The organism is Actinoplanes rectilineatus (assembly GCF_000962825.1).
Classification (GTDB): domain Bacteria; phylum Actinomycetota; class Actinomycetes; order Mycobacteriales; family Micromonosporaceae; genus Actinoplanes; species Actinoplanes rectilineatus.
Window position 1 is genome coordinate 1 of sequence record NZ_JZKF01000045.1, and the last position, 57171, is coordinate 57171.

The 57171-nt window shown below is 70.4% G+C and carries 54 protein-coding genes and 3 tRNA genes (1 of these 57 only partly in view); 22 read left to right on the forward strand and 35 right to left on the reverse strand.

The genetic code is table 11. From position 1 onward, the window contains the following. Positions 1 to 369 precede the first annotated feature (369 nt). Positions 370 to 585 (forward strand): hypothetical protein, encoded by a 216-nt coding sequence (locus WH85_RS28680; protein ID WP_045745146.1) that lies wholly within the window; start codon positions 370 to 372, stop codon positions 583 to 585. 6 nt (positions 586 to 591) lie between these two features. On the opposite strand, the gene WH85_RS28685 is transcribed toward WH85_RS28680, so the two are convergent. The 7 genes from WH85_RS28685 to WH85_RS28715 all read right to left on the reverse strand — a co-directional run bounded on the left by WH85_RS28685 (position 592) and on the right by WH85_RS28715 (position 6818). After that, the gene (locus WH85_RS28685) at positions 592 to 1386 is read right to left on the reverse strand and encodes a carbon-nitrogen hydrolase family protein (protein WP_045745147.1); all 795 of its coding nucleotides are present in this window, start codon (positions 1384 to 1386) and stop codon (positions 592 to 594) included. 301 nt (positions 1387 to 1687) lie between these two features. After that, the gene (locus WH85_RS28690) at positions 1688 to 2332 is read right to left on the reverse strand and encodes a GNAT family N-acetyltransferase (protein WP_045745148.1); all 645 of its coding nucleotides are present in this window, start codon (positions 2330 to 2332) and stop codon (positions 1688 to 1690) included. A 2-nt stretch (positions 2333 to 2334) separates the two neighbouring features. Continuing rightward, positions 2335 to 3627, reverse strand: coding sequence for an ATP-dependent Clp protease ATP-binding subunit ClpX (gene clpX, locus WH85_RS28695; RefSeq protein WP_045745149.1), 1293 nt, complete (start codon positions 3625 to 3627; stop codon positions 2335 to 2337). A gap of 212 nt (positions 3628 to 3839) precedes the next feature. Then, positions 3840 to 4502, reverse strand: a complete 663-nt coding sequence (locus WH85_RS28700; protein ID WP_045745150.1) for an ATP-dependent Clp protease proteolytic subunit — start codon at positions 4500 to 4502, stop codon at positions 3840 to 3842. 13 nt (positions 4503 to 4515) lie between these two features. Further along, positions 4516 to 5151 (reverse strand): ClpP family protease, encoded by a 636-nt coding sequence (locus WH85_RS28705; protein WP_045745151.1) that lies wholly within the window; start codon positions 5149 to 5151, stop codon positions 4516 to 4518. A 209-nt stretch (positions 5152 to 5360) separates the two neighbouring features. Further along, positions 5361 to 6707 (reverse strand): trigger factor, encoded by a 1347-nt coding sequence (tig, locus tag WH85_RS28710; RefSeq protein WP_045745152.1) that lies wholly within the window; start codon positions 6705 to 6707, stop codon positions 5361 to 5363. A 37-nt stretch (positions 6708 to 6744) separates the two neighbouring features. Beyond that, a tRNA-Pro gene (locus WH85_RS28715) sits at positions 6745 to 6818 on the reverse strand. A gap of 131 nt (positions 6819 to 6949) precedes the next feature. Here WH85_RS28715 and WH85_RS28720 point away from each other — a divergent pair. After that, positions 6950 to 7020 (forward strand) — tRNA-Gly (locus WH85_RS28720). 510 nt (positions 7021 to 7530) lie between these two features. Here WH85_RS28720 and WH85_RS28725 read toward each other — a convergent pair. Beyond that, on the reverse strand, positions 7531 to 8301 hold the full coding sequence (locus WH85_RS28725) for an LPXTG cell wall anchor domain-containing protein (protein ID WP_045745153.1): 771 nt from the start codon (positions 8299 to 8301) through the stop codon (positions 7531 to 7533). A gap of 238 nt (positions 8302 to 8539) precedes the next feature. On the opposite strand from WH85_RS28725, the gene WH85_RS28730 reads away from it, so the two are divergent. The 3 genes from WH85_RS28730 to WH85_RS28740 all read left to right on the forward strand — a co-directional run bounded on the left by WH85_RS28730 (position 8540) and on the right by WH85_RS28740 (position 10463). Next, positions 8540 to 8863 (forward strand): ArsR/SmtB family transcription factor, encoded by a 324-nt coding sequence (locus tag WH85_RS28730; RefSeq protein ID WP_045745154.1) that lies wholly within the window; start codon positions 8540 to 8542, stop codon positions 8861 to 8863. Next, positions 8860 to 9366 (forward strand): SRPBCC domain-containing protein, encoded by a 507-nt coding sequence (locus tag WH85_RS28735; protein WP_045745155.1) that lies wholly within the window; start codon positions 8860 to 8862, stop codon positions 9364 to 9366. The genes WH85_RS28730 and WH85_RS28735 overlap by 4 nt, the downstream gene beginning before the upstream one ends. 221 nt (positions 9367 to 9587) lie before the next feature. After that, positions 9588 to 10463, forward strand: coding sequence for an SDR family oxidoreductase (locus WH85_RS28740; RefSeq protein WP_045745156.1), 876 nt, complete (start codon positions 9588 to 9590; stop codon positions 10461 to 10463). A 222-nt stretch (positions 10464 to 10685) separates the two neighbouring features. Here the strand turns inward: WH85_RS28740 and WH85_RS28745 are convergent, their stop codons facing one another. Then, entirely contained in the window at positions 10686 to 11444 is a 759-nt protein-coding gene (locus tag WH85_RS28745; protein ID WP_045745157.1) for a hypothetical protein, read from the reverse strand. Between the two features lie 99 nt (positions 11445 to 11543). On the opposite strand from WH85_RS28745, the gene WH85_RS28750 reads away from it, so the two are divergent. Both WH85_RS28750 and WH85_RS54005 read left to right on the forward strand, forming a co-directional pair. Then, positions 11544 to 12767 (forward strand): GNAT family N-acetyltransferase, encoded by a 1224-nt coding sequence (locus WH85_RS28750; protein ID WP_045745158.1) that lies wholly within the window; start codon positions 11544 to 11546, stop codon positions 12765 to 12767. Positions 12768 to 13166: 399 nt separating this feature from the next. Next, a complete protein-coding gene (locus WH85_RS54005) occupies positions 13167 to 13553 on the forward strand; it encodes a hypothetical protein (protein ID WP_083449337.1) in 387 nt (128 codons plus the stop codon). A gap of 143 nt (positions 13554 to 13696) precedes the next feature. Here the strand turns inward: WH85_RS54005 and WH85_RS28760 are convergent, their stop codons facing one another. From WH85_RS28760 to WH85_RS28775, 4 genes are all read right to left on the reverse strand, one after another. Beyond that, entirely contained in the window at positions 13697 to 14182 is a 486-nt protein-coding gene (locus WH85_RS28760) for a ribose-5-phosphate isomerase (protein WP_045745159.1), read from the reverse strand. Positions 14183 to 14194: 12 nt separating this feature from the next. Next, positions 14195 to 15112: an alpha/beta hydrolase gene (locus WH85_RS28765; protein ID WP_045745160.1), complete on the reverse strand. Its 918-nt coding sequence runs from the start codon at positions 15110 to 15112 to the stop codon at positions 14195 to 14197. Then, positions 15112 to 16308, reverse strand: coding sequence for a DUF1015 family protein (locus WH85_RS28770; protein WP_045745161.1), 1197 nt, complete (start codon positions 16306 to 16308; stop codon positions 15112 to 15114). The genes WH85_RS28765 and WH85_RS28770 overlap by 1 nt, the downstream gene beginning before the upstream one ends. 284 nt (positions 16309 to 16592) lie before the next feature. Then, positions 16593 to 17219, reverse strand: coding sequence for a mycothiol-dependent nitroreductase Rv2466c family protein (locus WH85_RS28775; protein ID WP_045745162.1), 627 nt, complete (start codon positions 17217 to 17219; stop codon positions 16593 to 16595). Between the two features lie 101 nt (positions 17220 to 17320). Here WH85_RS28775 and pepN point away from each other — a divergent pair, with 101 nt between their 5' ends. Both pepN and WH85_RS28785 read left to right on the forward strand, forming a co-directional pair. Then, positions 17321 to 19879, forward strand: a complete 2559-nt coding sequence (gene pepN, locus WH85_RS28780; RefSeq protein ID WP_045745163.1) for an aminopeptidase N — start codon at positions 17321 to 17323, stop codon at positions 19877 to 19879. A gap of 145 nt (positions 19880 to 20024) precedes the next feature. Continuing rightward, positions 20025 to 20588, forward strand: coding sequence for a Uma2 family endonuclease (locus WH85_RS28785; protein WP_045745209.1), 564 nt, complete (start codon positions 20025 to 20027; stop codon positions 20586 to 20588). Between the two features lie 26 nt (positions 20589 to 20614). Here WH85_RS28785 and WH85_RS28790 read toward each other — a convergent pair whose 3' ends face one another. Together WH85_RS28790 and ctaJ are read right to left on the reverse strand one after the other, a co-directional pair. Next, positions 20615 to 21010 (reverse strand): DUF5130 family protein, encoded by a 396-nt coding sequence (locus WH85_RS28790; RefSeq protein WP_045745164.1) that lies wholly within the window; start codon positions 21008 to 21010, stop codon positions 20615 to 20617. Next, positions 20997 to 21269, reverse strand: a complete 273-nt coding sequence (ctaJ, locus tag WH85_RS28795) for an aa3-type cytochrome oxidase subunit CtaJ (protein ID WP_045745165.1) — start codon at positions 21267 to 21269, stop codon at positions 20997 to 20999. The genes WH85_RS28790 and ctaJ overlap by 14 nt, the downstream gene beginning before the upstream one ends. Positions 21270 to 21471: 202 nt before the next feature. Between ctaJ and WH85_RS28800 the strand changes: the two genes are divergently transcribed. Both WH85_RS28800 and WH85_RS28805 read left to right on the forward strand, forming a co-directional pair. Further along, on the forward strand, positions 21472 to 21975 hold the full coding sequence (locus tag WH85_RS28800; protein WP_045745166.1) for a hypothetical protein: 504 nt from the start codon (positions 21472 to 21474) through the stop codon (positions 21973 to 21975). 10 nt (positions 21976 to 21985) lie between these two features. Next, positions 21986 to 22813 (forward strand): class F sortase, encoded by an 828-nt coding sequence (locus tag WH85_RS28805; RefSeq protein ID WP_083449331.1) that lies wholly within the window; start codon positions 21986 to 21988, stop codon positions 22811 to 22813. A 53-nt stretch (positions 22814 to 22866) separates the two neighbouring features. On the opposite strand, the gene WH85_RS28810 is transcribed toward WH85_RS28805, so the two are convergent. Next, complete coding sequence (locus tag WH85_RS28810; protein ID WP_045745167.1) at positions 22867 to 23412, reverse strand: HNH endonuclease; 546 nt, start codon at positions 23410 to 23412, stop codon at positions 22867 to 22869. 194 nt (positions 23413 to 23606) lie between these two features. On the opposite strand from WH85_RS28810, the gene WH85_RS28815 reads away from it, so the two are divergent. The 4 genes from WH85_RS28815 (at position 23607) to WH85_RS28830 (ending at position 28096) form a co-directional block, all read left to right on the forward strand. Next, positions 23607 to 24683 (forward strand): mechanosensitive ion channel family protein, encoded by a 1077-nt coding sequence (locus tag WH85_RS28815; protein WP_483757023.1) that lies wholly within the window; start codon positions 23607 to 23609, stop codon positions 24681 to 24683. Positions 24684 to 24882: 199 nt separating this feature from the next. After that, positions 24883 to 26289, forward strand: coding sequence for an MFS transporter (locus tag WH85_RS28820; RefSeq protein WP_245674130.1), 1407 nt, complete (start codon positions 24883 to 24885; stop codon positions 26287 to 26289). 31 nt (positions 26290 to 26320) lie between these two features. Then, on the forward strand, positions 26321 to 26737 hold the full coding sequence (locus WH85_RS28825) for a globin (protein ID WP_045745169.1): 417 nt from the start codon (positions 26321 to 26323) through the stop codon (positions 26735 to 26737). A gap of 87 nt (positions 26738 to 26824) precedes the next feature. Next, positions 26825 to 28096: a delta-60 repeat domain-containing protein gene (locus WH85_RS28830; RefSeq protein ID WP_045745170.1), complete on the forward strand. Its 1272-nt coding sequence runs from the start codon at positions 26825 to 26827 to the stop codon at positions 28094 to 28096. Positions 28097 to 28311: 215 nt separating this feature from the next. Here WH85_RS28830 and WH85_RS28835 read toward each other — a convergent pair whose 3' ends face one another. The 5 genes from WH85_RS28835 to WH85_RS28855 form a co-directional block, all read right to left on the reverse strand. Continuing rightward, a complete protein-coding gene (locus WH85_RS28835) occupies positions 28312 to 28890 on the reverse strand; it encodes a type III secretion system chaperone family protein (protein ID WP_045745211.1) in 579 nt (192 codons plus the stop codon). A gap of 129 nt (positions 28891 to 29019) precedes the next feature. Then, entirely contained in the window at positions 29020 to 29679 is a 660-nt protein-coding gene (locus WH85_RS28840) for a DUF8185 domain-containing protein (RefSeq protein WP_045745171.1), read from the reverse strand. Then, entirely contained in the window at positions 29676 to 30152 is a 477-nt protein-coding gene (locus WH85_RS28845) for an acyl-CoA thioesterase (RefSeq protein ID WP_083449332.1), read from the reverse strand. Before WH85_RS28845 ends, WH85_RS28840 begins: the two co-directional genes overlap by 4 nt. Further along, complete coding sequence (gene ettA / locus WH85_RS28850; RefSeq protein WP_045745172.1) at positions 30145 to 31821, reverse strand: energy-dependent translational throttle protein EttA; 1677 nt, start codon at positions 31819 to 31821, stop codon at positions 30145 to 30147. The genes WH85_RS28845 and ettA overlap by 8 nt, the downstream gene beginning before the upstream one ends. A gap of 119 nt (positions 31822 to 31940) precedes the next feature. Beyond that, a complete protein-coding gene (locus tag WH85_RS28855) occupies positions 31941 to 32447 on the reverse strand; it encodes a hypothetical protein (protein ID WP_245674131.1) in 507 nt (168 codons plus the stop codon). Between the two features lie 173 nt (positions 32448 to 32620). On the opposite strand from WH85_RS28855, the gene WH85_RS28860 reads away from it, so the two are divergent. After that, positions 32621 to 34054: an alpha,alpha-trehalose-phosphate synthase (UDP-forming) gene (locus WH85_RS28860; protein WP_045745174.1), complete on the forward strand. Its 1434-nt coding sequence runs from the start codon at positions 32621 to 32623 to the stop codon at positions 34052 to 34054. A gap of 79 nt (positions 34055 to 34133) precedes the next feature. Here the strand turns inward: WH85_RS28860 and cobA are convergent, their stop codons facing one another. Genes cobA through cobC form a run of 3 tightly spaced genes read right to left on the reverse strand, consistent with a single transcriptional unit; the run spans position 34134 to position 37499 of the window. After that, complete coding sequence (cobA, locus tag WH85_RS28865) at positions 34134 to 35342, reverse strand: uroporphyrinogen-III C-methyltransferase (protein ID WP_045745175.1); 1209 nt, start codon at positions 35340 to 35342, stop codon at positions 34134 to 34136. Between the two features lie 19 nt (positions 35343 to 35361). Next, positions 35362 to 36438 (reverse strand): nicotinate-nucleotide--dimethylbenzimidazole phosphoribosyltransferase, encoded by a 1077-nt coding sequence (gene cobT / locus WH85_RS28870; protein WP_045745176.1) that lies wholly within the window; start codon positions 36436 to 36438, stop codon positions 35362 to 35364. Further along, complete coding sequence (gene cobC / locus WH85_RS28875) at positions 36435 to 37499, reverse strand: Rv2231c family histidinol phosphate aminotransferase CobC (RefSeq protein WP_045745177.1); 1065 nt, start codon at positions 37497 to 37499, stop codon at positions 36435 to 36437. Before cobC ends, cobT begins: the two co-directional genes overlap by 4 nt. A 72-nt stretch (positions 37500 to 37571) precedes the next feature. Between cobC and WH85_RS28880 the strand changes: the two genes are divergently transcribed. Then, positions 37572 to 39719, forward strand: a complete 2148-nt coding sequence (locus WH85_RS28880) for a transglycosylase domain-containing protein (protein ID WP_045745178.1) — start codon at positions 37572 to 37574, stop codon at positions 39717 to 39719. Positions 39720 to 40916: 1197 nt separating this feature from the next. On the opposite strand, the gene WH85_RS28885 is transcribed toward WH85_RS28880, so the two are convergent. Beyond that, positions 40917 to 41543, reverse strand: a complete 627-nt coding sequence (locus WH85_RS28885; protein ID WP_045745179.1) for a TIGR03086 family metal-binding protein — start codon at positions 41541 to 41543, stop codon at positions 40917 to 40919. A 129-nt stretch (positions 41544 to 41672) separates the two neighbouring features. Next, positions 41673 to 44132, reverse strand: a complete 2460-nt coding sequence (locus tag WH85_RS53820) for a cobyrinic acid a,c-diamide synthase CobB (protein ID WP_281179094.1) — start codon at positions 44130 to 44132, stop codon at positions 41673 to 41675. 136 nt (positions 44133 to 44268) lie between these two features. Here WH85_RS53820 and WH85_RS28895 point away from each other — a divergent pair, with 136 nt between their 5' ends. Both WH85_RS28895 and WH85_RS28900 read left to right on the forward strand, forming a co-directional pair. Beyond that, entirely contained in the window at positions 44269 to 45156 is an 888-nt protein-coding gene (locus tag WH85_RS28895) for an SURF1 family cytochrome oxidase biogenesis protein (protein WP_045745180.1), read from the forward strand. Between the two features lie 9 nt (positions 45157 to 45165). After that, positions 45166 to 45606 carry a hypothetical protein gene (locus WH85_RS28900; protein ID WP_045745181.1) on the forward strand — a complete coding sequence of 147 codons (441 nt, stop codon included), beginning with the start codon at positions 45166 to 45168 and terminating at the stop codon, positions 45604 to 45606. On the opposite strand, the gene WH85_RS28905 is transcribed toward WH85_RS28900, so the two are convergent. From WH85_RS28905 to WH85_RS28945, 9 genes are all read right to left on the reverse strand, one after another. Next, a complete protein-coding gene (locus WH85_RS28905) occupies positions 45575 to 47119 on the reverse strand; it encodes an ATP-dependent DNA ligase (protein ID WP_045745182.1) in 1545 nt (514 codons plus the stop codon). The two genes, WH85_RS28900 and WH85_RS28905, sit on opposite strands and share 32 nt — an antisense overlap. 87 nt (positions 47120 to 47206) lie before the next feature. Beyond that, positions 47207 to 47395, reverse strand: a complete 189-nt coding sequence (locus WH85_RS28910) for a hypothetical protein (RefSeq protein ID WP_425394669.1) — start codon at positions 47393 to 47395, stop codon at positions 47207 to 47209. Between the two features lie 187 nt (positions 47396 to 47582). Next, a complete protein-coding gene (locus tag WH85_RS28915; protein ID WP_045745183.1) occupies positions 47583 to 49055 on the reverse strand; it encodes an FAD-dependent monooxygenase in 1473 nt (490 codons plus the stop codon). 14 nt (positions 49056 to 49069) lie between these two features. Beyond that, positions 49070 to 50416 (reverse strand): dipeptidase, encoded by a 1347-nt coding sequence (locus WH85_RS28920; protein WP_211275473.1) that lies wholly within the window; start codon positions 50414 to 50416, stop codon positions 49070 to 49072. A gap of 54 nt (positions 50417 to 50470) precedes the next feature. After that, complete coding sequence (locus WH85_RS28925) at positions 50471 to 51562, reverse strand: M48 family metallopeptidase (RefSeq protein WP_045745215.1); 1092 nt, start codon at positions 51560 to 51562, stop codon at positions 50471 to 50473. 105 nt (positions 51563 to 51667) lie between these two features. Continuing rightward, positions 51668 to 53194: a cobyric acid synthase gene (locus tag WH85_RS28930; RefSeq protein ID WP_045745185.1), complete on the reverse strand. Its 1527-nt coding sequence runs from the start codon at positions 53192 to 53194 to the stop codon at positions 51668 to 51670. Continuing rightward, positions 53191 to 54144 carry a cobalamin biosynthesis protein gene (locus tag WH85_RS28935; protein WP_045745186.1) on the reverse strand — a complete coding sequence of 318 codons (954 nt, stop codon included), beginning with the start codon at positions 54142 to 54144 and terminating at the stop codon, positions 53191 to 53193. The genes WH85_RS28930 and WH85_RS28935 overlap by 4 nt, the downstream gene beginning before the upstream one ends. Before the next feature lie 25 nt (positions 54145 to 54169). Further along, positions 54170 to 54640, reverse strand: coding sequence for a hypothetical protein (locus WH85_RS28940; protein WP_045745187.1), 471 nt, complete (start codon positions 54638 to 54640; stop codon positions 54170 to 54172). A 228-nt stretch (positions 54641 to 54868) separates the two neighbouring features. Then, positions 54869 to 55564 carry a single-stranded DNA-binding protein gene (locus WH85_RS28945; protein ID WP_083449333.1) on the reverse strand — a complete coding sequence of 232 codons (696 nt, stop codon included), beginning with the start codon at positions 55562 to 55564 and terminating at the stop codon, positions 54869 to 54871. A 165-nt stretch (positions 55565 to 55729) separates the two neighbouring features. Between WH85_RS28945 and WH85_RS28950 the strand changes: the two genes are divergently transcribed. From WH85_RS28950 to WH85_RS53220, 3 genes are all read left to right on the forward strand, one after another. Then, positions 55730 to 56812: an alpha/beta hydrolase gene (locus WH85_RS28950; RefSeq protein ID WP_045745188.1), complete on the forward strand. Its 1083-nt coding sequence runs from the start codon at positions 55730 to 55732 to the stop codon at positions 56810 to 56812. Between the two features lie 13 nt (positions 56813 to 56825). Then, positions 56826 to 56898: transfer RNA gene (locus WH85_RS28955), tRNA-Arg, on the forward strand. Positions 56899 to 57076: 178 nt separating this feature from the next. Next, on the forward strand, positions 57077 to 57171 hold the beginning of the coding sequence (locus tag WH85_RS53220) for a hypothetical protein (RefSeq protein WP_045745189.1). Its footprint extends 295 nt past the window's final position; the window shows 95 of its 390 coding nt (coding positions 1–95); its start codon is at positions 57077 to 57079; the stop codon falls past the right edge of the window.

Genomic DNA, 57171 nt, shown 5'->3' on the forward strand with positions numbered 1-57171 from the left:
ACGATGATTCACCGTGACTATTTCTTGGGTTTCCCCCAGGACGGCCGCTCCGAGCCCTCGACTTCAGGTCCCGTTCGCTCGCCCGTCTCCCTGGCGGCTGTGCAACTCTACCTGGCTGGCCCCGCAACCGCAAATCCAATTTCTTGGAGATTTCCGCGGTCACACCACCCTGGCCCGGACTCGAGCTTAGCTCGCATCCGTCACCCTCGAGCCCCGATCCGGATCATCACGTTTGTGGTGGTCCGTCCCGGTTTCCCGTGGGCAGAGAAGAAGTTACGGGACTTGGCACGGTGACCGCAAATCGACGTCCATGCCCGTCTGAGCGGCGCGGACACACACGGAGAAAGGAAACCGTGACAGAGTGGCGTCATGAACGCATCCGAGACGCTGGCGGTCGACGCGTTCCTCAGCCTTCTTGTGCCGCTCTGGCAGGTCGTGATCGGCCTGCTTGTGCTGGTCACGGTGGTCGTCTCGGCTCATCGCCTGCTGATGCGCGGTCCGTCCCGCATGGGCGGCGCCCTGCTGATCGTCGGCGGCGCCGTCGTCGGCCTGGCCGTCGTCGGCTTCCTCGTCCAGAATCTGTGACCCCGGCTACAAACGCCGATTGGCCAGGCTCGGCAATTCCTGGCGAATGGTTTCCAGCCGTTCCAGATCCAGGTCGGCAAAGGTGACACCGGCCGTGTCCGGCGCCTGCGCCAGCACCGTTCCCCACGGGTCGATGATCATGCTGCGGCCGAAGCACGTCCGATTCGGTTCGTGATCGCCGATCTGGCCGGCCGCGAGTACGAAGCACTGGTTCTCGATCGCCCGGGCACGGAGCAGCACCTCCCAGTGGTCACGGCCGGTGTGCAGCATGAAGGCCGCGGGCACCACCAGGATCCGTGCGCCGGCGATCGCGAGCTGCCGGTACAACTCCGGGAACCGCAGGTCGTAGCAGATGCTCAGACCGGTCGGCACGCCGTTCAGGTCGAACACCACGGTCTCCGCACCGGGCGCGACGGTTCGCGACTCCTGGTAGGACACCCGGCCGGCGATCTCCACGTCGTACAGGTGGACCTTCCGGTAGACGGCGGCCCGCGAACCGTCGGGACCGAACACCAGCGTGGTGTTGAATGTCCGCCCTTCATCAGGACCGGTCTCGTGGAACGAACCTGCGTGCACCCAGATGCCGAGTTCCCGGGCGGCCTCCGCGAAGAAGGCGGCGAACTCCCCGTCGACGGGTTCCGGTTTCGGCGCGTCCGCGGCACGGCCGAGGAAGTCGACATACTCCGGGAGGACCGCGAGCCGGGCGCCACCAGCGGCGGCTCGCTCCAGCAGGTCACGGGCGACAGCGAGGTTGTGAGCACGGTCCTCGCGAGAGTTCAGCTGGCAGACGGCGACACGCATGAATACCACCGTACGGCCACCGGAGGCGTTACGGGACCGCCAGCGCGACCCTCCCGGCCGCCCCGGCCGTGACGCGGCCTGCGGAACCGGGTGAGCAGCCCCGTAACGGTCGTCGCGGACGGATCTGCCCTCTCACCCGCAGTTGGGCGCATCCGCTCACAGTTGGACGCTCACAGGCCCGCAGTGGTCTCCCCGCAGGCATGCCCCGGCGCCCGCGCTATGGCCTTGCCCGGCACCCGGGCCGCGGTGGGAGCCACGGTACGGCGCCGTCACTCGTACCACATAGGGGTGAAAAACGCGCTCAGCGGAAGCCGGGCGGCATGAGAAGGACCTCGGAGCCGACCGGTTGGAAGCCGGCGGCGAGGATCGCGCGGAGGCTGGCGGCGTTGCCGGGGGCGCATTGCGCCCAGATCGGGCGGCCGGCGGGGACGAGATGCCGGGCGGCGGTGGCGAGGATCCGTCCGTGACCGCGGCCCCGGACGGTTTCGTCGACCTCGAAGGCGACCTCCCAGCGTCCGCCGAGACCGCGGCCGATGATCAGAAGGCCGTGGTCGGTGGTCCAGGCCCGGACGTCGGTGCGGTAGTGGTGTGCGCGCAGGACCCGCGGGTGCCGGCTGTTCTCGATCCGGCGGAGGGCGACCGGTGGATCACCCGGCAGGGGCGTGCCGAGGAGCATGACGTCGAGGGTGCCGGCGCTCAGACGGAGACGGCGTTCCAGCCCGCCGAGGAACGCCGGCCCGGTCGGCGCGGCGAAATCATCCCCGGTGATCCACTTTTCGGCCCAGGGACGCTCGATGTCGGCGGCGATCACCACGTGACCGGGAAACGCCAACACCGCCGCCCGATCGGACGACGGTGATGGAACGAGCTCCAGCCAAGGGTCCGGGACCTGCCGTTCGGCACGTTCGACGGCGCGGAGAACAGCCGCCAGATCTCGGGGTTCCAAGGTCAGGCGGACTTCTCCTCGCGGTCCGGGCGACGGCGGCGGCCGACGAACTCCCGGGGGACGATCGTGGGGTTCACGTTCTCCAGGACGACCTCTCGGTTGATCACCACGCGGGCGGCGTCCGGGTTGCTGGGAACCTCGTACATCACGGAGAGGAGGACCTCTTCCATGATGGCGCGCAGACCGCGGGCACCGGTGCCGCGGAGCATGGCCTGGTCGGCGATGGCCTCGAGCGCGCCCTCGTCGAACTCGAGCTCGACGCCGTCCAGTTCGAAGAGACGCTGGTACTGCTTGACGTAGGCGTTGCGCGGCTCGGTGAGGATCTTGATGAGCGCCTCACGGTCGAGGTTGCGCACCGTGGTGATCACCGGAAGCCGGCCGATGAACTCGGGGATCAGACCGAACTTCAGCATGTCCTCGGGCATGACCTTGCTGAAGATGTCGTCGGTGTTCCGCTCCGAGATCGAGCGCAGGCGGGCGCCGAAGCCCACGCCGCTCTGGCCGACGCGCTGCTCGATGATCCGGTCCAGGCCGGCGAACGCGCCACCCACGATGAACAGCACGTTCGTCGTGTCGATCTGGATGAACTCCTGGTGAGGGTGCTTGCGACCGCCCTGCGGAGGAACGTTCGCCACGGTGCCCTCGAGGATCTTCAGCAGGGCCTGCTGCACGCCCTCGCCGGAGACGTCCCGGGTGATCGACGGGTTCTCGCTCTTGCGGGCGATCTTGTCGACCTCGTCGATGTAGATGATGCCCTGCTCAGCACGCTTGACGTCGTAGTCGGCGGCCTGGATCAGCTTGAGCAGGATGTTCTCGACGTCCTCGCCGACGTAACCGGCCTCGGTCAGCGCCGTGGCGTCCGCGATGGCGAACGGCACGTTGAGCATCCGGGCCAGGGTCTGCGCCAGGTGTGTCTTGCCGCACCCGGTGGGGCCGATGAGCATGATGTTGGACTTGGCGACCTCGACGTCGCTGCCACCGCCGGGCGCGCCGCTCGACTCGGCCTGGATCCGCTTGTAGTGGTTGTAGACCGCGACCGAGAGCGCCTTCTTAGCTTGCTCCTGGCCGACCACGTAGTTGTCCAGGAACTGGCAGATCTCCATCGGCTTGGGAAGCTCTTCCCACTTCACCTCGCCGGTCTCGGCCAACTCCTCCTCGATGATCTCGTTGCAGAGATCGATGCACTCGTCGCAGATGTAGACCCCAGGGCCCGCGATGAGCTTCTTGACCTGCTTCTGCGATTTCCCACAGAAGGAGCACTTGAGTAGGTCGCCACCGTCGCCGATCCGTGCCACCTACGTTCTCCCTGCATTCATTGGCCGGCCGCCGACCGGTCCGTGTCCGAGGACGGATTGCCTCGTTGCCATCTCATCGTCCGCCGACCCGCGTAACTGAGGCTGCAGACTCGACGTTACCCGCAAAGGGGCAGTTCTCCGACCCCCCAAAACGGGCGTGTCAGGGGTCGGCCAGTCTAGCGGTGACCCGGCCGGCCCCTGACAGCGCGTGCTCAGTTGTCGGCGCCGACTGCCTGCAGGCTCTTCTTGCGGCTGACCAGCACGGTGTCGACCAGACCGTAGGCCTTGGTCTCGTCCGCCGTCATGATCTTGTCGCGGTCGATGTCCTTGCGGACCTTCTCCACGGTCTGGCCGGAGTGGCGGGCGAGCATCTCCTCGAGCTGGGTCCGCATCCGCATGATCTCGCGGGCCTGGATCTCGATGTCCGACCCCTGGCCGTAGCCACCCTCGGTGGCCGGCTGGTGGATGATGATCCGCGAGTGCGGCAGAGCCATCCGCTTGCCCGGGGTGCCCGCGGCGAGCAGCACGGCGGCCGCGCTGGCCGCCTGGCCGAGACAGACCGTGGTGATGTCCGGACGGACATACTGCATCGTGTCGTAGATCGCGGTCATCGCGGTGAACGAGCCACCGGGCGAGTTGATGTACATGGTGATGTCGCGGTCCGGGTCGGTGCTCTCCAGCGTGAGCAGCTGGGCCATCACGTCGTTGGCCGACGCGTCGTCCACCTGAACGCCGAGGAAGATGATCCGGTCCTCGAACATCTTGTTGTACGGGTTCGACTCTTTGATACCCCACGAGGTGCGCTCGGAGAACGAGGGCAGCACGTAGCGGTTGTGCACCGGAGCGAACCCGGGAGGCATAGTCAGATCAGTCATGGGTCAGCTCTCCTCAGTTCAGCGTTCCGGCACCGTCGGGAACCTGCGTGGCCCCGGTGATCACCTTGTCGATGAAGCCATAATCCTTCGCTGCCTCGGCCGTGAACCAGCGGTCCCGGTCGAAGTCGGCAGCGATCTGCTCCTGGGTCTGACCGGTGTGAAACGCGATCCGCTCCTGGAACATGCGCTTGGTGTACAGCATCTGCTCGGCCTGGATGGCGATGTCGGCGGCGGTGCCACCCATGCCCCCGGACGGCTGGTGCATCATGATGCGGGCATGCGGCAGGGCGAAGCGCTTGCCCGCGGTGCCGGCACAGAGCAGGAACTGCCCCATCGAAGCCGCCATGCCCATCGCAACGGTCTGCACGTCGTTGTCGATGAACTGCATCGTGTCGTAGATCGCCATCCCCGAGTAGACGGAGCCACCCGGCGAGTTGATCCACAGGTGGATGTCGGCCTCGGGGTCCTCGGCCGAGAGCAGCAGCAGCTGCGCGCAGATGCGGTTGGCGCTCGCGTCGGTGACCTCGCTGCCGAGGAAGATGATCCGCTCGCGCAGCAGGCGGTTGAAGACCGAATCGTCGAGGTTGCCACTGAGGGCGTCGCCCCCGCGCCGCAGCACGGGGCCGGCGGGAATGTGGAGTTCGGTCATGGCAGCCCTTCACAGCTTGCTGTGTCGGCCGAAGGGTCCGGCCGGCAGGTTGTCCGTCGTACGACCAACCTAACTGGTCGGATGCGCATCAGCTTCCCGCTCGGGCAGGTGTTCGCTGACAGCGCACCCGCGCTGGGACGTACCCCTGACAAACGGCATCGGCCACCGCGCGGCGTGAATGCCGCGCGGTGGCCGATGAAAGACCGTGATCAGTGGTTGTGGCCGGCGTGCTCGTCGTCGGCCGCGCGCAGGTCGTCGAGGGACAGGACGTTGTCCTCGGTGTCCTTCATCGTGACCTGCTCCATGACGGAGGCCAGCGCCTTGCCCCGGCGCACGTCGCCGAAGACGGAGGCGGCGGCACCCGAACGGACCAGCTGGTCGTAGTACTGCTGAGGCTGCATCTGGGCGCGCTGCGCCCGGTGCACGATCTCGTGACCGAACTCGTCGTCGGACACCTGGACGTCCTCGGCGTCGGCGACGGTGTCGAGCAGCAGCTGGATCCGGACGCCCTCCTGGGCGGCCTCGGTCAGCTCCTGGTCGATCTGCTCCTCGGTCTTCTCCTCGGAGGCGAGGTAGTCCTGCAGGGTCGCGCCGATCCGCTCCAGCTGGTCGGTCATCGCCTGCTTGCGGCCGTCGACCTCTTCCTTGACGACGCCCTCCGGAGCGGGGATCTCGGCGGCCTCGACGAGCTGCTTGAGCGCCTCGTCACGAGCCGCGTAGATCTGCTCGACCTTCTTCGCCTTGGTGACCCGCTCGCGCAGGTCGCCCCGCAGCTCCTCCAGGGTGTCGAACTCGCTCGCCAGCTGGGCGAACTCGTCGTCGATCTCGGGGAGCTGCTTGTCCTTGACGGTCCGGACGACGACCTTCACCTCGGCGTCGCGGCCGGCGTAGTCGCCACCGACGAGCTGCGTGGTGAAAGTGGCCTCCTCACCGGCGGACAGGCCGACGAGGACCTCGTCGAGACCGGGAAGCAGCTGCTTGCTGCCGACCTCGTGGGAGATGTTGGTGGCCGAGCCGCCCGGCACCTCCTCGCCGTCGACGGTGGCGTTCAGGTCGAGCTGGACGTAGTCGCCCTCCGCAGCGGCACGCTCGACGGTCTTCAGCGTCGCGAAACGCTCACGCAGGCCGTTGATCTGCTCGTCGATCTCGCTGTCACCGATCTCCACGGCCGGAACCGTGACGGTGATGGTGGAGAGGTCCGGGATCGTGATCTCCGGGCGCACGTCGACCTCGGCCGTGAACTTCAGCGGCGCGTTGTCGGCGAACTCGGTGATCTCGACCTCGGGGCGGCCGAGCGTCTTGACGTCGTGCTCCTGAACCGCAGCGAGGATCTGCTGCGGGATCGCCTCCTGCACGGCCTCGTTGAGGACCGCGCCCCGGCCGACCCGCTGGTCGATCACGGCAGGTGGGATCTTGCCCTTGCGGAAGCCTGGAACCTGCACCTGCGCGCCGATCTCCCGGTACGCCTTCTGCAGGCTCGGCTTGAGCTCGTCGAACGGCACCTCGATGGCGAGCTTCACCCGAGTCGGGCTCAGAGTCTCGACGGTGCTCTTCACAGGCGTACTCCTTGTTGCTGCGGACAGATAGTGGCAGTCGGGGTGGCGGGATTTGAACCCACGGCCCCTCGCTCCCAAAGCGAGTGCGCTACCAAGCTGCGCCACACCCCGTGGCGTCGGCCAGTGTATGCGGTCGGCTCTCCTGCGTGTGCGCTGGAGTCACCTGCTGGGTAATCCGGTTCGCGCGACCGGTAGGTGATTCAGTAAGCTGTGCACGAGCCCCGGGGTTTCTCGGGGGTCATGCGGGCGTAGCTCAATGGTAGAGCCTCAGTCTTCCAAACTGATTACGCGAGTTCGATTCTCGTCGCCCGCTCTGTCGAAACGGCCCTGGCCGGAGGATGTCTCTCCTGGTCAGGGCCGTTTCTTTTCACTCTCTCGTGGATCTTGCGCCGCCCTCAGCGGCCTTCCCGGGCCTACTCCGTTCGGTGATCCGCCTGCCGGCCGACGACCGGTTTCAGTCATTCCTCTTCCAGTGACTCGTCGGATGCCGGTGGATCAGCGCGGAACCGGATGCCGTGCGCGGGCTTCGGCGGCGGCCCTCCCGATCGCCTCCGGGCAACGACCTTCCGGGGTACGCGGACAGAACCGGCCCACAGGCAGCCAGTTCACCCCCGCCGGCGGCCGGAACTCGGCGCAACAGTGATCAAGGCCACACGGCGTGGTCGCACGCGGCACAAGACCTGTCCACCGAGGCGATCGGGCCTCCTCTGACGGCCGGTGGACACTCCCACGGCCGGTTTCCGTAGCCTCCTCGACGCCGTCCACGCTCACCGCCGATCGTGCCCGACTCGGCGGAACGGCCGGCCGGGCGCGATCAGGTCGGTTACGCCTCGAAGCGGGCGCGGCGGCGACGCCCGATCAGGAAGCCTGCGCCTCCGAGGAGCAGGAGCGCACCTCCGACGCCGGCCACAGCGCCGGAGGCGGAACCCGTCACGGGCAGCCCACCGCCCTCGCCGCCCTCGTCCTCATCGCCACCGGGGGCGGCCGGGCTGACGCTGGTCGTCGCGCCCGGAGCGACGCTCGTCGTCGCCGACGGTGACACGCTCGCCGTCGCGGACGGCGTCACACTGGGCGACGCCGACGCCGACGCCGAGGCCGAGGCCGAGGGCCCGGCAGCGCAGTCGAGCTCACGGGCGACATACAGGCCGTCGTTCAGGTACGCCAGATAGGAGTCGAGGGTCGCGTCGTCGAGCACTCTCTGCGCGGCCGCCCGCACGTTGGTGCCGGCGTCGGTCATCGTGCGGCCGACCGAGATCCGCAGATCCACCGTCCAGGCGCTCTGCATGCCCTTCTTGAGGAAGGCCCGCAGGTCGTCCGCCGTGCCGTCCAGGTGCTCCTGCATCGCGGGTGGCAGGACGGGCAGCGCGTCGGCCTTCACCGCGGCCAGGATCTGGTTGGCGAGGACTCGGATCTCCACGTCGGTGGCGGTGTCCAGGTCGATGGTGACCAGCTCGCGGATGTCCTTGTAGAGCTTGCGTTCGACCGTTTGGCAGGCCGCGTCGGGCCCGGGCACCGCGGCCTGCGCCGCCACCGGCGCCACCGGAATCAGCAGGGCCAGCGCCGTCAGGACACCGGCGGGAATCGTACGTCGCATGTGGTCTTACTCCCCGTTGAAGGCCGAAACCCGAAGATATTAGCGTCGATGGGTTAACAGCGGGTGCCGCCCGGAACGGCGCGGGCGAAGCAGCCGGCGTGGGGACCGGGGCCGGGTGCGGCCACGGTCCGGCTCATCTGCGGAATTTCCGTTTGCGCAGCACACCGGCCCGGTCGGCGCCGATCCTGGGGTTGCGAACAGCTTGACAGGTGACCAAATGGTCACCTAAATTTGCGGCATGACCGACGAGCTCGACCTGGTGTTCAGGGCACTGGCCGACCCGAGCCGCCGCTTCCTGCTGGACCTGCTGTTCGCCCGTGACGGGCGCACCCAGACCGAGCTGGAGTCCGAGTTGGCGATGACCCGATTCGGCGTCGCCAAGCACCTCAAGGTGCTCGAGGAGGCGGGCCTCGTCGTCACGCGCCGGTCCGGCCGGGAAAAGCTGCACTTCCTCAACCCGGTCCCGATCCGGCAGATCCACGACCGGTGGATCGACAAATACACCGAACAGCACGTGACCGCACTCATCGATCTCAAGCGAACGCTGGAGGAAGAGCCATGAGCGAGACGCAGGTCCACCGGATCTGGATCAAGGCGACCCCGGAGAAGATCTGGGACGCGATCGTCGACCCGGAGTGGAACAAGAAATACGGCTACGCCGCTCCCCAGTTCTACGAGCTACGCAAGGGCGGGCGATACCACTCGGTCCCGAGCCAGGAGATGAAGGACTACTCCGCCCAGCAGGGCTGGCCCCTTCCGGACGTGATCGTCGACGGCGAGGTGCTCGAGGCCGAGCCTCCGCGCCGGCTGGTGCAGACCTGGCGGATGCTCATGGACCCGACCTGCGCCGCGGAACCGTTCACCACGCTCACCTACGAGATCGAGGACTCCTCCCCCGGCGTCTGCCGGGTCACCATCACCCACCAGCTCGACGGCGCACCGGCCACGGCGAACATGACCCGCGGCAACCCAGACGCCGGCGCGGAAGGCGGCGGTGGCTGGGCGTGGGTGCTCAGCGATCTCAAGTCGCTCTTGGAGACCGGCAAGGTCCTCACCCAGGCATAACGCGAGCCAGGCGGTTCCCGCACTCTTCTTTCTCTTGTACGCCTACCGGATGCACCCGGGCTACCACGCGACCGTCTGCCCTCTCCCGGCCGTAGCGCCACCGCCGGGAGAGGGCGAGTGGTCACCGTCCGGTTAATCCGGTCGGCCGGGGGAACTCGGAGGGCATCAGCACCGGACATCCGCGGGGGCCGCACCGGCGCCCGTGACGAGGAGGCGATGTCGTGGAGAACCCGCGCGAGCAGTACCCGAGGCCCGAACTGAACGGCGGCGACCTGACTCCGCCCGGCCTGACCTCGCAGATGCCGGACCGGCCGGATCACGGCGAGCAGTCCTACCGCGGCACCGGCCGGCTCACCGGTCGGCGGGCCGTCATCACCGGCGGCGACTCGGGCATCGGGCGGGCGGTGGCGATCGCGTTCGCGCGTGAGGGTGCCGACGTGCTGATCTCGTACCTGCCGGAGGAGGAGCCGGACGCCCAGGAGACCGTGCAGTGGATCGAGAAGGCCGGCCGCAAGGCGGTGACCGTGCCCGGTGACATCCGCGACGAGGCGCACTGCCGGACGATCATCGACCGAGCCCGCACCGAACTCGGCGGCATCGACATCCTGGTGAACAACGCGGCGTACCAGATGGCGCAGCCCGGCGGGATCACCGACATCACCGACGAGCAGTTCGACCGGGTGATGAAGACGAACCTGTACGCGATGTTCTGGCTCTGCCGGGCCGCCGTCCCGCACATGCCGCCCGGTGCGACCGTCATCAACACCGCGTCGATCCAGGCCTACCTGTCGTCGAGCGCGCTGCTCGACTACGCCACCACCAAGGGCGGCATCGTCGCGTTCACGAAAGCACTCGCCGAGGACCTGGCCGAGAAGGGCATCCGGGTCAACGCGGTCGCGCCCGGCCCGATCTGGACGCCGCTGATCCCGGCCACCATGCCGGAGAAGAAGGTCCGCTCCTTCGGCGCCGACACACCCCTCGGACGGGCCGGCCAGCCCGCCGAGTTGGCCGCCGCCTACGTCCACTTCGCGAGCCCGGAGTCGAGCTACACCACAGGCGAGGTCCTCGGCGTCACCGGAGGCAAGCCGGTGAGCTGACCCCGGACCGGTGAGCCGTTCCCGGGAGGGCCGAGCCGATCCGGGGAGAACCGAGTCGGCTTCAGGACGGTGAGCCGACCTCGGGAGCGCCGACGCAGTCCCCCGGGAACGGTGAGAGGCCGGCCGCAGGACGGAGCGGGAACCGGTGGTGGGGACGGCCTGCCCTCCGCGGCGGGGTGGGCAGGCTCGTCCTGACGGGTGACCGGTGGAGCCGTGTGCGGCTCAGAACAGGCCGGCGATCCAGGTGTAAGCGGTCACCACCCACGCCGTCTGGCGCAGGAAGGCGACGCCGACGCCGACCAGGAACAGGGCGGTCACCAGGTGGGAACCGCGGGCGGTGTGCCGCTGACGGCCCATCTGGCGTTCCAGCACGACCCGGCCGACGAGGCGGGAGAGCGCGAAGACGCCTGCGGCGACGACGAGTGACACCACGTACACGATGAAGGCGTTGGCCAGTCCCTCACCGGAGGCCAAAGCCCACAGACCCCAGCAGACGAAGGAGAAGAGCAGCGCCGCGCTTGTCCACTCGCCGCCGCGGCGCAGCCGCTGGATGTGCCAGTCGAGGCTGCGCGGGGGCTGCTCGGGACGCTCCGGCTCACCGTGCCACTCGGCCGTCGACGTGTGTTCCTCATGCTGCGGCGCGCGCGGGCTCACCTGGGCCCGGCCGCGACTGAACGGCGACCGGTCCGCGCCTGCGGCGCCCTGCGGGGCCGGGGACTGCGGCACAGACGCGCGGGCCGCGCCCTGCGGGGCGGGCGACTGCGGCGCACCGACACGGGTGGCGTCCTGCGCAGCCGTCGACCGCGGCGCACCGGCATGGGCCGACTGCGGGTGACGCGCGGTCTCCTGCATGTCCGGCTTGGTCGGGTCGGCATCGGACCCGAACGGCGACGGTGAGACCGGCGCCGTGGGTGGCTCGGCCCACGGGTCCTGCGGTGGCATGTTGAGCGTCCGCTCCGGCCACTGCGGTTGCTCCGGCATCTTTCCCCTCTCGGCTGCGGTCGGCGACCGCTCACTTCGAGCGTAGCGAGCCCGCATAATCGCTCGCCCTGACACACAGCTGTCCGTTACACACAAGCCATGAACGATGAGGTTGCGCTACGGCCGGCGACGACGGACGACTTCGCGGCGGTCTGTGATCTGCTCGACACGGTCTTCCACGAGGACACCGACGGTGAGCCGCGGGAGCGCATCGCCGAGATCTACGAGCCGGAACGCTCGCTGGCCTGCGTCGACGGGTCGTCCCTGGTGGGCCACACCGCCATCCTGAGCAGGGACTTGACCGTGCCCGGCGCGGTGGTTCCGGCCGCGCACGTGACCGGCGTGGGTGTCGCCCCCACGCATCGGCGGCGGGGCCTGCTCACCCGCATGATGCACCGCCAGCTGCAGGACGTCGCCGCGGCCGGGCGGGAACCGATCGCGGTCCTGTGGGCGAGTGAGACCACGATCTACCCCCGGTTCGGGTACGGACCGGCCTCGTCACGCCTGATGCTGCAGATCGCGAACCGTGAGGTACGTCTCCCCGCTCCTTCGGACGTGCCGGCCGGACGGCTGCGGATGGCCGATCCGGCGAGCGTGCTCACCGATCTCGGCAAGGTCTACGAGCAGCTGCGCCCGGAGCGGGTCGGCTGGTCGAACCGCGACGACCGCTGGTGGCGGACCACGATCTCCGACCCGAAGGATCATCGCGGGGGCGCCACCCCGTTGCGCGCGGTGGTTCACGACACCCCGCACGGCCCTTCGGGGTACGCACTGTGGCGCGTCAAGGACGACTGGACCGACCGGGGGCCGAACGGTGAGGTCCAGGTCCAGGAGATGGTGGCCGCCGACCCGCAGACCTACGTCGCGTTGTGGCGTTTCCTGCTGGGCATCGACCTGACCCGGTCGGTGACGATGCGCCGGGGCGCGCTCGACGAGCCGCTGCGGTTCCTGGTCGACGAGCCGCGCCGGCTGGGCACGTCCCTGGGTGACGGCCTGTGGGTCCGGATCGTCGATCTCCCGGCGGCGTTGGCGGCCCGCCGGTACGCGACTCCGGTCGACGTGGTCCTGGAGGTGACCGACCCGCTGTTGGAGGGCAACAACGGGCGCTGGCGGCTCACCGGCGGACCCGACGCGGCGAGGTGTGTGCCGACCACCGACCAGGCCGACCTGTCCTGTTCGGTGACCGAGCTGGGCGCCGCCTACCTGGGCGCGACCTCGCTGTCGGTCCTCGCCGCGGCCGGCCGGGTCCGGATGCTGACCGGCAACGATCCGAGCGTCGCGTTCGGCTGGCACCGGGCCCCGTCGCCGACCGACAGCTTCTGACCGACATCACACCCGCGGGGGTACGGTCGGCGGATGGGCCAGCCCGAACACCGACGTCGCCGCATCCGCCCCGCCTCCTCCTCGTCGCGTGAGGCGGCCCGTGAAGCGGCCGCGCAGGAGGAGGCGGCGCAGGAGGAGGCGAACCAGCTGGACGCCGATCAGGGCGGCAGCGTTCCGGCCGCGGAGTCCGGCGACGTCACCCGGAAGGTGCCCGTTCCCGGACCGCCACCCGGTCATGTCCCGCTGCCCACTCCCCCGGCAGAGGTGACACCGATTCCCGGTCCGCCGCCGAGCCCGGCACCGGTGCCCACGCCGCCGCTGGCCACCGCACCGGCACCGGTACCGACGCCGCCACCCGCCTCCACACCGGCTCCGACGCCGCCCCCAGCCTCCACGCCGGTGCCCACGCCGCCGCTCAGTGCGGCTTCAGCACCGTCGGTTCCCGTGCCCACGCCGCCGCCCTCTCCCCCGGCAGGCGTTCCGGGGCCCCGGCCCGGGGTCCCCGCGGAGTCGGACGAGAACAAGGCCGAGCGTTCGCCGCAGCGGCCGGTTCGCAACGGGTACCGGCGTCCCCCGTCCGGAGGCGGCGGCAACGGCGACGAACGGGATGCCGAGCGTGGCCTGCGAGGCCTGGTCGGGTCCGGTTCTTCGCAGGTCAGCGTGGGTGCCGCTCTCCGTGCCCGGGACGCCTCACGCCCCACTGACGAGCAGTTCGCGGAGGCCGAACGCGACCTTCCCATCGTCCGCCGCAACTGGACGCCGCGCGAGGACCTGCCCCGCCGCTGACCGGAGCCCGGCGGCGGGAGCGGCGCGCGAGGCCGAGAACCGCCCGGCCGCCCACCACACCGACTGGACACCGGCGGCGGGACAGACGAGAGCAGCGTGTGAGGCCGAGGGCTTCACACGCTGCGGGAGTTGCCGTCTTGCGGTCAGACCGACGGGGCGGTCTCCGGCAGCTCGGGCAGCTCACGGTCCGTCTCGTAGGACGCCAGCTGGGAGATCCGGCGGGCGTGCCGCGCGTCGCCGGAGAACGGCGTGGCGATGAACGCCTCGACGAAGGCGGTGGCCTCGTCGAGGGTGTGCTGCCGGGCGCCGATGGCGATCACGTTGCTGTCGTTGTGCTGGCGGGCCAGCTGGGCGATCTCGGTCTTCCACGCCAGCGCGGAGCGGACGCCGGGGACCTTGTTGGCGGCGATCTGCTCGCCGTTGCCGGAGCCGCCGATCACGATGCCGAGGGAGCCCTTGTCGGCCACCACCTTGGCACCGGTGTGGAAGCAGAAGGCGGGGTAGTCGTCCTCCGGGTCGTAGGCGTGCGGGCCGACGTCCACGACGTCGTGGCCCTGCTTGATCAAGTGGTTGACGAGGTGCATCTTCAGCTCGTAACCGGCGTGGTCGGAACCCAGGTAGAGACGCATGTCGGGAGTCTTTCAGAAGGTGAGGGCCGAACGCAGGGCGGAGGCCACCTGATCCGCCGCGGCCCGGGCGGCGTCGATGGTGGCCAACTTGCGGGCGAAGCCGTGGTTCACGCCCATGTAGCGGGTGTGGACCACCGGGACTCCGGCGGCGATCAGCGCGTTCGCGTAGTCGGCGCCTTCGTCGCGCAACGCATCGTACTCCGCGGTGATCAGCAGAGTCGGCGGCATTCCGGACAGATCCGCCACCGCCAGGGGCGCGACGTCCGGGGTGAAGCGCAGTGCCGGGTCCGGCACGAACGTCTCCCAGGCCAGTTTCATCGAGGCGCGGTCGAGGCCGTACGCACCGACCTCGTCGTAGCTCTCGGCGGAGGTGAGCGGGTCCAGGGTCGGGTAGATCAGCACCTGGAAGTCGAGCGGGGTGGCCGCGTCGCGTTGCCGGCGGGCGGTGACCGTGGCGAGCTGGCCGCCCGCGCTGTCGCCGCCGATCGCCAGCCGGGACACGTCCAGCCCCAGGTCGGCCCCGGAGGTCCGCAGGTAGTCCAGCACCGTCGTGGTGTCGTCCAGGGCCGCCGGGAAGACGTGTTCGGGTGCCAGGCGGTAGCCGACCGACAGCACGGCACAGCCGGACCGTTCGGCGACCCGGCGGCAGAACCGGTCCACGGTCTCGATGCTGCCGTAGCACCAGCCGCCGCCGTGCAGGTAGACCAGGACCGGGGTGCCGGTCCTGGTCGCGTACAGCCGGCAGGGCACCCCGCCGGCGTCCAGGTCGACGACGACCGGCAACGGGATCGCCGGGCCGGTCTCCGCCTCGTTCGACTCCTCCATCGCGGCGCGCATGCCGAGCAGCCGGTGGTAGGGGTCGGCGGCCAGTTCGTCGGCCGTGGGTTTGCGCCGCAGCTTCGCGGCCGCGGTCACCTGGGGGTGGATCATCAGCGGAGCTGGGCGAGGACGAGACCGCCCCGGGCCTTCGGCGTGAACCAGGTGCTCTTGCGTGGCAGCTTGAGGCGTTCCAGGTTGACCTCGACGAAGTCGTCCACGGTGACCGGGGCGATCAGGATCGCCAGGTCGGCCCGGCCCGCGTCGACCTCGTCGCGCAGCCACTCGACCGGGTAGTCCCCGCCGATGTAGGCGATCCGCTTGTCGCCCGCGTCCAGGCCCAGCGCGTCCCGCAGCAGGACGCGTTCGACCAGGGCGTGGTCCAGGTTCTCCACCGCCGTGCCGTCCGGGTCCGGTGGCAGGCCGATGGCGAAGGAGCGGCCGGCCGCGTACACCTCGATGGAGGTCTTGGCCGGAAGCTGCGCGGGACGCGGCAGTTCGGTGACCGTCGCCCCGGCCGCGCGGAGCCGCCCGAGAAGGTCGCCGAGGTCTGCCGGAAGCTCGCTGACCAGCCGGTTGTAGGGCTGGATGGCGACCGACGCGGGCGTGGTCACGACCGCGAGGAAGTGTTCGAGGCCGCCGGTCTGCGCGGCCAGGCTGCGGTGGTTGCCGTCGGCGACCACCAGTTCGCCGCCGCCGGCCAGGTCGAGGAGCTGGGTCTGCAGCTCGCCGGGGCCCAGCACCCAGATCGCGTGGGTGCGCCCGGTGGGGTCCACGTCGGTCGCGGCGGGCTCGCCCGCCTTGCCGGTGGCGTCGGCGAGAGCTGCGTGCAGCTCCTCGCCCTTGCCGGTCTGCAGCAGGAGTACGGGTGAGAGCAGCGTCCCGACGGCCTCGGCGAGAGCCACGCGCTCACGGACCTTGCTGATGAAGACGTCCTCGTTGCGGATGACCAGGCCCGGCTCGTCGGCGCTGGTGGAGATCTGGCCGGTCTCGACCATGCTCCACAGCCCGTAGGCCGGGGCCTCCCCGTCGGCGCTGATCCGGTAGAGCACGACGACGTGCTCGGCGGCCTGATAGCGGCCCTCGGACTTCGCCCGCTCCAGCCGGACCACCGCGTCCGGGAGGGATTCGAGGAAGGACTTGCCGAGGGAATCGGGGGCGAGATGCGGCATCTCCACGGCCAGCGCGCTGTGCGGCGCGGCCGTGATGATCTCGGTGATCTCGGCGTCGTCGGCGAACTCGTCATAATTCTGGGCACCGGTACCGCCATTGGTGATCCAGGCCCGGCTGATCGGGTGCACGACCGTCATGGGGGGCAACTTACCCGGCTCGCCTGCGACGCCCGCCTACCGGCATGTTCCCCCGTGACCTGCTCAACGGCGTATTGACATGCGGACTCGCGGTCACCGTGACCGGAGGCGCGACCATCAGCGCCACCTCGGCGGGCAGGTCCGCCCACACCCCGCGCTGTACTCCGATGCTCGATCCCACCGGTTCGTTCTCCGGCATACCCGCCTCCGTCGTTGGATGGGTGCATATGTCACCCATCCAACGACGGCGTACACCCGGCGGAGTCGTGATTCCCGATATGCGATCAGTCGAAGATCGGACCGATGTCCCGGCTTCGCTTGATCTCGAAGAATCCGGGGGTGCCGGCGACGAGCACGACGCCGTCCCAGAGCTTGCCGGCCGCCTCGCCCTTGGGCGCCGGCGTGATCACCGGGCCGAAGAAGGCGATGGTCTCACCCGGGTTCGGTCCCGGCGCGTGGATCACCGGGGTGCCCACGTCGGTGCCGACCGGTTTCATGCCCGCGTTGTGGCTGGTGCGCAACGCCTCGTCGCGGGCGTCGGTGGTCGCCGCGGCGGCCAGTTCGGGGTCCAGGCCGACCTCGGTCAGGGCCTCGCGGAACAGTTCCTCGCCCAGCTCGTACTTCTGCAGGTGGATCCGGGTGCCGAGGGCGGTGTAGAGGTCGCGCAGCACCTCCGGCCCGGCGGTCTCGGCGGCGGCGATGCAGACCCGCACCGGCCCCCAACCCCTGGTCATCAGTTCCTGGTAGCTCTCGGGAAGGTCGCGGCCTTCGTTGAGGACGGACAGGCTCATCACGTGGAAACGGATGTCGAGGGGGCGGACCTTCTCCACTTCGAGAAGCCAGCGGGAGGTGATCCAGGCCCACGGGCAGAGCGGGTCGAACCACATGTCGACGGTGGCACGGTTGGTCATGACTTGAATGATCCTCCTAGGTCGGGGCCCGGTCGGGGTGAGTTGCGTCGCCGTAGGCGCATAGGCTTCGAGGAAACGCAGTAGCTCGAAGGAGAGTGCACGTGGCCGGAGTTCACAACCTGACCCAGGTCGAGGCCGCGGAGCGTGGTCGTTTGCTCGAGGTGACCGGGTACGACATCACCCTTGACCTGACCGACGGGCACGGCAACCCCGGTTCCGAGACGTTCCGGTCCACCACCGTGATCAACTTCCGGTGCGCCGAGCCGGGTGCGGAGACGTTCGTCGAGGCCGCGGCCGCGACGATCCACTCCGCGACGCTGAACGGCGCGCCGCTCGACATCGGCGCCTGGACGCCCGAGACCGGCCTGACCCTGACCGGTCTGGCCGAGGAGAACACCCTGGTCGTCGACGGCGACTTCGGGTATTCCGCGAGCGGGCAGGGCGTGCAGCGCAGCCTCGACCCGGTCGACCAGGAGATCTATCTCTACAGCCAGTTCGAGACCGCGGACGCCCAGCGCGCCTACGCCTGTTTCGACCAGCCCGACCTGAAGAGCGTCTTCACGTGGCACGCCACGGTGCCGGCGCACTGGAAGGTCATCTCGAACATGCCGGCCGAGAGCGAGGCGCCGGCCGCCGAGGGCGCCAAGACGGTCCACTTCGCCACCTCGGCACGCATGAGCACCTACATCACGGCGATCTGCGCCGGGCCGTACCACGAGGTGCGGGACTCGCACGACGGCATCGAGCTGGGTGTCTTCTGCCGGTCCTCGATGGCGCAGTACCTCGACGCCGACGACCTGTTCACGATCACCAAGCAGGGCTTCGACTTCTTCCACGAGCAGTTCGGGGTGCGGTACCCGCTGCCGAAGTACGACCAGCTGTGGGTGCCGGACTTCAACGCCGGCGCGATGGAGAACTTCGGCTGCGTCACGCACGCCGAGGCGCACTACATCTTCCGCTCGCAGGTCACCGATTACGAGTACGAGCAGCGCGCCAACACCATCCTGCACGAGCTCGCGCACATGTGGTTCGGTGACCTGGTCACCATGCGCTGGTGGAACGACCTGTGGCTGAACGAGTCGTTCGCCGAGTGGGCCAGCCACTGGTGCAACACCGAGGCCACCCGGTTCTCCGACGCCTGGTCGACGTTCCTGTCGATCCGTAAGGCCTGGGGCTACCGCCAGGACCAGCTCTCCTCCACCCACCCGGTGTACTGCGAGATGCCGGACCTGGAGGCGGTCGAGGTCAACTTCGACGGCATCACGTACGCCAAGGGCGCCAGCGTGATCAAGCAGCTGGTCGCGTACGTGGGGCTGGACCCGTTCCTGACCGGCCTGCGGGCGTACTTCGCCAAGCACGCCTGGGGCAACGCCACCTTCGACGACCTGCTCACCGAGCTGGAGACCGCGTCCGGCCGGGAACTGCGCAAGTTCGCCGCGCAGTGGCTGGAGACCGCCCAGGTCAACACGCTGCGCCCGGTGGTCGAGGTGGACGCTGACGGCGACTACGCCAGCGTGCACGTGCTGCAGGAGGCCCCGGCGGACTACCCGACGCTGCGGACCCACCGGATCGGCATCGGCCTGTGGGACCTCGACGGCGACCGGCTCGTCCGGCGGGAGCTGATCGAGGTGGACGTGGCCGGGGAACGCACCGAGGTCACCGCGCTCGCCGGGGTCAAGGCGCCGGATGTGCTGCTGCTCAACGACGAGGACCTGACGTACGCGAAACTGCGCCTCGACGAGCGTTCGCTCGGCACCCTGGTGCAGCACATCGCCGGTTTCGAGTCGTCGCTGCCGCGGGCGCTGTGCTGGGCGGCCGCGTGGGACATGCTGCGCGACGCCGAGATGGCGGCCCGGGACTACGTGACCCTGGTCGTCGCGGGTCTGCCGGCCGAGACCGACATCAACCTGGCCACGGCCACGCTGCGGCAGGCCGGGATGGCCCTGACCAGCTTCGCCGACCAGCGCTGGGCGCCGACCGGCTGGGGCATGCTGGCGTCGATGGCCGCCGGGCAGCTGGCCACCACCGAACCGGGCAGCGGATGGCAGCTCACCTGGGCGCGGGCGTTCATCACCGCCGCGCGTACCCCGGACGAGGCCGCGGTGCTGCGGGGCTGGTTCTCCGGCACGTCCCGCCCGGAGGGTCTGGTCGTCGACACCGAGCTGCGGTGGAGTCTGCTGCAGGCGTTGTCCGCGCTGGGTGCCGCGCAGGAGTCCGAGATCGACGCCGAGCTGGCCGGTGACAAGACGGCGAGCGGCGAGCGGGAGGCGGCCATCGCCCGGGCGCTGGTGCCGTCCGCCGAGAACAAGGCCCGCGTCTGGGCCGAGCTCACCGGGCCGAAGGCGCTGCCGAACTGGCTCAACCGGTCCCTGCTGCAGGGCTTCCAGAGCACCCGGCAGGTGGCGTTGACCGCACCGTACGCGGAGAAGTTCTTCGACGTGGTCGCGGACGTGTGGGCCCGCTCGGACAGCGAGCCGGCGCAGGAGTTCGCTCAGTTGGCGTACCCGGCGTACCAGATCAGCGAGGAGACGGTGGCGCTCACCGACGCCTGGCTGGCCCGCGACGGTCACCCGGCGTCGCTGCGCCGCCTGGTCGCCGAGGGGCGTGACGGCATCCTGCGGGCGCTGAAGGCCCGGGCCAAGGACGAGTCCGCGGCCTGATCAGCGGCCTATCGACAGAGGGCCCCTCCACCTGAGACGGGTGGAGGGGCCTTTTGCATGAAATGAGTTACCCGGCGGAAACGCCGTGATTACAACTCTGTGTAAGTAGGCTGGCACTCCGCGGTGATGGAGGTGGCCCGTGACGATGCTGAGCCCGAGCGCTCCGGCCCGCTGGCATGCGCCGGACGGACCGTGGACCGAGCCGGACCTGCACCTGTTCCCCCAGGACGGGCACCGCTACGAGATCGTCGAGGGTGGCCTGCACGTCTCCCCGCCGACCACCGAGGCGCACGACGCGCTCGTCGAGTCGATGGTGGGGACGCTGCGGCCGGTCGCCCCGGCCGGCTGGTGGGTGTGTTCCCGGATCGGCATCGCGACGCCCACGAGCAACGTGGTGCCGGATGTGATGGTGCTGCGCCCGCGCGTCTCCGGCTCGATCTGGGTCTCGCCCGCCGAGGTGGCCCTGGTGGTGGAGGTCGAGGCGGAGGGGACGCGCAGTTACGACCGCTTTCTCAAACCCGCGGTGTACGCCGCCGCGGACATCCCGGCGTTCTGGCGGGTGGAGCTGACCGCGGCCGGCCCGGTCGTGCGGGTGTACGCCCTGGACGGTGCGGGTGGTTATCGGCTGACCCGCAGCGTCGAGGGCGCCGAGAACACGAAACTCGACGCCCCGTACCCGGTGAAGGTGGCACCGGCCACCTGGCGCTGAGTTCTGGAGAGTGGACCGGAGGCGGGTCAGGCCCGTCCGGCGTGGCTCGCCAGCTGGTCGATGCCGACCAGCAGACCACCGGCGAGGTCACCGACGGAGAACGACGCGGTCATCGAGAAGACCGCCAGTTTCGCGTCGTGGTCCGAGATCCGCCTGCGGGCGGCGGAACCGATGACGATCTCCAGCACGCGCTGATCGGGCGAGAGCGCGATCAGGACGCCGGTCTGCGGCGCACGGGTCTGCTGGTGCAGTTTCTCCGCCGCGGCACGGGCCGGCTCCTCCAGCTCACCGAGGTAGATGCTGAAGTTCAGGCCGGTCACCTGGTCGGCGGTGCTCAGTGCCTCGTCGAGGTGGCGAAGCTCCCGAGTCGTGAAGGGACTGTCTGCCGCCTGGCCGATCTGGGCGACCTCACCACTTGCCACTTGCGCCTCCTGTGGGACCGGGCTGGACCGGGGAGCCCGAGCTGTCCTCGATCACGAGGTGGTGCCCGCCGCCGGCGACCGGGGCGACCTGGGCCGGTGAGGCCGTGAACCACATGGCCGGGAAGTCGAACGGCGAACCGGGCCGGTAACGACGGGACGGCTTACCCCGCTCGGCACCGGTGAGAACGAGAGTCGCCACCGCCCCGATGACCGCGGCCGGAATGATCACAAAGACCAGAACGGTGCTGATAATTGACAACTGAACGCCCCCAGGCGCCGGTGATCCTCTTGATTCTGAACATCAATCACGGTAGCGGAGCGCGTGTCGTCCCGGAGCGTCGGGTCTCGAACCGGGGTCTCACGCCGTCGGGATCTACGCGGAATGTGCCCCGGGGTGCGAAAATCACCCTCACGCGCCGTCCGTGTGCATCCGTTCCCGGACGGCCTGGAGGGGGGAATCCATGCGTACGTCCGTCCCCGCCGCTGCAGCGGCGATGGCAGCGACCCTGGCACTCACCGGCACACCCGTCCTGCTCCACGCGGGGGCCGCCCACGCGGCGGCTGCCGTCTTCGTGGAGCTCAATCCCAGCACCGTGCCCGCCGGGGACGAGATCGCCCTGCGCGCCTCCTGCGACGACAACCTGAAGGCGGCGACCGTCACCGCGGAACCGATCGGCGAGGTCACCGTCGAGCCGCAGTTCGGTTTCCTGACCGCCACCGAGCGGGTTCCCGGCGACACCGAGCCCGGCGACTACCCGGCGCTGCTGACATGCCCGGACGGCAAGTCCGCGACGGCCACGCTGCACGTGGTCGCGGCGTACGAGCCACAGCGCGGCCCGGCCACCGGGGGCGGTGGCACCGCGTCCGGGGCGACCCCACCGGTTCTGATCGGCGGGGGCATGGCGGCGCTGCTGGCCGGCCTGATCCTCTCCGCGGTGGCGCTGCGCCGCCGCCGGGCCGGCTGAGGCGGACGGCATGGCGGACGAGACACGACGACCACCCGCCGGTTCCCGGGTCCCGGAGGCGGTGGCCCGGAAACGGCCGGCCCAGGTGATCACGCCACCCCCACCCGGGGTGGTGACCGGCCCGCTGCCGGCACCGCAGGCCGCGCCCGGCAGGTCGTCCTTCCGGGTGCCCCGGCAACGGCGCAAACCCCCGGCGCAACCCCGGCGGCGGCGCCGCGGCCGGGGCGAGATGATCGGGCTGATCGCCCTGGCGCTGCTCTTCGTCGGCCTGTTCGTGGTCGCCATGGGGGTGGGTGCCGCGACCGGTTTCAACCTGGACGGCGGGCTGTTCGGCGAGCAGTCCGCGCCGACGGCCCGGGACTTCCCGGTGCTCGACCCGAGCCGGCCGCAACGCCTGGACATCCCGTCGATCGACGTGTCCGCGCCGATCCTCGAGGTGGGCCGCGCCGACGACGGTTCGGTGGAGGTGCCCCCGCTGAAACGGCACAACGAAGCCGGCTGGTTCGACGGCGGCCCGACACCGGGACAGTTCGGGCCGGCGCTGATCGTCGGGCACGCCGACACCCGGACCGGTCCGTCGGTCTTCCACGAGCTGGGCCGGCTGAAGCCCGGTCAGGACATCGAGGTGGCCCGGGCCGACGGCTCGGTGGCGGTCTTCGAGGTCAACTCGGTGGAGAGCTTCGACAAGGACCGGTTGCCGGTACAGCGGGTCTACGGCGACTACAGCCGCCCGTCGCTGCGCCTGATGACCTGTGGCGGGACGTGGCTGGGTGGGGACGAGGGCTACTCCGACAACGTCGTCGTCTTCGCCTCGCTGGTGGACTCGCACCGGGGCTGAGCGCTGTCTCACGCCGAACCGAGCCGTGCCTCACACCGGGGCTGAGTCCCGGCTCACGCCGCCTCGGCCTCCACCGGGGCGGTGGGCAGGTCGAGCCAGTCCTTCCAGCGGGGGTCCGGGGTGCGGTGGCCGAGCACCCGCCAGGCCACACCGCGCGGGGCGGCCGGGGCGGCGTGCAGCCGCCAGCCCAGCTCGGCCGGGGTCTTGTCGCCCTTGCTGTGGTTGCACTTGGCACAGGCGGCCACGACGTTGTCCCAGGCGTGCAGACCGCCGCGGCTGCGCGGGAAGACGTGGTCGATGGTCTCGGCGGAACCCCGGCAGTAAGCACAACGGCCTCCGTCCCGGGCGAAGATCGCTCGGCGAGAGAGGCCGACATGAGTGCGGTACGGCACCTTCACGTACCGGGTGAGGCGGACCACCGACGGGACGGGAAGCGTGTGATGTGCGCTGTGTAAGAGACCGTCACCGTCGGAGACGCACTCGGCCTTGGCGGTCAGCAGCAGGATGGTCGCCCGACGCACCGATACGACGCACAGCGGCTCGTAGGTGGCGTTGAGAACTAACGCGGAAGAGCCCACTGTAGGTCGTATGTCAGGCATCGAGATCACCCTTCGGTGTCAGTTGCTTGTAACCGCTCCCAAATAGCCCATGCGTGTGTGATGTGGGCCTCTCCGACCGAGACCCGTGCGCCAATAGTCCCTGATGGATGACCAAATTGCGAGCACAATCTGTGGCCGGGCGGTAAACGTCTGAGGTCTTCACCCAGCTGGACCCGGTACTTTCTCTCCTCGTGCTGCCATTAGCTCCGTCCCCCGACCCCTCGTTCTCCGTCCCGGATGTCGACCTCACCAAGTCGTGTCAGGCCGACGCCGTCTGCGACTGGCTCCTCGACCAGAACGTCCCGGACTGGATCGCCCAGAGCGGCTACGTCATCGTGGTGAAGCCCTTCCGGGTGCTCGCGATCATCGTGGTCGCGCTGCTGATCCGGTGGGCGCTGCACCGGGGGATCTCCCGCCTGGCGGCCAGCACCTCGCGGGCGGCGATGCCCGCGCTGTTGAAGCCGCTGAAGGAGCGGCCCGACGTGGCGGCCGAGGAGGTGCAGTTCATCCCGGAGCGCCGCCGGCAACGGGCCGAGGCGATCGGGTCGGTGCTGCGCAGCTTCGTCAGCGCGATCGTCTTCACCATGGCCACCCTTCTGGTGCTGGGTGAGTTCGGCTTCAACCTGGCGCCGCTGCTGGCCAGCGCCGGCATCGTCGGCGTGGCGCTCGGTTTCGGCGCGCAGAGCCTGGTGAAGGACCTGATCGCCGGTCTCTTCATGCTTCTGGAGGACCAGTACGGCGTGGGCGACACGGTCGACCTGGGCGAGGCCATCGGTGTGGTGGAGAGCGTCGGCCTGCGGATCACCACGGTCCGCGACGCGCGGGGTGTGCTCTGGTACATCCGCAACGGCGAGATCATCCGGGTCGGCAACAAGAGCCAGGGCTGGGCGATGGTCGTGATCGACATCCCGATCGGCTTCGTCAACTCGGAGGAGGCGATGGTCGTGCTGCGGAGCGCGGCGGCCAAGGTCGCCGAGACGCCCGAGCACCAGACCGAGTTCCTGGAGGCGCCGGACGTGATCGGCGTCGAGCAGATCACCGTGGACGGCGCGGTGGTGCGGACCATCGCGAAGACGACCTCGGACGCGCAGGCGGTCATCCAGCGGGATCTGCGCAAGGCGCTGTCCGACGCGATGGACGCCTCCGGACTGTCCGAACGGATCGCCGCCTCCCGGCTCGCGCCGCGCAGTGCGGTGCCTCCGGCCTGGATGCTGGGCTCCGAAAATTCTTCGCCTTCGATCGACGACCAGGCCACCGGCACGGGCAGTTGACCTGCGCATACGCCAGGAGCTGCGGTTCTGCCCTCCACCGAATGGCCGGTTCTCGACCCAACCACCCTAGCGTCAACTAGGACGATCGGGCAGAATCCGCTACAGCTTCTGTATATGCACGGCACGTTCGCCCGGGTAGCCGTGAGCGTGTCCGGCCCCGCCGACTCCTCGGCGGGGCCGACAGCGATGGAGGGCTCTGGTGGCGAACGACCCCGCACGGCCGCGCGATCCGGCCGAGGTGGTGACTGAAAGCAACCCTAAAGTCACCTACAGTGCCGTCTTTGCGGATCGTGAGTACCGCGCGCTGTTCCTCTCCACCCTGATCAACTGGATCGGCGACTACCTGTCGCGGGCCGCGGTCACCGTCCTGGTCTACCACCAGACCCAGTCCGCCCTGCTCTCCGCCGCCTCGTTCGCGATCGGCTACGTTCCCTGGCTCTTCGGCCCGGTGCTGGCGGCGTTCGCGGAGCGCCACCCGTACCGCCGGGTCATGATCGTCTCCGATCTCAGCCGAATGGTCCTGATCTCGCTGCTGCTCCTGCCGCAGCTGCCGGTCCCGGCGATGCTGCTGATCCTGCTGGTCGCCGGCATGTTCGCGCCGCCCACCCAGGCCGCCCGCTCGGCCCTGCTGCCCACCGTCGTCGGCCGGGAACGGCTCGCGCTGGCCCTGACCATCAGCCAGACCGCATCACAGACCGCCCAGGTCTTCGGGTACCTCGTCGGGGCCACCGTCGCGGTGGCGCTCACCCCGCGGATCGCCCTCGGCGTCGACGTCCTCACCTTCGCGCTCTCCGCCGCACTGATCGCCTTCGGGGTGCGGCACCGGCCCACCACGATGAGCAGCGCCCAGCGCACCCACCTGCTGCACGAGACCGCCGAGGGCTTCCGGCTGGTCTTCGGCCACCCCGTGCTGCGGTCCATCGCCGTCGTGGTGTTCACCATCACCGTCTTCGCGATCGTCCCGGAGGGACTGGCCGCCGCCTGGGCCGCGGACATCACCACCGACCCGGAGACCCGCGGCCTCGGCCAGGGCCTGATCATGGCGGCCGGGCCGGTCGGCTTCATCATCGGCGGCACCGTGTTCAACCGGATCGTCCCGGCGGAACGGCGGGCCCGGCTCATCCCGGTCCTCGCGGTCCTCCCGCCGTTGCTGCTGGTGCCCAGCCTGCTCGCCCCGGCCGCCCCCGCCGCCGCGCTGATGGTGCTCTCCGGCGGCCTGGTCCAGGGCGCGCTCACCCCCACCCTGAACGCGGTCTTCGTGCTGGCCCTGCCGCACGGCTTCCGGGCCCGCGCGTTCGGCGTGATGAGCAGCGGCATCCAGATCAGCCAGCTGGCCGCGGTCCTCACCACCGGCAGCCTGGCCGAACACTTCCGGGTCCCGATGGTGGTCGGCCTGTGGAGCGCCGGCGGTGCGGTCGCCATGCTGTTCCTGGCGTTCTTCTGGCCCGCTCCGGCGGCCTTCGCCCGGGCCACCGCCGACGCCGCGGCCACCATGCCCGACGAGGAGAAACCGGCCGCCCCGCCGGTCCGGCAACCCGGCCCCGCCGACGCGGACACCGGCTCCGGCACGATCCCGACGACGAGCGTCACACCGGAGCGGTCCTAGCCCCGCGGAACGACCCTGGCAGGATGGAACGGTGAGCGAACCCGTACCGGACGAGGCCACGACCTTCTTCACCGCTGTCGGCGGCGAGCCCACCTTCCGGCGACTCGTGGACAGGTTCTACGAAGGCGTCGCGGAGGACCCGCTGCTCCGGCCGATGTACCCCGAGGAGGACCTGGAGCCCGCCGCCGACCGGCTCACGCTCTTCCTGATGCAGTACTGGGGCGGCCCCAACACGTACTCCGCCAGCCGCGGCCACCCCCGGCTGCGCATGCGGCACGCGCCGTTCCGGGTCGACCCGGCCGCCCGTGACGCCTGGCTGCACCACATGCGGGTCGCCGTCGACTCGCTGGAGCTGTCACCGCAGCTGCACACGATGCTCTGGGACTACCTGGAGCGCGCGGCGTACTTCATGGTGAACACGATGGATCCGGCGGAGCCCGCGCACTGATCGTGTCGCGCCCGCCGGTGGCTCGTTGATCGGGTTGACAATCAGCGATCGTCCCGGAGACGTCGCTCGAACCCGGGAGCCCGCCGCATGCGCCGTCGCCTGCTCGCCGCCGTCGTGGCCACCACGGCCGTCGCCGCCCCGGCGGTGATCGCCGCGCCACCGGCCGTCGCGGACCTCGCCCACACCGCGGTCGTCTCCGCCGACCCCGTCGACTGGACACCGCACGTGCTCGACGGCACGGTCTGGTCCCTGGCCCTGGTCGGGGACACCGTGGTGGTCGGGGGCGCCTTCACCAAGGTGGCCGACAGCCGGCGTCGCCAGACGTACGCCCGGAAGAACATCTTCGCGTTCGGCCTGCGCGACGGGCAGATCCGCACCTTCGCCCCGCAGGTGGACGGCGCGGTGTACTCGCTCGCCGCCGGCGCCGACCACACGGTGTACGTGGGTGGGGCGTTCAAGCAGGTCAACGGCGCAGCCCAGCGGGGACTGGCCCGGCTCGCGGTGAGCAGTGGGGAGCGGCTCGGATCGTTCGGCGCCCGGATCAACTGGGGCGACGTGCGTGCCCTGGCCGCCCGGGACGGTCAGGTCTACGCCGGCGGGACGTTCTCCGCGATCAACGGGGTGAACCGGGTCGGTCTGGCCCGAGTGGACGCCGGCAGCGGCGCGGTCGACCGGGACTTCGACGCCCGGCTCGCCGGCCCCGGCCTCAAACGGACCCGGGTCGAGCACTTCGACATCTCGCCCGACGGTCGCAAACTGGTCGCGGTCGGTGCGTTCCTGCGGGCGGGGGCCTACGAGCGTACGCAGATCGCCGCCTTCGATCTGGGCGGCGCGGGAGCGGCGCTGTCCGACTGGTACACCGATGCCTACCGGCCGGCCTGCATGAAGGGCTTCGACACGTACCTGCGGCAGGTGAAGTTCTCGCCGGACGGGTCGTACTTCGTGGTGGCCGCGACCGGACGGGCCTCGTCGGCGCAGACCCTGTGCGACTCGGCGGCCCGGTTCGAGGCCCGCAGCCCCGGGCGGCACGTCCCGACCTGGGTGCAGCGCACCGGCGGCGACTCGTTGTACGCCGTCGCGATCACCGGCCCGGCTGTCTATCTCGGCGGGCACCAGCGCTGGTTCGACAACCCGTACGGCACGGACGGCAGTGGCCCCGGCCCGGGCGCGGTCTCGCGTCCCGGGATCGGCGCCGTCAACCCGTACACCGGAAGGGCTCTGGCCTGGAACCCCACCCGCTCGCGCGGTGTCGGCGTCCGCGCCTTCCTGTCCGTGCCCGGTGGCCTGCTCGTGGGTTCCGACACCGACCAGCTGGGCCGCGAGTACCACGGCCGCATCGGCCTGTTCCCCAACCCCTGAACCATAAAAAGCACATACCGGCTGCCCACCCACCCGGGTCCGGGATGGCCGCGACCAAAGTCGCGTAGCGCCGCTGGTGACGAGAGCCCGAAAAACAACTAGGCGAAGCCGTCGGTTGTTTTTCGGGCTCTCGTCACCAGCTCAGAGGCGCGAAGCCGGCGAGCGGCAGCGAAGCCCAGCAAGCAACAGCCCTCAGCCACCCACCAAAAACCCGCCTACAGAAGAGCACCCTCGTCGTGTAGCCAGTCGACGAAAGAGGTCGCCACCGCCGCCCCGCAGTCCAGAAGCTCCACCAGCAGCGTGTCGTGAACCCCGGCTGCCAGCGGCACCTGCAGTTCGGCGTATATCGGCAGTTGACCCCGCTCGGTGGGGTCGCCGACGTAGGCCTTGCAGAAGCGTCTCGTGTGATTCCACTCGTTGACCACGCGATACGCGCGATCGGCCCAGTCGGGCGGGACCGTCGCGTGTGGGCGGGCCCGCATCACGAGGATCTCGTCGTCGGGCCCCTCGAGGGTGAACAGCACGGCGTGCCGTTCCCACATCGCCAGGAGGCTGCCGCCCCCGTCGGCGAGGAACCGGATGTCGAGTAGGTCGAGCGCCTTGCCGATGCGCGTGAGCGCGACAGGCGTGACCGCATCGGATCCACTCGTGGACAGTTCGGACGGAACTCCGGACCGGGCCGGCTCGCGCTGTGCCGGGACGCCGACGCGGACGGGGTTCTGCACCGCAACCTCGCCACCGGCAGTCGGCTCGTTACCCGCGGCCGATCCCGGACGCCATGACCACCACGGCATCGTGTGCACCTCACTCCCCAACAGACCCACTGCCGGACGTAGCAGTGGATCCGAGGGCCGACGGTACCCGTACCGTTCCTGAAGGTCATCCCCCCAACGGGAGGGCGGGACCGGAAGGACGATGAGACGTCACCCTTTCGGGTGAGACACCATCGGCATAACGGTCAATTTATGAACGCTCTGTCGCCAAGCTACTCCATATGGTGCAGAAATTCCCACCCAACTAACCGCGACCCGAACTCGCGCCTCAGCCGGCTCCGAACCCCGCGGACCCAGAAAACCCATCCGGGCGACTGCCTGGACGAGCCTCTGGGACACCTCGACCGGGCTACCGGAGTCGGGAGTGACGACCAGAGCGACATGGTCGAGAAGGGCGTCGCGGACCGCTCGCTGACCCACCGCGCGACCGGACACGCCGCCCGCGGAGATCTCCCGGAGGGTGCCGGCGGCGGCGGTGGCGAGCCGGGCGAGTTCGGCACCGGCGACCGATTCCACCGCTTGACTGGCGGCCGGCGGAAGCGCCCAGCGCCACTGGGTGTCCCGCCGCTCCGGCAGCCGGTCGCCGCCGGCCGCGAGCACCGCGAGCAGATCGGACGCGGAGACGGTGGCGTCACCCGGACCGGCGCCGGCCACCTCGCGGGTGACCAGCACGTCCCAGGGCAGATGGGCCCAGAGAGCGGTCCGGCCGCCGGTCGAGCGCAGCCGGACCGGGGCGGACGGGTCCAGGCGGGTCAGACGGGCCAGGAACGCGCCTGCGTCAGGAACCCCGAGCAGGCCGTGCCCTGTCATGACCCGCCGCCCGGAATGACGCCACCCGGAGTGGCACCGCCGGGTGCGGAAGAGGCCGACCGCGAACCGCCTGCCGTGTACGGCCTCAGGAAGTCGCGCTCCTCCGGCGTGAGCCGCCGCGGGTGGCCCTTGGCCAGGTCGTACGGCACGCAGACCGTTTTCGCCCGGCTGGCCAGCACCCCGTCGTCGTACAACTCGTAGGAGACGGTGAACGCGGCCGCCCGCAGCTCGGACACCCACGACTCGATGCGCACCGGGTCGCCGAAGTCGACCGGCCGCAGGTAGTCGATCTCGTGCCGGGCGATCACGATGCCGTCGGAGAACGTGACGAGACCGGACTCCTTGGCCGCGGTGAACACCATCGCCACGCGCGCCTCCTCGTAGAGGGTGAGGAAGCGCGCGTTGTTGACGTGCCCGTACGCGTCCATGTCGGACCAGCGCACCGGCACGTCGTAGATGAAACGATCAGTCACGGGTCAGCTTGCGGTACGTGACCCGGTGCGGCCGGGCCGCCTCGGCGCCGAGACGGTCGATCTTGTTCTTCTCGTACGCGTCGAAGTTGCCCTCGAACCAGAACCACTTGTCCGGGTCCTCCTCGGTGCCCTCCCACGCCAGCATGTGCGTGGCGACCCGGTCGAGGAACATCCGGTCGTGGGAGATGACCACGGCACAGCCGGGGAACTCGAGCAGCGCGTTCTCCAGGCTGCCGAGGGTCTCGACGTCCAGGTCGTTCGTCGGCTCGTCGAGCAGGATCACGTTGCCGCCGATCTTCAGCGTCATCGCGAGGTTGAGCCGGTTGCGCTCGCCACCGGACAGCACCTTGGTCGGTTTCTGCTGGTCCGGGCCCTTGAAGCCGAAGGCCGCGACGTACGCCCGGGACGGCATCTCGACCTTGCCGACCATCATGTGGTCGAGACCGTCGGAGACGACCTCCCACACGGTCTTGGTGGGGTCGAGGCCGGCACGGCTCTGGTCGACGTAGGACAGCTTGACCGTCTCGCCGACCCGCACCGAGCCCTCGTCCGGCTGCTCCAGCCCGACGATGGTCTTGAACAGCGTGGTCTTGCCGACGCCGTTCGGGCCGATGATGCCGACGATGCCGTTACGCGGCAGCGAGAACGACAGGTGATCGATGAGCGTGCGCCCGTCGAAGCCCTTGACCAGCTCGTTGGCCTCGATGACGGTGTTGCCCAGACGCGGGCCCGGCGGGATCTGGATCTCCTCGAAGTCCAGTTTCCGGGTCTTCTCCGCCTCGGCGGCCATCTCCTCGTACCGGTCGAGCCGGGACTTGCTCTTGGTCTGGCGGGCCTTGGCGTTGGACCGCACCCACTCGAGCTCCTCGGAGAGGCGCTTCTTCATCTTGGCGTCCTTGCGGCCTTCGACGGCCAGACGCGCGGCCTTCTTCTCCAGGTAGGTGGAGTAGTTGCCCTCGTAGCCGATGGCCCGGCCGCGGTCCAGCTCGAGGATCCAGCCGGCCACGTTGTCCAGGAAGTACCGGTCGTGGGTGATCGCCAGAACGGTTCCCGCGTACTTGGCCAGATGCTGCTCCAGCCAGCTGACGCTCTCCGCGTCCAGGTGGTTGGTGGGCTCGTCGAGCAGGAGCAGGTCGGGCGCCTCGAGCAGCAGCTTGCAGAGGGCGACCCGGCGGCGCTCACCACCGGAGAGCTGGGTGACGTCGGCGTCCGGCGGCGGGCAGCGCAGCGCGTCCATCGCCAGCTCGAGCTTGGAGTCGACGTCCCAGGCGTCGAGGTGGTCGAGCTCCTCCTGGAGCTTGCCCATCTCGTCCATCAGTTCGTCGGTGTAGTCGGTGGCCATCTGCTCGGCGATCGCGTTGAACCGCTCCAGCTTGGCCTTGGTCTCCGCGACCGCTTCCTCGATGTTGCCGAGGACGGTCTTCTCCTCGTTGAGGGGAGGCTCCTGCGCGAGCATGCCGACGGTGTGGCCGGGCATGAGCTTGGCCTCGCCGTTGCTCGGCATGTCGAGGCCGGCCATGATCTTGAGCAGGCTGGACTTACCCGCGCCGTTGGGGCCGACCACACCGATCTTGGCGCCTGGCAGGAAGCTCAGCGTCACATTGTCGAGCACGACCTTGTCGCCGTGCGCCTTGCGCGCCTTTTCCAGGACGTAGATATATTGGGCCACGGTGTGCCCTACCTCCGAGATCGTGGGTTGTCGGTGCCGATAATCAAAGGACAATCTTTCCAGGTGCCGACACCGCTGCGAACGACAACCCCGGGCGGCCCGCCGGGATTCCCCCGTGCTCAGCTCACGACCACCCGTTGTTCCTCCTGTCGGCCGTCGGTGTAGGAGATCAGCAGACGTTGCGAGTCGACCGTGAAGAGGTTGCCGTCCCAGGCCCGCGCGACGTACCCGGAGCCGACGGGCTGCACGTCATCGAGGAAGAGCGCGGTCTTGCCCTCCACCCACGGCGCACCGGCACCGCCCTTGTTCGCGTGGTAGAAGAACCGCCCGGCCTCGTCCTCACAGATCCAGATCTCGGTCCGCTTGGCCGTCGTCACGTGCAGCACCTCGCGCAGCACCCCGGTGCCACCCTGCTCGGCCCCGACCGACTGGGTCTGCTCCGGGCACGGGTCACCGTCGACCACGACGTAATCGGAGTCCGCGGTGTTCGCCACATTCCGACTGTTTCGGTGCTGACTGAGCAGATACCCGCCGATCATCCCGATGATCGTCAGCAGCACCGTGGCGATCACCACAGGGAAGAACAACGGCCGCCGCTGCTGGGAATGATCATCGTCGGGAGTCACCGGCTCAGGATGGCACCCGACCCCCAGGTGGTCCATCCACCCGGATCAGCGACGTGGGAAAGCGGCACGAAACCACGACACAGAAGCGTCGCGATCCGGAGCGGGTGAACCGCGGCAGCTTACGCACAGTAGGCTCACCTTGGGAACAGAAACCACTCGGAGGTGTACTCAGCGTGGCCCAACGAAGTTCCTTCGTCGTCGTTGCCAACCGTCTGCCCGTGGACGAGGTGACCACGCCGGACGGCGAGAAGCAGTGGCGCCCCAGTCCAGGCGGCCTGGTCACCGCCCTGCACCCGGTGCTGACCGAACACCAGGGCACGTGGATCGGGTGGGCCGGCGGAACCGGTCCGGCACCCGAACCGTTCGAGCTCGAGGGCATCCACATCCATCCCGTTCCGCTCAGCGATGACGAGCTGGAGCGCTACTACGAGGGCCAGTCGAACGCGACCATCTGGCCGCTCTACCACGACGCCGTCGAGACGCCGGTCTACAAACGGCGCTGGCGGGAGACCTACCGGGTGGTCAACCAGCGGTTCGCCGAGGCCGCGGCCGAGGTGGCCGCCGAGGGCGCCACCGTCTGGGTGCAGGACTACCAGCTGCAGCTGGTGCCGGCCATCCTCCGGGAGATGCGCCCGGACCTGCGGATCGGGTTCTTCCTGCACATCCCGTTCCCGCCGATCGAGCTGTTCATGCAGATGCCGTTCCGTGCGGAGATCCTGCGCGGTCTGCTCGGCGCCGACCTGGTCGGTTTCCAGCAGCGGCTGGCGGCGCAGAACTTCGTCCGGCTCGCCCGGCACCTCCTGGGCCTGCGCTACGAAGGCCAGTCGATCAAGGTGGACGGGCGCAGCGTCAAGGCCGGTGCGTTCCCGATCAGCATCGACACCAAGGACATGGAACGCCTGGCCGCCACGCCGGAGGTGCAGGCCCGGGCCAAGCAGATCCGTGCCGAGCTGGGCGATCCGAAGACGGTCATCCTCGGTGTCGACCGTCTCGACTACACCAAGGGCATCGAGCTGCGCCTCAAGGCGTTCCGCGAGCTGCTCGCCGACGGCAAGCTCAACGTCGGCGACGCGGTGATGATCCAGGTGGCGACGCCGAGCCGGGAACGGGTCGAGCACTACCAGACGCTGCGGGTGAAGGTCGAGCGCGAGGTCGGCCGGATCAACGGCGAGTTCGGCAAGGTCGGCACGCCGGCGGTGCACTACCTGCACCAGTCGGTCAGCAAGCAGGAACTCGCCGCCATGTACGCGGCGGCCGACGTCATGATGGTGACGCCGCTGCGCGACGGCATGAACCTGGTCGCCAAGGAGTACATCGCCTGCCGCGGTGACACCGGCGGCGCCCTGGTGCTCAGCGAGTTCGCCGGTGCGGCGACCGAGCTGCGCCAGGCGTTCCTGTGCAACCCGCACGACCCGGACGGCGTGAAGGACGCGCTGCTGCGGGCCGTCGGGACCGAACAGCCCGAGCTCAAGCGCCGGATGCGCGTCATGCAGCGGCACCTGCGCACGCACGACGTGGCCCGGTGGGCGCGCACCTTCCTCGACGAACTCAACGTCGAGGACACCGAGTCCGCCGAGTCCGACAAGGTGGACGAGATCACCGCTTGAAGATCCGGGATCAGGCGCCGGGCCGTCTCCGGTCCGGCGCCTTTCCGGGTACGCGGTGAAGCACGCCCGCGGTCGCGCCTCAGCCGATCGCGGAACTGATCTCGTCGGCCACCGTCACGACCTCGCCGATCACCACCACCGCCGGCGGGCGGATCCCGGCCTTCGCCACCTCGTCCGCGACCTCGCCGAGCGTGCTGCGCAGCGACCGCTGATGCGAGGTGGACCCCTCCTGCACCACCGCAACCGGGGTGCCCGCCGCCCGGCCCTCGGCGATCAGCCGTGCCGCGATGAACGGCAGGTTCTTCAGCCCCATCAGCACGACCAGGGTGCCGCGCAGCCGGGCCAGGGCGGCCCAGTCGACCAGCGAGTCCGGGTGCTCCGGTGGGATGTGCCCGCTGACCACCGTGAACTCGTGCGCCACCCCGCGGTGGGTGACCGGGACGCCGGCCAGCGCGGGCGCCGCGATCGAGCTGGTCACACCCGGTACGACCCGGACCGGGACGCCCGCCTTCGCGCAGGCCTGGGCCTCCTCGCCGCCACGGCCGAAGACGAAGTTGTCGCCGCCCTTGAGCCGGACCACGAACTTGCCCTGCGCCGCCCGGTCGACCAGGATCCGGTTGATCTCCTCCTGGGCGGCCGACGGCCCGTACGGGATCTTGGCAGCGTCGATCAGTTCGACCTCGGGACGCAGCTCGCCGAGGAGCATGCCGGGCACCAGACGGTCGGCGACCACCACGTCCGCGGCGGCCAGCAGCCGCCGGCCCTTCACCGTGATCAGCTCGGGGTCGCCGGGGCCGGCGCCGACCAGGGCCACGCCACTGAGTTCCGGAACGACCGGCGGGGCCGCCTCCAGAGCGTGCGCGACCAGGTCACGGACGGCCATCGCCCGGCGCCGGTCGCCGCCGTCGGTCACCGCCACGGTCACCTGGCCGTGCCGGGTGACGGCCGGCGTCCAGGCCGTGGCGGCGTCACGGTCGTCCGCGCGTACGCAGAACACGGTCTGAGCCTCCGCCGCCGCACTCACCTCGGCGGCAGCGGTGGGGTCGTCGATCGCGACGTGCACCAGCCACGCGCCCGCGACGTCCGCCGGCTCGAACCGGCGCGGCGTCCAGACCGCCCGACCGGCATCGACGTGCGCCTGCAGCGCCGGCGTCAGGACGGGCGCGACGATCTCGACCTTCGCCCCGGCCTCGATCAGCGCGGGGACCCGGCGGGTGGCGACCGATCCGCCGCCGACCACCAGGACGCGCCGATCGGCCAGCCGCAGGGCCATCGGGTACATGCTCATCTTTCGGACACTCCCGCTCTCATTTCTCCGACACCCCGGCCGCCTTCTCCGACACCCCGGCCGCGTCGAACGTCGCCACCTCGTGCATGACCCGCACCGCGGCCGCGACGATCGGCAGGGCCAGCACCGCGCCGCTGCCCTCGCCGAGGCGCATGCCCAGGTCGAGCAGGGGCTCCAGGCCCAGGTGGGCGAGGGCGACACCGGCGCCCGGCTCGGCCGACCGGTGCCCGGCGACCATGGCGGCCACCGCGTCCGGCGCGAACGCGGCCGCGACCACGGCGGCCGACGCCGCGATCACCCCGTCGATGATGACCGGTACCCGGTTCGCCGCCGCACCCAGGATGAACCCGGTCAGCGCCGCATGCTCCAGACCACCGACCGAGGCCAACGCACCCAGCGGGTCGGCCGGGTCCGGCCGGTGCCGCTCCAGCGCGGCGTCCACGATCGCGATCTTGCGGGCCAGCGTCTCGTCGTCGATGCCGGTGCCCCGGCCGGTCGCCGCACCCGCCGACGTGCCGGTGAAGACCGCGATCAGAGCCGCCGCCGGCGTGGTGTTGGCGATGCCCATGTCCCCGGTGAGCAGCGCTTTCGCACCCTGCGCGACGAGCGTGCCGGCGACCTGGACGCCGATCTCGACGGCGGCCAGCGCCTCCTCGCGGGTCAGCGCGGGCTCGACGGTCATGTCCCGGGTGCCCCGGCGCACATTGGCGTCCAGCAGGGTGGCGCCGCCGTGCAGCGGGATCGCCACCCCGACGTCGATCACCATGACGTCCGCGCCGTTCTGCCGGGCGAACGCGTTGACCACCGCGCCACCGGCCACGAAGTTCGCCACCATCTGCGCGGTGACCTCCTGCGGCCAGGGCGAGACGCCCTGCGCGTGTACGCCGTGGTCACCGGCGAAGACCGCGACGGTGGCCGGGGTGGGAAGCGGTGGCGGGCAGACGCCGGCCAGACCGGCGAGCCGCACCGACAACTCCTCCAGCGCGCCCAGCGAACCGGCCGGCTTGGTCAGCCGGGCCTGCAGGTCACGGGCGGCGGCCACGGCACGCTCGTCGGCCGGGCGGATGGCGGCCAGAGTGGTCTCCAGCGAGGTCACGATCGCTCCTCAAGCACAGCTGTCAACGTGTGGACGAATCCGTCCGTGGTGGCAGTGTCGCGCACGGCGATCCGGAGCCACTGCGGGCCCAGGCCCGGGAAGGTGTCGCCGCGACGCACCGCGTAGCCACGTTCGCGCAGCTCACGGCGTACGACATCGGCTTCTGGAAGTTGAATTGTCACGAATGCACTGGCCGGCTCACCGGCGATGGTGACGCTCGGCACGTGCCGCAGTCGTTCCACCAGATGGTCGCGCTCGGCCGCCATCTCCGCGGCGATCCGGCGCTCGGCGGCGACCGCGACCGGCGAGGCGCAGGCGATCGCGGCGGCCAGCGCCGGGGTGGAGACCGCCCAGAGCGGCTGCACGGCGGCGAACCGCGGCACCAGGTCGGCCGGCGCGAGCAGATAGCCGATCCGCAGGCCGGCCAGCCCCCAGGTCTTGGTGAGGCTGCGCAGCACCACCAGGCCGGGCAGGTCACGGCGGCCGGCCAGCGACTCCGGCTCACCGGCCACGCCCGGCCGCCAGGTGGTGTCGGCGAACGCCTCGTCGACCACCAGCACCCGGCCCGGCCGGGCCAGTTTCGCCACGTCGGCGGCCGGGTGCAGCACCGAGGTCGGATTGGTCGGATTGCCCACGAAGACCAGGTCGGCGTCGGCCGGGACCAGACCGGGGTCGAGCCGGAACCCGTCCTCCGCACGGAGCAGCACCCGCTCGACCCGGTGACCGGCATTGATCAGCGCCGCCTCCGGTTCGGTGAACTGCGGATGCACCACGACCGGGCGGCGGGCGCCGCGCAGCGCCTGGGCGAGCAGCACGAAGGCCTGGGCAGCGCCGGCGGTCAGCAGCACCTCGCCCGGCTCACGGTGGTGCCGGGCGGCTACCGCCGCTGTCGCGGCAGAGTTCTCCGGGTACGCGGAGAGCCGGTCCAGTGATGCGGCGATCGGTTGTGCCAGCCAACCGGGCATCGCCTGGTGGCGCACGTTGACCGCGAGATCGATCAGGCCCGCGCCCACCTCCGCGTCGCCGTGATGATCAAGGTCGAACGTCATGGTGATCAGCATGCCGGACGTTCCTGAGCGTCCTACTTCGGCCGTTTCAGGGGAATATGAAGCAGCTTGCCATATTTTCTTAGAGTGACGAGCCGACGCCTCACCGTAGCCGGACGGATCGCTCTCCTGATCCGAGCCGGACTCATCTCGGGTCTGGTGATCTCCGGAATCGCCTATCCGCTGGCCGCCCTCGCCGGAATGGGAGTCAAAGCCGGCACCGAGGCCCTGGAATCCCTGCCCGAGGAACTCACCGAAGTCCCCGCCGCCCAGACCACCTACGTGTACGCCAACGACGGCAGAACCCTGCTGACCATGTTCTACGAGGAACACCGCAAACAGACCAAACTCAAAGAGATGTCGCCCTACCTCACCAAGGCGATCGTCGCCTCCGAGGACACCCGCTTCTACGAACACAACGGCGTCGACGCGAAAGGCGTGGCCCGCGCCTTCATCGCCAACCAGAAAGCCGGCGGCGTCTCCCAGGGCGCCTCCACACTGACCATGCAATACGTGCGGATGGCCCTGCGCGACGGCGCACGCACCCCCAAAGAAGCCCTCGAAGCCACCGAACAGACCGCCACCCGGAAACTGCGCGAGATGCGGCTGGCCATCGAAGTGGAACAGCGGCTCAGCAAGGAACAGATCCTCGAGCGGTACCTGAACACGGCATACTACGGACACCGGGCATACGGGATCTACGCGGCGTCGCAGGTGTTCTTCTCCAAATCCCCGAAGAACCTCAACCTGACCGAGGCGGCCCTGCTCGCCGGGCTGGTGAAGGCGCCGTCGGCGTACGACCCGGCGACGAAGGACCGGCGGGCCGCCACCCAGCGCCGCAACTACGTGATCGACCAGATGCTCAAAATCGGGACGATCACCGGGGAGCAGGCGTACATGGCGAAGAAAGCCAAGATAAAGCTGAAACTGACGACACCGCCCAACGACTGCATCTCGGTCAGCCGCCGGCACAACGACTGGGGCTACTTCTGCGACTACCTCAAGTCGTGGTGGCGGGAACAACCACAGTTCGGCACCAACCCGCTGGAACGCGAAGAACGCCTCCGCCGCGGCGGCTACCGGATCGTCACCTCGATCGACCCGCGCATCCAGAAGATCGCCCTGGCGCATGTGCTGGACAAGGAGAGCCGCAACAGCCCCTTCGCCCACGGCCAGGTCGTGGTCGAACCACACAGCGGCCGGGTCCTCAGCATGGCCGTCAACCGGCGGTACTCCCTCGACCAGAAGGACAACGGACGGCACACCGACTGGCGGGTCGGAAAAGGCGTCAAAGGCAACTACCCCAACACGGTCAACCCGCTCCTCGGCGGCGGCGACATGGCCGGATACCAGGCCGGATCGACATTCAAGGTGTTCACCATGCTGGCCGCCCTCGAATCGGGGCTGCCACTCTCCACGACCTTCTACAGCCCCGAACGGTACGTCTCCCGATACGTGACGTCCCGCGGCCGGGCCACCTGCGGCAGCTACTGGTGCCCGAAGAACTCCAGCAAATCGATGACCGGCAACCAGACCATGTGGAGCGGATTCGGCAAGTCCGTCAACACGTACTTCGTACAGCTCGAACAGCGGGTCGGCGCGGAGAAGGCGGTCCGGATGGCGGAACGGCTCGGCCTGCGGTGGCGCACAGAAGTAGACCGCAAACTGGCCACCCCGGCACACGCGTCCGGGTGGGGCGCGTTCACGCTCGGCGTGAGCGACGCGACCCCGGTCGAGATGGCGAACGTGTTCGCGACCCTGGCCGCCGAAGGCCAGTATTGTGAACCGTTGCCGGTCCTGAGCATCCGCAACCCGGACGGCACGAACGCCCGCGACGACCGCGGCACGGTGATCGCCGCACCCCGCTGCCACCAGGCAGTCCGCGTGAACGTGGCCCGGGCGGCGACGGATGCGGCCCGCTGCGTCACCGGTTACGGGTCGGCGCGGGGCGGCTGCGGCGGCTGGGAGACATCGCCGATGGTGTACGCGACGGCGGGACGGCCGGTCGCCGGAAAGAGCGGCACTACGGACGACAACAGGACGGCCTGGTTCAGCGGGTATACGCCGCAGTTGGCGGCTTCCGCGTTCGTCGCCGATCCGGACAATCCGGAGCATTTGGTGGGGTCGGGGCGTTCGACCATGTCGAAGTACACGGTCGCTCAGACGTTGCGGGATGCGCTGAGGGATGAACCGCGCGAAAAGTTCAAACCGCCCTCCGACAAGATGGTTTATTGATCGTTTGTGCTTCCTCTCGGGATCTGCGCCGTCTCAGTCGGCAGAGGTTTCGACGGCCGTCGCGCTCCCGCGGCGGCCGTCCTCTCTTTCCGGGTTCGCCCTCTCTCGGGTTCGTCCTCTTTCCGGGTTCGCCCTCTCTCGGGTTCGTCCTCTTTCCGGGTTCGTCCGCTCTCGGATTCGCCCGCTCTCGGATTCGCCGCTCTCGGATTCGCCGCTCTCGGGTGCGCCGGTTGAACACGGTCGCGTCAGCTCCGTAGAACGCGGAACCTGCCGCCCGAGCCTTCCAGCTAGACACCGTTCACAGTCAGGGTCTGCCTGCGTGGTGATTTCGGGCGCGCTGGGCACCCGAAAACACCACACCCCCACCGGCGTGGTGACTTGGGGCGTCCAGCGCGCCCGTAATCACCACACCCCCACCGGTGTGGTGACTACGGGTGCCCAGCGCGCCCGAAGTCACCACGCGGACGGGCTTCGCACCCTCACCACAACACCCGATCATGCGATCGGGGGCACTCACCATCCGAGCAGGGGCAGTCAGCACACCCCATCGCATGATCGGGTACACCTACTGACCAAGCAGAACCCACCAAATCGCACCCGCGCACCCCCGCAGCCGCAGGCCCGCAGACGCACCGAAGACCCCCGCCAGCGCACCCGATCACGTGATCGGGGACGCTCACCACCCGCCCGACAGCGACAAACGCACCCCGTCGCATAATCGGGTGCGCCCAAAGTCCTGGTCAGGGTTGGCGGGCGGCGGGCGGCAGGCGGCAGGCAGCAGGCAGCAGGCAGCAGGCAGCAGGCAGCAGGCAGCAGGCAGCAGGCTAACCCGACGATGGCCGGAGTCCGCAACGGTGGCCGCACCCGAGGCAGAGACGGGTTCGACCGCCCACCCTCCAGGGCCGCCAGACGCGCCCACTCAAGCGGTGCATCCGGGGTCCTCGGGGCGCAGACGAGTCCCGGTTTCCGGCCTGCACAACCCTCGGCGGCGAGCAATCACGAACGTCAACGTCAGCAGAGACAGCGCCACGAGACGAGGCAGCCATCGGTCAGGATCGCGGCGCCCCATGGAGTGGGCCCGCCTCTGGGACGTCTCCCACGGTCGGCATGGGTGTGCCCATCAGACTCGACTCCGCCTTGAGGCCTGGACGGGCCGGATGACGCGTTCGGAGGCCGGGCGACAGGTTGCGCGGGCGGCTACGGATGGCGGGTTCGGGTGGTGGGCTGGGAGCGGGGTGGACGCCAGTCGGGGTTGCGGCCGGCCAAGGCTATGGCCTGGCGCAAGGTGTCGTCGGTGGGGGCGAGGGGGACGGCGGGGCCAAACAATCCGGGGGTGCCCTCGGCGGGGTGCTGGGACAGGAACTCGACGAGGACCTCTGACGTGCGAGGGTCGGCGGCGTAATTCTGGTCGGTGGCGCGGGCCAGGTCCCAACCGTGCATGACCAGCTCGTTCATGGCGAAGAAGCCCATGGTTGTGGCCGGCATGGTGACGCCGCCGGCTCGGGCCGTGCCGGTCCAGGCGGACGGGTCGCGCCAGGCCGTGGCCAGTTCCTCCAGCAGCACCGGCAGTCGGCTGCGCCACTGCGGTGGCAGGTGAGCGGCGGACGGCTCGGGGGGCGGGCCGTCGGCGCCGGGCTCAGCGCTGCGTTTGCGGGCGGCGGAGGTGAACGCGACCGACAAGCCCGTCAGGTGGTCGAGCAGGGCGGCCACCGGCCAGCCCGGGCAGGGCGTCGGCGCGTCAAGATGATGGCGGTCGACGCCGAGCAGGAGCGCTCTGATCTGACGAACCGGCGGGTAGAAGTCGAGCGGCAGGCGGTCGGCCACGATCTCCTCCTTCGGTTGTCGTACGCCTCACGGTACGAGGGAGGTACGACAACTCCCGGCCCCATGAACGCCTTTCGCACGCTGGGCGGGATCCGGCGTACGAAAGGCACGCCGGGGCCGGAAGAGCTGTCAGGAGTGGACGGGGATGTCCGAGGTCGGGCGGTTCTCCGGGCCGTCGTGCATGCCGGGGGCCGAGCGCGGAGCCGGTGCGGGGTTGCCGTTGCCACCCGGGCCGTGACCCGTCCCGGGGCCGCCGGACGGAACCGCCCCGGGGCCGCCGGACGGGACCATGCCCGGAGGCATCGGCGGGACCTGCAGCGGCGGCTTGCCCTGCGGGTTCTGCTGTCCGTGACCGGGACCGGGCTGTGCCGGGACGGGCGGCATGCCGGGGGCGTATCCCATCCCCTGCCCGGGACCGAAGCCCACCTCGATACCGGGGCCCGGACCGTAGACCTGGTCTTGGCCGTAAGCCTGGTCCGGGCCGTAAGACTGGTCCTGAACGTAAGCCTGGTCCTGCGCATAGACGTGATCCTGCGTATAGGCGTGGTCCTGGCTGTACGCCTGATCCTGCACGTACGCCTGGTCCGGACCGTAGGCCTGCTCCGGACCGTACCCCTGATCCTGCGTATAGATCTGATCCGGCGTATAGATCTGATCCGCCGTGTAGACCTGATCCGGCGTGTAGACCTGATCCGGGCCGTAGGTCATCGGCGCACGCTGGTCGTGCGGCGCGTGCGGGGCGTGCGGGGCGGAGCGCGGCGCCATCGGCGGGCCCGGCTGGTGATCGGGATACGGCGGCGAGCCCGGCATCGAGCCGGGCGGCAGCATCCCGGGCGGCATCGGACCGGGCGGCATCGAACCAGTCATGGAACCGGGCATCGGCCCAGGAGGCATCGAGCCGGGCATCGAGCCGGGCATCGGCCCAGAAGGCATCGAGCCAGGCATTGATCCAGGCATCGGACCGGGCAGCATCGGGCCTGGGGGCATCGGACCGGGCGGCATCGGCGGACCGGACAGCACTGCCGGGAACGGACCCGACGGCATGGACGGCATGCTGTTGCCTTGCGTGGACAGGATCGCGGTGGGTACGCCCTGCTGCGACTGCCCCGAAGACCCCTGAGAACCGGACGGCGGACCCGGCTGAGAACCACCGGACGGCGGACCCGACGGCGGGCCGGACGGGGAACCAGGACCCGGCTGGGGGCCGGACGGCGGGCCCGAGGGCGGACCCGGCTGGGGGCCGGATTGCGGACCGGACGGCGGGCCGGCGACCGCGGCGACGACCAGCCGCTTGGCGATCTCGGGGGCTGCCGCCCAGTGCAGGCCCAGCTGGGACGCGTGCACCTGGCGCCAGACGAAGCCCTCCGGGTTGCCGCCGGACCACGTCCACGCGGGCACCGAACCGGCACGCGGCGCCACGACCGCGCGGTGCTGCTTGTATCCGGTGATCCGGGCGCCGGCCGGGGCCAGTAGGGACGTGCTGGGCGCGGTCGCCTCGCGGTATCCCGCGACGGTCTGATCGCCGGTGGACGCCGTGATGTCCAGGACGCCGCACATGGGCCGTCCGTCGAGTTCCCGGCCGAGCCACGGCAGCGCTATCCCCTCGGCCACCACCGGCCAGCCGTCCCGGGCGAACTGGGCGACCGCCGAGGACAGGCGGTGGTTGGCGGACAGTTCTTCCGCGTACCCCTCAGGAAGGCCGGCACCGACGATCAGCGCGCGTGTGCCCGGGGGCAGTGCTTCGTCGCGCAGCGGATCGACCACCGCCACGTCGGCGCCGGCCGCGGTGAGCAGTTCGGCGGTCTCGACGTAGGTGTACGGGGCGCCCTGACCGCCGGCCAGGGCGATCAGCGGGCGCTGGGTGACCGGGTCGCCGGCCGCGTCGGCCGGGTTCCAGGCCGAGCCGGGCACCGGTGGGGCGGAGTTGGCGATGGCCATCAGCCGGTCCATGTCGAGGGCGGTGGAGATCGCCTCGCCGAGCCGGCGGACCGCGCGGCCTGCCTCCACGGTCCGGTGGGCGACCGGGACCAGGCCATGGGTACGCGCCGGCAGCACGTTGGGCAGGTCGCCGCGGTGGAGCGCGCCCAGCACCGGCATGCCGATGTCGTCCATCGCGCTGCGCAGCATCTGCTCGTGGCGCGGGGAGGCGACCCGGTTGAGGATCACGCCGCCGAGCTGGACCATCTCGTCGAACATCCGGAAGCCGTGGACGAGGGCGGCGAGCGAGTGGCCCATCGAGGCGACGTCGACGACGAGCACGACCGGGGCGCGCAGCGAGGCGGCCACCGCGGCGGTGCCGTCCAGTTCGGGCTGGCCGGTGAGGCTGTCGAACAGGCCCATCGCGCCTTCGATGACGGAGAGCTGGGTGCCGGCAGCGCCGTGGGCGAAGAGCGGCGCGACGCGTTGCGCGCCGACCAGCCGCGGGTCCAGGTTGCGGCCGGGGCGGCCGGCGGCGAGTCCGAGGTACGCCGCGTCGGTGTGGTCGGGGCCGACCTTGAAGCCCGCGGTCGGGACATTGCGCGCCGACAGTGCGGCGAGCAGCCCGACGGCGATCGCGGTCTTGCCGTGGCCGGATGACGGCGCACTCACGACCAAGCGAGGCTGGGCGGTGTTCAATGTCTCCCCCGAGGATTCCGCAATCGGCGGCCACGTGATATTGCCTGCCGGATGTCGCACACTACCTGGCTGCGGCGGGAGGCACCTCTTGGCCAGGTAGCCTCGGTCCGTGTACCGGTTCCTGCTGACCCCCCGCTGGCTGGCCGCAGCCGCCCTGACCGTCGTCGCCGCAGTGATCATGGTGATGTTGGGGAACTGGCAGTTGCGGCGGTACCACGAACGCACGGCCATCAATGACCGGATCGACGCGGCGAACGCCGTGCAGGCGGTCCCGTTGACCGGCACGCTGGCCGCACCGACCGCGGCCGGCACCCCGGGCACGGCCCCGGGTAAGACGCTGGCCTGGACAAAGGTGACCGTTACCGGTCGTTACGACAGCACCCACGAGATCCAGGCCCGGGGCCGGACAGTCAACGGTGACGTCGGCTTCGAGATCATCACTCCGCTGGTCCTGGACGACGGGACAGCGGTTCTCGTCGATCGCGGGTGGGTGCCGGCTCCGGCTGCCGGGGCGACCGCGGCGCCCGAGGTCCCGGCCGCACCGGCGGGCACGGTGACCGTGGTCGGCCAGGTGCACTTGTCGGAAAGCCGACCCGCCGCGGTGGACCGTCGTGATGGACGTCTCGACACCCGGCGGGTCAATGTGCCGCGGTTGGCGACCGAGCTGCCGTTCCCGGTCTACGGGGCGTATGTGCTGCTCACCGAGCAGACCCCGGCGAACGATCCGGCGTTCTCGACGATTCCGATCCCGCACGAGGACTCGTGGCAGAACGGCGGCTACGCCGTCCAGTGGTGGATCTTCGCGGGGATGGCGTTCGTGCTCTTCGGCTGGCAGGCGCGACGCGAGGCGCAGGAGGCGCGGAGCGACCTGTCGCCCGAGGAGCAGCAGGCTGCCGAGGAGGCCGCCCGGCGGCGTAAGCAGGAACGCCCCATGGACCGGGTGGAGGAAGCGGATCTCAGGAAGAGGCGCCTCGCCACCGGGGATCGCGCCGATTAAGGTGCGGGCATGAGCATTCCGCCGGGTGATCCCTGGGGCACACCCACCCCGGATCCGGCACCGTCCACACCGGTCCCTGCCCCGGTTCCCGCCCCGAGCGGCCCGGTGATCGTGGCGATCGCCGAGATCGAGGTCACCTCCAGCACGGTGCTGACCCCGGTCGGCGACTTTCCGCTGGCCGGTTCGCAGTGGCTGGTGACCGACCACTGGTTCACCGAGCGCCGCACCCCGGTCTGGGCGAAGATCGCGGCGTTCGCCGGCATCTGCCTCACCGCCGGGCTCAGTCTGTTTCTCCTGCTGGTCAAGGAGTCGGCGGCCCGTGGTGCGGTGCACGTCACGGTGACCAGTGGCCCGCGGCAATATGTGGCCCGGATCCCGGTTCGCCGTGAGGACGACATCGCCGCCGTCAACCAGCAGGTCAACTATGTCCGGAGTCTGGCCGCGCTGTGATCCCGCCGATCGCGCGGACCGCGTCGACGGTGTCGGCCTGCGCCGCGGTCTTGTCGTCGCGATAGCGCAGCACCCGGGCGAACCGCAGCGCCACCCCACCCGGATAGCGCGGTGAGGTCTGCACCCCGTCGAAGGCGATCTCGACGACCTGCTCCGGCCGGACCCGCACCACCCCACCGGTGTCGGCCACCGCCAGCTCCTGGAATCGGGCGGTCTGCCAGCGCAGCAGCTCGTCGGTGAGACCTTTGAAGGTCTTGCCGAGCATCACGAATCCGTCGCCGTCCGGGTCGCGGGCGCCGAGGTGCAGGTTGGACAGCCAGCCTTTGCGGCGGCCGTGTCCCCATTCGACGGCGAGCACCACCAGGTCGAGGGTGTGCCGTGGTTTGACCTTGACCCAGGCCGCGCCGCGCCGTCCCACGTCGTAGGGCGCCTCCGGAGCCTTGATCACCACGCCTTCCTGTCCGGCGGTGAGGGCCGCGGCGAAGACGGCGGCGGCCTCCTGCGCACTCTGCACGGTGGTGCGTCCGACGATCATCTCGCCGGGCAGGGCTTCGCCCAGCGCCGACCACCGTTCTCTTCCCGGCCGGTCCAGGAGGTCGGTGCCGTCCAGGTGCAGGAGATCGAAGAAGTACGGCCGGAGCACCGTCCCCGAGCTCGACGCGCCACGGGTCGCCGCCCTGCTCGACGTCTCCTGGAACGGTCGCGGACGTCCCTGCTCGTCGAGGGCCATCGCCTCGCCGTCGAGGACCGCCTCGTGCAGGGGCAGTGCGCGTACTTCGGCGACCACGCCGGGCAGCCGGGCCGTGATGTCGTCGAGGCTGCGGGTGTAGACGGCCACCTCGTCGCCGGAGCGGTGCACCTGGATGCGGATGCCGTCGAGTTTGGTGTCCACCACAGCGGGTGAGCCGGTGGCGAGGAGCGCCGCGCCGACGTCGGGGGCGCTCTGGGCCAGCATCGGGCTCAGCGGCGTGCCGACGCGCAGCCGGAACGCGGCGAGGGCGGCGGCGCCACCGGTCAGCGCGGCGGCGGCGACGGCTTTGAGGTCGCCGCAGAGCAGGAGTGCCCGACGGACGGCGGTGCCCGGCACTCCGGCGGCGACGGCGACCGCCTCGGTCAGCAGGCCGGCCTGGGCGCCCTGGCGCAGTTCGCCGCCGAAGAGTCCGAGGAGCAGGCGTTGTTCGTCGGCGGTGGCGGCCGTGAAGAGCGCGCCGAGCAGGTCGCGCCGGCGGGCCTGGGATCCGGCGCCGGCGACGGTGGCGATCTCGGCGATGGCCGTGTCCACGGCGGCGACGGTCAGGGTGGCGTCGGCGGCCGGTGGTGGCAGGTCGCGCAGGGCGGCATAGCCCACCCCGGTCTGTCGTTGTCGCAGCTCACCGGCGAGGTAGGCGGACCCCGCGACGAGTTCGCCGGGGTCGAGGCGGCGCAGCGCGTCGGCCAGCAGCCCGATCTTGGCCTTGCGGCCCGGGGTGACGGCGACGGCGGCCGAGGTGGCGGCGATGTCGAGGAACCGCATGAGATCCATCCTGACAGTCCGGCGGTCCGTCCGGGTGTGGACTCACGCCGTCCCCCCGTGGCACGGCGTGAGTCCCCCGGGGGATCGTCATGCGGCCTGTGGCTCCTCGATGCGGAAGCCACGGGCCCGGACCGCCTCGGCGACCCGGGCCAGCTCGGAGTCGAGGGTGCAGAGCACTTTGGAGAGATCGTCGAGGTGGTCGTTGAGGGTCACGTCGTCCCACCCGGAGACGTCGACGTCCTCCAGGGCGAGGGCGGCGACCCGCAGCCGGCTGATCGACTCGATGCGGTCACGGACCCGGAGACGGTCGAGGGTGTCCCGCGGACCACCGGGCACGGCCCGGACCACGCGGCGGGCCGGAGGCGGAGCAGTTATCGAACGCATGTTCGAATCCTAACAGGAATTGATCGCCCCGAGCACCCCGGAGATCCACCGCATGACCCGTTCGGGTGACGGCGGCGGGTCAGGTCGCCATCGCCTGCCGGAAGACCCTCTCCGCCTCGACAGGATCGGCCTGAGCTGCGACGAAGCCGTCCGGACGGATCAGGTAGAAGCGCCCGGCCCGCAGCGTGGTGCCCGTCGCCGCGGGGAAGACGTGCACCGGCAGACCCAGGTCGGGGGCGTCCGCCGCGGTCGGAGCGCCGTACGAATGGATCTGCCACTCGGCCGCCCGCAGCACCGTGAAGTTGCCGCCCGCCCACGGCAGCCGCCGGCCGACCACGGGGTCCCGCTCGGCGGTCGGGGACTGACGCGGATCCATCCGGTAATGAACGCGCACCTGCGACACGTACTGGAAGAGGCGGGAACCGCCCCGGAAGCGCGGCAGAAGGCGGACCATGACCGGGGCCACCAGCGGCACCACGGCACGGCGGGCCAGACGGGGCGCGGTCCGCTGGGAGGTGATCGCGCCGAAGAGCCGGTCGGTGGTCGCCACGAGGGTCCGCGCGACCGGACGGCGCTCCGCCTCGTACCGGTCGAGCCAACTGTCGCGGCGCCGGCCGCGTACCACGTCGGCGAGTTTGAAGGCGAGGTTGTGGGCGTCCTGCAGACCGGTGTTCATGCCCTGGCCACCGACCGGGGAGTGCACGTGCGCCGCATCTCCGGCCAGCAGGAACGGCCCGTCCCGGAAGGCCGCCGCCACCCGGTGGTGCACCCGGTACGTCGCGAACCAGCGGGACTGCTCGTAGGTGACGCCGTACTCCTGGCGCATCCGCGTCCGGGCGTCCTCCTCGTCCAGTTCGCCGTCGCCGTCGGCGTCGCGGACCAGCCCGATCAGCCGCCAGCCGCCGGCCCGCATCGGGAAGCCGAGCAGGAAGTCGTCACCGCCGGGCCGGACGTTGACCGCGTCCCGGACCAGGCCGCGGGCCGCGACGGCGTCCAGCACGAAGAACCGGTGCGGGTTGGTGATCCCCTCGAAGTCGATGCGCCGGGACCGGCGGACCAACGAGTTCGACCCGTCGCAGCCGACGCAGAACCGGGCCCGCACCGTGTCGTTGCCGACCTTCGCCTCGACGCCGTCCTCGATCTGCACGGCCGCGGTGACCGGCGACTCCCAGGCCACCTCGCCGCCGAGTTTGCGCAGGTTGTCGTAGAGGATCTCCTCGTTGCGGCTCTGTTCTAGGACCTCGATGAAGGGGTACGGCGTGACACCGGCGCCGATCCTGCCGAGCGGGACCCGGCCGAAGGTCCGCGCACCGAAACCGGGGGCGATCGCCTCCGCCCGGTGCGCGGCCTCCAGCACCTGGTCGCCGATGCCGAGCTGGTCGTAGATCTCCAGGCTGCGCGCCTGCACGACCAGGGCCCGGGATTCGGCGGTCGGTCCGGCCTTGCCGTCCGCGACGATCACCCGCACCCCGAGCCGGGTCAGCCAGTTGGCGAGCATCAGGCCCGTCGGCCCGGCGCCCACCACCAGCACCTCACACGTCAGCTCGGCCATCGGCCACCTCGTTCCTACTTCGTGAGTGTCTCCGCGACGTTCTTGAGGAGCAGGGCCTCGGCCACACAGACGCGCTGGAACTCGCCGAGGTGCAGACTCTCGTCCGGCCCGTGCGCGTTCGCGTAGGGGTCCTCGACGCCGGTGACCAGGATCGCAGCGTCCGGGAAGAGATCCTGGAAGGTGGCGATGAACGGGATCGACCCGCCGACGCCCATGTCCACCGGGTCGGTGCCGTCCCAGGCCGAGCGGAAGGCGGCGCGGGCGGCGTCGTACACCGGGCCGGTCGCGTCGATCACGCAGGGCATGCCGTCGCTCTCCAGGGTGAGCGTCAGCGTGGCGCCCCACGGCACGTTCTTCTCCAGGTGGGCGCAGACCGCGGCGTACGCCGACTTCGGGTCCTCGCCCGGCGCCAGACGCACACTGATCTTGGCGGTGGCCGACGGCTGCAGCGCGTTGGCGGCCTCGCGGGTGCGCGGCGCGTCGATGCCCAGCACCGAGATGGACGGCTTGGTCCAGATCCGGTCGGTGATGGTGCCCTTACCGATCAGCTCGACGCCGTCGAGGATGCCGGCCTCGTGCCGGTAGCGGTCCACCGGGTAGTCGACGCTCGCGCCCTCGCGGCCGACCAGCCCGGTCACCGCGACCTCGCCGTCGTCGTCGTGCAGGGTGGTGATCAGCCGGGACAGGGTCATCAGCGCGTCCGGCACCGGACCGCCGAACATGCCGCTGTGCACAGCGTTCTTCAGCACCCGGACCTCGACGAACATGTTGACCAGGCCGCGCAGCGAGGTGGTCAGCGCGGGCACGCCGATGTCCCAGTTGCCGGAGTCGGCGATCACGATCACGTCGGAGCGCAGCTCCTCCAGGTGCTCCTGGATGATCGTGTCGAGGGAGTCGGAACCGTACTCCTCCTCGCCCTCGACGAAGACGACCACGCCGACCGGCAGCTGGTCACCGAAGGCACGCAGCGCGGCGATGTGCGCCATCACGCCCGCCTTGTCGTCGGCGGCACCCCGGCCGTAGAGGCGGCCGTCGCGCTCCTGCGGCTCGAACGGCTCGCTGGTCCACAACGCCGGGTCGCCGGCCGGCTGGACGTCGTGGTGGGCGTAGAGCAGCACGGTCGGGGCACCGGCCGGGGCCGCCTTACGGCCGATCACGGCGGGCTGGCCGCCGTGCCGCACCACCTCGGTCTCGAGACCACAGCCACGCAGCAGATCGGCGACCGCCTCGGCGGACCGCTCGACGTGCGCATGGTCGAATCCCTCGAACGCGATGCCCGGAATGCGCACCAGTCTCTCCAGGTCGGCACGGACACCGGGCAACTCCCGCGCGATCGCGGCGCGCAGATCGGATTCACTCAAGCTCATGCCGCGATCGTAGAACTCCCCGGTGCCGGTTTCAGGGGCCGGTCGGGGTCACTCCGCCGGAGTGCCCTCCCCGCCGTTGCTCCCACGGCCGCGCCGGGCCGCGTCACTGGCCCAGTTCATCGCCCGGCCGGCGGCCGAACCGGCGAGGTCGGCGGCCCCGCCCCCGACCTTGCGGACCAGGCCGACCAGCGGATCCTGGGAGGTGGCGAAGTCCTCGCGGTACGCCTTGGCGGCGGCCTTCACATCCTCGGTGACCGAGGCGCTCCGGTCGTCGTCCCGGCGCGGGTAGTCCCCGGCGAGAACCTGCGCATATGCACCGGAGTCGACCCACTTGCGTAGTTCCGCCGCCCGTGCAACGGGCACCGGATGCGTGCTCCACGCGGTCAGCCCGATCTTGTGGATGCTGTCCCGCAGGTCGCCGCCGCTCTCATACTCCGCGGCCTGCTCGAGGAACGCGGCCGTGTCGATCTGCGACAGATCGCCGCCACCAGCCAGTTTCATCAGCAGCCGCAGCGACGCCGCCGGGTCCTGGCCGGCCAGCAGGCCCGCCCGGTCGGCCGACAGCTCCGCCTTGCGCCACCACTCCAGCATCGCCGCGATGATCCCGCGCAGGGCGATCGCGCCCACCGGCAGCCAGCTCAGGTTGGCCGCCCAGTTCGTCAGAATCATCATGATCGTCTTGTAGACGGCGTGACCGCTGCGCACATGGCCCAGCTCGTGCCCGAGCAGCGCACGCAGCTCGTCGTCGTCGAGACGCTCCACCGCGCCCGTGCTGATCACGATGAACGGCCGTTCCAGGCCGATCGCCTGACCGGTGATCCGCGGCTCCTGCGTCACGAACAGCTCGGGCAGCTCGGCCACGTCGAGCGTGGCGGCCGCCTCGGTGAAACGCTGGAAGACCCGGGGGTACTGCCGGTGGTCGACCCGGATCGAACCGGCCAGGTAGCTCAGCCGGAACCCGCGCTCGTTCCACATGCCGAAGAACGTCTTCACCACGTCGTCGAACCCGCGCAGCTCCCGCAGGGCGGTCAGCGCGCCCCGGTCGGCCGGGTGCTCCCAGGCCCGGGAACTGATCCCGGTCAGCGTGACCCGGCGGCGTACCGGCCGCTCGGCCCCGTCAGTCGTCCCGTCGGTCGTCATCGCACCCACCCCATCCCGCACCAGCCGCTTTCTCCGCAGCCAACGTACGCCGGTGAGGCAACCGCCGTCGCGGCCCGCGACCCGGAGGAACCCCTGAAAACGCCCTCAGGGAGCACCCGGAGGGACGAACGGCAGACCCGCCGGCGCGCCCTTCTCGATCAGCCGTCGCAGTGCCCCGGTGTCCAGGTGTTCGGCGACGAGATCACCGAGCACGTCCAGGGCCCGCTCGCGGATCGTGGCGTACCGGGTGTCCGGGGCGACCGTGAACCCCGGCCGGCCGGCCTGCTCGGCGGCCCGGGTCAGGAACCGACGCCGGAAGTCGTCGGACTCGAACGCGCCGTGCCAGTGGGTGCCGTACACCGCCCCGGACACGGCGCCCTCCGGCCGGCCGTCGGCGTAGGTCAGGAACGGCTCGGGGACGCCCGCGGACGCGTACCCGTGATGGATCTCGTAACCGGACACCGCCTCGCCCAGACCGCTCCCGGCCGCGCGCGCGAGGGTCTTGCGGGCCGCAAAGGTGATCTCCACCGGCAGCAGGCCCAGGCCGGGCACCGTGCCGTCGCCGCTCTCCACGTCGTCGTGGATCCGCTCGGCCAGCATCTGGAACCCGCCGCAGATGCCGACCAGCGGCTTGCCCGCCGCGACGTGCGCGCGGACCGCGTCGGCCAGACCCGTCTCACGCAGCCAGGCCAGGTCGGAGACGGTCGCCTTGGACCCGGGGATCACCACCAGATCGGCGTCGGCCACGTCCCCCGGTTCGACGGTCAGCAGCACCCGCACACCCGGTTCGGCGGCGAGCGCCTCGGCGTCGGTGGCGTTCGAGATCCGGGGCAGGCGGATCACCGCGACACGCAGCCAGGCGGTGCCCCGCGGCCCTTCCGGGCGCCCGAGCGTCCTCCCGTACGCGAGAGAGTCCTCCGCATCGAGCCAGACATCCGGATGGAACGGCAGCACACCGTGCACCGGCCGCCCGGTCGCGGCGTGGATCATGTCGAGCCCCGGCGCGAGCAGCCCCAGGTCGCCCCGGAACTTGTTGATCACAAAACCGGAGACCAGCGCCTGGTCCTCCGGCGACAGCAGCGCCAGCGTGCCGAAGAACGCCGCGAACACGCCACCCCGGTCGATGTCGCCGACCACCAGGGTGGGCAGCCCGAACCGGCGGGCCAGGCCCATGTTGACGAAGTCGCCGTCCCGCAGGTTGATCTCGGTGGGGCTGCCGGCGCCCTCACAGATCACCACGTCGTAGTCGTCCCGCAAACTCTCGAACGCCGCGTGGGCCGTCTCGGCGAGCCGCGGGCGCAACGCGCGGTAGTTGCCCGCGGTCACCGTGTCGACCACCTCGCCGAGCAGCACGACCTGGCTCGACCGGTCACTGCCCGGCTTCAGCAGCACCGGGTTGAACCGCAGGTCGGGCTCGACACCGCAGGCCGCGGCCTGCATCGCCTGTGCCCGGCCGATCTCGCCGCCACGGTTCGCCGCATCCAGGACGACAACCGAATTGTTGGACATGTTCTGCGCCTTGAACGGCGCCACCCGGACACCCTCGCGATGCAGCCAGCGGCAGATCCCGGCGGTCAGGACACTCTTGCCGGCGTCCGACGTGGTGCCGGCGACCAGCAGGCCCCCGGTCACCGGCGGATCGCCCCGCGCAGCACCGCCACGCCGGCGGCCAGGACCGCGGCGGACGCCCCGACCACACCGGACACCCGGGCCGCCCGGCGCAGGTGCACCGCCCGCGGCTTCGGTCCGTCGCCCAGGAACGGGCGGGTCTCACTGCGTCCGAAATAGATGTTGCGGCCGCCGAGGCGTACCCCCAGGGCGCCGGCCATCGCCGACTCGCACTGCCCCGCGTTCGGCGACGGGTGGTCGTTGCGGTCCCGCCGCCACACCCGGAGCACCTCCCACGGCTTACCGCCGGCCACCGGCGCGGCCACCATGGTCAACACCCCGGTCAGCCGGGACGGCACCAGGTTGAGCAGGTCGTCCAGCCGGGCCGACGGGGTGCCGAACCGCGCGTACCGCGGCGACCGGTGCCCGACCATCGCGTCGAGAGTGTTGGCCGCCCGGTAACCCAGCAACCCGGCCGGGCCGGCCAGCGCACCCCAGAACAGCGGCGCCACGACCGCGTCCGAGGTGTTCTCGGCCACCGACTCCACCGTGGCCCGGGCCAGCTCCGGCTCGTCGAGCGCCGACGGATCCCGGCCACACAGATGGCTGAGCCGGCCCCGGGCCGACGCCAGATCACCGGCCTCCAGATGCCGGGCCATGATCCGTGACTCGCGCCGCAGGGTCCGGCCGCCGAGCACCGTCCAGGTGGCAGCCGCGGTCACCGCGAACCGAGCCACCGGCACGTTGCGGGTGACCCGGGAGGCGGCCAGGCCCGCCAGCACCGGCACGCCCACCGCCACCGCGGTGAACGCCGCCCCCGCCACCCGGTTCGGCCGGTAGACCCGGCGTTCCAGAGCGGCGGCGGCGGTCCCGAACCCGGCGACCGGGTGCAGACGCCGGGGATCACCGAGCGCGGCGTCCAACAGGTAGCCCGCGAGCAGGCCGGCCGCGTCCGCGGTCCACCGTTGTGGCACGGAATTCCCTTCCACGAGTGACGGGTCAGCGCCCGAACGGCGTCAGATCGAACGCCCAGACCGCCAGCACCGACGGTTCGGCGTCGTCGTCCTCCGGGTACGGCACCGGCTCCAGTTGACCCCACTGGATCGAGCCGGGGGCCCGGTCCTCGAGGAATTCGGTGACGATGGCGAGCAGATCGCCGGTCACCTGGTAGGTGGTGGGGAACGGCAGATCGCTCGGTTTACGAGTGCCGGCCGAACAGCGCAGCTGCCCGGCGACGGCGTCGTGCCAGACGAAGAAGGTGGCGGTGCCCCGATGGCCGCAACCGGCCACCTGCTCACGGAGCACGGCCGCGGTCTCCTCGAACGCGGTCACCACCTCGTCGGCCGACAGTCCCATGCGCTCGTGCGGAGGAGCGCCGAACCAGTTGGTGTTGGCGTCCTCGGCAGCTTGATCCTCCGGCGAGAGCACCACCGTCTCGGTCACGATGGCGCGGATGTCCTTCAGCAGCACGCGTTCAGTCTGCCCGGTTCCGGCGACCAGAGCCCCATCGGGCCACTCCGCCTCGCGGGCGGATGCACCGGCACGATCGGCTCGTTCCGCCTCAGGTGGCCCGGCCGGGAACCCCCGCGTGACCCATACGCAGGGGTTCTGCCCTCCGGCCGGGCCACCGGGCGCCACACGCGCCGAAAGATTCCGCAGGGGACGGATTCCTCCGGGCGGCGGCTATCCGGTGATGTCTCAGGCCGGCACGGGCTCACGCCGATCGCTCTGCGGGACCTCCCCGACCGCCCCGGCGTGCGGGGCCCCTCCGATCGCGGCGGCACGCGTGCCCTCGTCGACAGCGCCCGCACGCGGGGCCTCGTCGACAGCGCCGACATGCGGGGGCTCGTCGACAGCGCCGGCGGTCAGGCCGGCCACCACCTCGAGGAAACTCGGCTCGCCCTCGCCGGGCACCCGGTCCGGCATGCCGTCGCCGAACGCGACCGGCTGTTCCGCCTCGTCGACCGCGGTGGACGGCTCGCCACGCACCATCGTGTCGGTCTCCGGCTCCTCGGCGGTGGCGGCCCCCGCCCGGTTGCGGAAGAACCGCCCCCGGCCGCGACCCAGGTCGTGGCCGATGGAGAAGGCCTCCACCTCGTAGGAGACCCGGTTCCGGTTGTCGTCGTCGACCCAGTCGCGGGTGTAGATCCGCCCGTACACGATGACCGGGTCGCCGATCGCGATCGAGGACGCGACGCCCTCCGCGAGCCGGCGCCACGCGGTGACCCGGACCCGCATGCTGTTGCCGTCGACCCAGCGGCCGGTCTCCCGATCGAACCGGCGGGCGGTGGACGCCACCCGGAAATGGGTGACAAGCTGGTTGGACGTGCTGGTGCGCCGCCATTCGGGCGTGGTCAGCACGTTGCCCACGATGGCGATGTTGGTCTCGAACACGGTTCGTCCCCTCGGACGCGTCGGATGCGGTCGAGAGCCGAGACTGCCGGTTCCGGGCCGGAGGCGGATTCCCTCCTGTGTACGGGCAACGACTGTGGACAACCGCACCGATCTTGGGCGGTTTGCTATGCCCCGCGGCCCCTACCGGTGGGTAGCCTTGATCGTGTGGAGACCGACGTCCTGGGCCCGCCATACGAGCGGCACACCATCGAACTGGGCAACGACGACGAGGGCCCGGTCGTGGCGACCCTGGTACGCCGCCGGGCGGCGACCCCGGCCCGCCGAGCCGTACTGCACGTGCACGGGTTCGTCGACTACTTCTTCCAAACCCACATGGCCGACTTCTTCGTCGAACGCGGCTGGGACTTCTACGCCCTCGACCTGCGAAAATACGGCCGGAGTCTGCTGCCCCACCAGACGCCGAACTTCGCCCGCAGCATGTCCGACTACTTCCCGGAACTCGACGAGGCGGCCCGCATCATCCGCCAGGACGACGGCCACGACCAGCTGCTCGTCGGCGCCCACTCCACCGGCGGACTGATCACCTCACTGTGGGCGCACTCCCGCCAGGGCCGGGGACTCGTCGACGGACTGTTCCTGAACAGCCCCTTCTTCGACTTCAACATGCCGTGGCTGATGCGGCGCCCGCTGATGTCCGCCGTCCTCGCGGTGACCGGGCGCTCCCCGTACCGCAGAATGCCGGTCTCCTCCCTCGGCCTGTACGGCAAGAGCCTGCACCACGAACATGACGGAGAATGGACCTACGACCTGGCCTGGAAGCCGATCCAGGGCTTCCCGGTGACGATGGGCTGGCTGGACGCCATCCGCAACGGCCAGCGCCGCCTCCGCGCCGGCTTGTCCATCGACGCGCCGATCCTGGTCGCCGCCTCCACCCGCACGTTCCGCGGCCGCGCCTGGCACGAGGACGTCCGCATCACCGACGCGGTCCTCGACGTCGACCACATCGTGCGCTGGGCCCCCGGCCTCGGCCCACGCGTGACGATCGCCCGCTTCGACGGCGGCATGCACGATCTGACCCTCTCGGGCAAAGAGGTCCGCGCCGAGGTCTTCCGCGAACTGGCCCGCTGGGTCGACGCCTTCCTGCCCGCGCCGGGCTCCCCCGAGGTCCCGGTACCCACGGCGCCGGAGGACCGAGCCGAGGTCACGACCGCCCTGGAGGCAGCCGAAGCGGCCGTCGAGACGGGCGCGGCAGACAAGGCGGACGACAGATCCAGCACGACCGCCTAGTATGTGCAGGCCAGCGCTCGTAGCTCAGCGGATAGAGCAACGGACTTCTAATCCGTCGGTCGCAGGTTCGAATCCTGCCGGGCGCGCAACAATCCCCTGATCAAGGGCCTTCTCTCGTCGCACACGAGGTCCGTCGCGGACCGATGTGAATGTTCATGGATGAACGCACACCCACGCGAACGGGAGGACGGGGAGCGGATTGAGCTGTTTCGTCGCCCTCGTTCGTGACCGGTTCGCCCGGTTTCCCGTTGATAGGCTCGTCACATGACCGAGCCCGGACTCGCCTACCACTGGAGCCCGGGCGAGTTCCTGCGTGCCTTCGAGGCCGGCGCCTTCGACCATCGGGTGGAACTCGTCGA

Bases quoted from the DNA above. Each gene is read 5' to 3' on its own strand.
- WH85_RS28680 (WP_045745146.1), top strand. From the start codon at position 370: ATGAACGCATCCGAGACGCTGGCGGTCGACGCGTTCCTCAGCCTTCTT.
- WH85_RS28685 (WP_045745147.1), bottom strand. From the start codon at position 1,386: ATGCGTGTCGCCGTCTGCCAGCTGAACTCTCGCGAGGACCGTGCTCAC.
- WH85_RS28700 (WP_045745150.1), bottom strand. From the start codon at position 4,502: ATGACTGATCTGACTATGCCTCCCGGGTTCGCTCCGGTGCACAACCGC.
- WH85_RS28705 (WP_045745151.1), bottom strand. From the start codon at position 5,151: ATGACCGAACTCCACATTCCCGCCGGCCCCGTGCTGCGGCGCGGGGGC.
- WH85_RS28725 (WP_045745153.1), bottom strand. From the start codon at position 8,301: ATGCGACGTACGATTCCCGCCGGTGTCCTGACGGCGCTGGCCCTGCTG.
- WH85_RS28730 (WP_045745154.1), top strand. From the start codon at position 8,540: ATGACCGACGAGCTCGACCTGGTGTTCAGGGCACTGGCCGACCCGAGC.
- WH85_RS28735 (WP_045745155.1), top strand. From the start codon at position 8,860: ATGAGCGAGACGCAGGTCCACCGGATCTGGATCAAGGCGACCCCGGAG.
- WH85_RS28745 (WP_045745157.1), bottom strand. From the start codon at position 11,444: ATGCCGGAGCAACCGCAGTGGCCGGAGCGGACGCTCAACATGCCACCG.
- WH85_RS28750 (WP_045745158.1), top strand. From the start codon at position 11,544: ATGAACGATGAGGTTGCGCTACGGCCGGCGACGACGGACGACTTCGCG.
- WH85_RS28760 (WP_045745159.1), bottom strand. From the start codon at position 14,182: ATGCGTCTCTACCTGGGTTCCGACCACGCCGGTTACGAGCTGAAGATG.
- WH85_RS28765 (WP_045745160.1), bottom strand. From the start codon at position 15,112: ATGATCCACCCCCAGGTGACCGCGGCCGCGAAGCTGCGGCGCAAACCC.
- WH85_RS28770 (WP_045745161.1), bottom strand. From the start codon at position 16,308: ATGACGGTCGTGCACCCGATCAGCCGGGCCTGGATCACCAATGGCGGT.
- WH85_RS28775 (WP_045745162.1), bottom strand. From the start codon at position 17,219: ATGACCAACCGTGCCACCGTCGACATGTGGTTCGACCCGCTCTGCCCG.
- WH85_RS28785 (WP_045745209.1), top strand. From the start codon at position 20,025: ATGCTGAGCCCGAGCGCTCCGGCCCGCTGGCATGCGCCGGACGGACCG.
- WH85_RS28800 (WP_045745166.1), top strand. From the start codon at position 21,472: ATGCGTACGTCCGTCCCCGCCGCTGCAGCGGCGATGGCAGCGACCCTG.
- WH85_RS28805 (WP_083449331.1), top strand. From the start codon at position 21,986: ATGGCGGACGAGACACGACGACCACCCGCCGGTTCCCGGGTCCCGGAG.
- WH85_RS28810 (WP_045745167.1), bottom strand. From the start codon at position 23,412: ATGCCTGACATACGACCTACAGTGGGCTCTTCCGCGTTAGTTCTCAAC.
- WH85_RS28830 (WP_045745170.1), top strand. From the start codon at position 26,825: ATGCGCCGTCGCCTGCTCGCCGCCGTCGTGGCCACCACGGCCGTCGCC.
- WH85_RS28835 (WP_045745211.1), bottom strand. From the start codon at position 28,890: ATGCCGTGGTGGTCATGGCGTCCGGGATCGGCCGCGGGTAACGAGCCG.
- WH85_RS28840 (WP_045745171.1), bottom strand. From the start codon at position 29,679: ATGACAGGGCACGGCCTGCTCGGGGTTCCTGACGCAGGCGCGTTCCTG.
- cobA (WP_045745175.1), bottom strand. From the start codon at position 35,342: ATGAGCATGTACCCGATGGCCCTGCGGCTGGCCGATCGGCGCGTCCTG.
- cobC (WP_045745177.1), bottom strand. From the start codon at position 37,499: ATGCTGATCACCATGACGTTCGACCTTGATCATCACGGCGACGCGGAG.
- WH85_RS28900 (WP_045745181.1), top strand. From the start codon at position 45,166: ATGAGCATTCCGCCGGGTGATCCCTGGGGCACACCCACCCCGGATCCG.
- WH85_RS28905 (WP_045745182.1), bottom strand. From the start codon at position 47,119: ATGCGGTTCCTCGACATCGCCGCCACCTCGGCCGCCGTCGCCGTCACC.
- WH85_RS28915 (WP_045745183.1), bottom strand. From the start codon at position 49,055: ATGGCCGAGCTGACGTGTGAGGTGCTGGTGGTGGGCGCCGGGCCGACG.
- WH85_RS28925 (WP_045745215.1), bottom strand. From the start codon at position 51,562: ATGACGACCGACGGGACGACTGACGGGGCCGAGCGGCCGGTACGCCGC.